We start from the raw sequence: 57671 nt of genomic DNA, 5'->3' as shown, positions 1-57671 counted from the left end.
CGGTGTTCGGCATCGACAACACCTTCGCCTCCCGGCCCATCGACGCCGGGGCTCTCGAGTCCTACGCCTCGCCCGCCGCGGCCGGCGGTGCCTCCGAATACGCCGTCCCCGGCGCGACCGACCAGCTGACGGCGGTCGACCGCGGCGACGTCTGCCTCAACATCGACAACGCCTGGTACGCCTCGCGGTCACTCACCCCGCCGGCGACGTTCCGGGACCTGACCAAACCCGAGTACGCAGCTCAGGCCGCCCTGATGGACCCGGCGACCTCGTCGCCGGGAACCGCTTTCCTGCTCACCACGGTCGGGGCGCTCGGCGACGGTTGGCAGGACTACTGGAAGCGGGTCGGCGCCGGGGGCGCGACGATCGTCTCCGGCTGGGAGATCGCCTACAACCAGTTGTTCACCGCGGGTGAGGGCCGCGGCGACAAGCCGATCGTGTTGTCCTACGCGTCGTCGCCCGCGGCGACCCCGGACACCAGCGCCCTTCTCGACAGCTGCTTCCCGCAGGTCGAGTACATCGGCATCCTCAAAGGCACCCGGAACTCCACCGGCGCACGCAAACTCGTCGACTTCATGCTGAGTCCGACTGTCCAGGAGGCTCTTCCGGAGTCGATGTACGTCTACCCGGTGCAGCGCGACACCCCGCTGCCCGAGGGCTGGCCCGCGCGCGCGGCGGTGCCGTCCTGGATGTCGTCACTGCCGCCGTCGGTGATCGCGGACAATCGCGAGATGTGGCTCGACCAGTGGCGTGCCGCCGTCGGCAGGTGACCGTCTGGTGACGCGTGCCGGGACACGAGTCTGGCCGATGACGGGCCGGATCGCGCTACGGCTGATCCCGGCACTGTTCATCGCGGTGCTGTTCGCCTGGCCGGTCGTTGCACTGATCCGTCGCGCGATTCGCATCGCCGGCGAATCCGGTTCGGGTCTGGCCGAGCTCCTCGAGCGCACCGACGCCCTCAGCCTGCTCGGGGTGACGCTCGGGCAGGCGGCCGCCTCCACCGTGCTCGCGCTCGTCGCGGCCGCGCCGATCGCGTGGCTGTTCGCGCGGGTCCGGGGAACCACCGCGGTCGTCCTCGCCGTGGTGGTGACGGTGCCCTTCGTGTTGCCGACGGTCGTCGTCGGCGTCGCCTTCCGGTCGTTGCTGACCGGTCCGCTGTCGTTCCTGCACATCGAGTCCGGGCTGCCTGCGGTGCTGGCCGCCCACGTGTTCCTCAACGTCGCCGTCGTCGTGCGTGTGGTGGGCGCGGCCTGGCGCACTCTCGACCCCCGGCTCGTCGAGGCCGCCCGGTCACTGGGAGCGGGTCGCCTCCGGGCGACGATGACGGTGGTGGTGCCCCGGCTGGTGCCCGCGATCGCCGCCGCCGCCGCCCTGATCTTCCTGTTCTGCTCCACCAGCTTCGGCGTCGTGATCATCCTCGGGGCCGGCGAACTGCGCACCCTGGAGACCGAGATCTACACCCAGGCCATCGGCTACTTCCGAATCCCGGAGGCGGTGGCGTTGTCGATGCTGCAGATCGTCGTCGTCGTCGCGGCGCTCCTCCTCACGCGCGTGTTCACCGATTCGGCCGGGTCGGGTTCGGCGCGGGGCGGACAGCGCCGGTCGGCACCGACCCACGGGCGGTGGGCCCGGCCCGCCGTGCTGGCGGTGAGCGTGTGGACCGCCGCGCTGCTCGTCGCGCCGGTCGTCGTGCTGATGCTGCGGTCGGTGCGCCCCGTCGCCGACGCCGGGTGGACGCTGGCCGGTTACCGCGCGCTCGCCGATCCGGTCAACGGAGTGACCCCGCTCGAAAGTCTGCGATACTCGCTGGTGACCGCGGCGGCGGCGACCGTCATCGCCGTGGTCGTCGGGACGCTTGCCGCGGTGGCCCTGCATCGCTCGCGTGGCCTCATCAGCGCGATCGGCTCGGCCATCTCGATGGTGCCGCTCGGAATCAGTGCGGTCACCCTGGGGTTCGGGTATCTGATCGTGCTGGCCACCCTGCCGTATGAGATCGCGGCGTCACCCGCGGTGATCCCGCTGGTCCAGGCGCTCATCGCGATCCCGGTGGTGATCCGCATCATGCTGCCCGCGCTCGAGTCGGTGCCCGTCCGCCTGCGTCAGGCCGCGGCCACCCTCGGCGCGCGTCCCGCCCGGGTCTTCGCCACGGTCGATCTGCCCATCATCGGGCGATCGGTGGGTGCGGCTGGCGGCTTCGCCTTCGTGATGGCGCTCGGCGAGTTCGGGGCGACGAGCTTCCTTGCCCGGGCGGACACCACCACGCTGCCCGTGCTCATCGGGTCGACACTCAACCGGCCCGGCGCCGACAACCTCGCGACGGCGATGGCAGCATCGGTGGTCCTGGTCCTCGCGACGACGGTCGCGGTGATCGCGGTCGAGGCATCGCGCCCCCGCTCGGAGGTGCCTTTGCTGTGACATCGCAACCGGGACAACAACAGCACGGGGTCATCGAGATCTCGGACCTGGTCGTCTCCTACGGCAATGAAGCCGTGATCGACGGTCTGTCGTGGCGCGCGGGCGGATCGGGGGCGCTGGTGACCGCGATCCTCGGTCCCTCCGGATGCGGCAAGTCGACGCTGATCCGCGCGGTCGCCGGCCTCGAACGTCCGGTGAGGGGCAGCGTGCGCTTCGACGGCGCCGACCTCGCCGGCGTCGAGGTCCACCGCCGCGATTTCGGCGTGGTGTTCCAGGACGGACAGCTCTTCGGCGGAAGCGTCGCCTCCAACATCGGCTACGGATTGCGGATGCGCCGCTGGTCGAGGCGACGGATCGCCGATCGTGTCACCGAACTGCTCGACGTGATCGGCCTCCCCGGCTACGAGAAACGCCCCGTCGACACCTTGTCGGGCGGTCAGGCGCAACGCGTGGCCCTCGCCCGGGCACTGGCGCCCCACCCGCGGCTGCTGTTGCTCGACGAACCACTCGCCGCCCTTGATCGTCGGCTCAAGGATGAACTGGCCGTACAGATCTCGGAAATAGTGCGAGCATCCGGTGTGCCCACGCTGGTCGTCACCCACGATCACGCCGAAGCCGCGACCATGGCCGACGAGATCGCGGTCATGCGCAACGGTGCGATGGTGCAGACCGCGGCTCCCGCAGTGCTGTGGCGGCGGCCCGCCGACGAGTGGACCGCTCAGTTCCTGGGCGCCACCACCATCGTCGACGCGCAGATCCGTACCGGTGTCGCCGACACCGTGCTCGGCGAGATACCCCTCGACCTGCCCGACGGTTCCCGACGCCTCGGGTTGCGGCCCGAATCGGTCGAGGTCTACCGGGCGGGCGGCGACCCCGACTCCGACTCCGACTCCGACTCCGCGGGAATGGATGCCACCGTGATGCTCGTCGCGGAACTCCCGGCCGGTCCGCGGGTCCGCATCGACACCGTCGTCGGCGAAATCGACGCCATGGCAACCGATTCGGTTGCCATCGGGGACCGGGTGCGGGTGCGACTGGTGCCCGAACGGGTCGCGGTCATCGGATCGTGAGCCGGGACCGATCGTGAACCGGGACTGTTCGTGAACACCGCGCGCCGGGACCTGCTGCTCCCACCGGGTCTGATGGTGATCGGTGCGACGTCGATGTACCTCGGCGCCGCCGTCGCCGTCGGACTGTTCGACGAGATCTCGCCGGTCGCCGTCGCCTGGCTGCGGATCGCCGGAGCGGCTCTCGTACTGCTGATCTGGGTGCGTCCGCCGCGGGCGGCATGGCGCCCGGACCGGCTGCGCCTGGCCGGGAGCTTCGGCCTGATCACCGCGGGCATGAACATCTCGTTCTACGAGGCACTCGCGCACCTCCCGCTGGGCACGACCGTCGCGTTGGAATTCCTCGGCCCGATCGTGGTGGCGGCCCTGGGTTCTCGGACACGACGAGATGTGGCTGCGTTGGCGCTGGCGACGGTCGGGGTCGTCCTCATCGCCGACGTCCGCTGGTCGGGGACTCCGTTGGGGGTGACTCTCGCGTTGACCGCCGCTGCCTGCTGGGCCGGCTACATCGTGCTCGGCAAGCGGGTCGCGGCCCGCGGCGCGGGCGTGGAGGATCTGGCGACCGGTTTCGTCGTCGCCGCACTGATCACCTCACCGCTCGCCTGGTGGGTGGCCGAGGCGGTGCGCGAGGGGGCGTCGCTGCCCGTGGTGCTCGGTCAGGGGCTGGTCCTGGGACTGGCGTCGACGGCGGTGCCCTACGCGCTCGACCAGATCGTGCTGCGGCGGGTGGGTCAGGCGCGTTTCGCGCTCCTGCTGGCGCTGCTGCCGGTGACGGCGTCGGTGATCGGGCTGATCGCGCTGGGCCAGGTTCCCCGGCCGCTCGAGGCGGTCGGCATCGCGGCGGTCGCGCTCGCCGTCGCTGTGCGGTCGGTCGACAGAGACGCGGAGGGGTCGGTCGACCGGGACGCGGAGGGGTCGGTCGACCGGGACGAACAGGAGATCCCGCCGGGCTGACGGCTCAGGCCGCGCGCGCCTTCTTCAGGGCTTTGTGAAGTTCCTTCTTCGACATGTCCGAGGTGTCGAGCTTGCGCATCCGGTGGATCACCACGGGGCAGCGCACGCACCGTGTGGAACTCTTGCAGCACTTCTTCTTGGGCTTCAGAGAGCCCACTTTCGCCGCGTCGACCTTGCCCATATCGCGAGGTTAGCAGACCCTAAGTCGGAGCGTTTCGGGAGCTGTGATCGCGGTCTCACCGCCAGAACCGATACTCTGTCACCTTGAATCCCTAGGTGATCTGCTCGAGACACCGGTCAGGGCTGTTCGGCCGTGCGCCGAGCGCCGGCCGCCGATGCCGATCGCCAACCACATGAAAGAGAGCCTGTGAGCGCTGTCCCCACCTTCCGCAACGTCGCGATCGTCGCACACGTGGACCATGGAAAGACCACCCTCGTCGACGCCATGCTGCGCCAGTCCGGCGTCTTCGGTGAACGTGCCGAGGTCGTCGACCGGGTGATGGACTCCGGTGACCTCGAACGTGAGAAGGGCATCACCATCCTCGCCAAGAACACCGCGGTCCACCGGCGCCAGCCGGATGGCACCGAGGTGGTCATCAACGTCATCGACACCCCCGGCCACGCCGACTTCGGCGGTGAGGTCGAGCGCGGCCTGTCGATGGTCGACGGTGTGGTGCTGCTCGTCGACGCCTCCGAGGGCCCGCTGCCGCAGACCCGCTTCGTGCTCCGCAAGGCGCTCGCCGCCGAGCTGCCGGTCATCGTGGTGGTCAACAAGACCGATCGTCCCGACGCACGCATCCAAGAGGTCGTCGACGAGACGCAGGATCTGCTCCTCGACCTGGCCTCGGACCTCAGCGACGAGGCGGCCAAGGCCGCCGAGCTGGTCCTCGAACTCCCGGTGCTCTACGCATCGGGTCGTGCGGGCAAGTGCAGCACCATCCAGCCCGCCAACGGTGAGGTCCCGGCGGGGGAGAACCTCGACGACTTCTTCGACGTCCTGCTCGAGCACGTCCCGGCGCCCAAGGGTGACCCGGAGGCCCCGCTGCAGGCGCACGTCACCAACCTCGACGCGTCGGCCTTCCTCGGCCGCCTCGCGCTCGTCCGCATCCACAACGGCACCCTCCGCAAGGGTCAGCAGGTGTCGTGGTGCCGTGAGATCGTCAAGGAGGACGGAACAGCGGAGCCGGTCGTCGAGCGCGCCAAGATCACCGAACTCCTCGCGACCATCGGCGTCGAACGCGCACCCGCGGAGTCGGCGTCGGCCGGCGACATCGTGGCCGTCGCCGGTATGCCGGAGATCATGATCGGCGACACCCTGGCCGACCTCGAGAACCCGCAGCCGCTGCCCCGGATCACCGTGGACGAGCCGGCCATCTCGGTCACCATCGGCACCAACTCCTCGCCGCTCGCCGGCCGCGTGTCCGGTCACAAGCTGACCGCCCGCATGGTCAAGCAGCGCCTGGACTCCGAACTGGTCGGCAACGTGTCGCTGCGCGTGCTCGACATCGGTCGTCCGGACGCCTGGGAGGTCCAGGGTCGTGGTGAGCTCGCGCTCGCCATCCTGGTCGAGCAGATGCGTCGCGAGGGTTTCGAGCTCACCGTCGGCAAGCCGCAGGTGGTCACCCGTCAGGTCAACGGCAAGGTGCACGAGCCCTTCGAACAGCTGACCATCGACGTGCCCGAGGAATACCTCGGTGCGGTCACCCAGCTGCTGGCCGCCCGCAAGGGCCGCATGGAGCAGATGAACAACCACGGCACCGGCTGGGTCCGGATGGAGTTCATCGTGCCCTCGCGTGGCCTGATCGGTTTCCGAACCGACTTCCTCACCGAGACCCGCGGCACCGGTATCGCCAACGCCGTCTTCGACGGCTACGACGCCTGGGCCGGCGAGATCCGCGCCCGCCACACCGGCTCACTGGTGAGCGACCGCGCCGGCACGGTGACCCCGTTCGCGATGATCCAGCTGGCCGATCGCGGCACGTTCTTCGTCAACCCGGGCGACGACAGCTACGAGGGACACGTCGTGGGCATCAACCCGCGCCATGAGGACCTCGACATCAACGTCACCCGCGAGAAGAAGCTGACGAACATGCGTCAGTCCTCGGCCGACGTGATGGAGACCCTGGCCAAGCCGATGCAGCTCGACCTCGAGGCGGCCATGGAGTTCTGTGCCGCCGACGAGTGCGTCGAGGTGACACCGGAGGTCGTGCGGGTGCGTAAGGTGCACCTGGACTCGAACACGCGTGCACGCGAGCGTTCGCGGGCCAAGTCCCGGGATGCCGCTGTCGGCTGAGTGCGTCCGCAGGCCGACCATGGTGTCGGCACGTCTGTTGGACCGACAAGCTTCTCCATGGGGGTATCCGAGGTGAATCGCGCGAGGCAAGAGCGTTCGGCGGAGGGCCTGGCACCGGGCCGCGAATCCGGGAGCCGGGTCCGGCGCCGGACGCTCGGGCTGCTCTCGTGCGGCGTCGCACTGCTCGTCGTCCTGACGGCGTGCATGTCCGACCCGCCGCCGCCCGTCCGCGACACCGGGCCGCCGCCCACGCCGACCGAATATCCGGTGGAGAAGACGATCTACATCGCCACCGACTCGGTGGGCGCCGGGTTCAACCCGCACATCGCGGCGGATCAGAACCCGGTGACCACCGCGGTCGCGGCGATGACGCTGCCCAGTGCGTTCGCGCCGGTGCAGACGCCCGGCGGCACGGTGTGGGAACTGCAGAGTTCCTTCGTCACCTCCGCCGAGGTGACCTCACGTCAGCCGTTCACCGTGACCTATCGGATCCACACCGACGCGCAGTGGTCCGACGGCCTGCCGGTGACGGGCGACGACTTCAGCTACCTGTGGCAGCAGATGTCACGCCAGCCCAATGTCGTGGCGCCCGCGGGTTACCGGCTCATCGACTCCGTCGCGTCCAGTGCGGGCGGGAAGGTTGTCGAGGTCAGGTTCGAACGTCCGTATCCGGCGTGGCGTGAGCTGTTCACCGGTCTGTTGCCGAGCCACGTCCTCAAGGGCGCGCCCGCTGGCTTCCAGACCGGGATGGACGCCGGTAAGCCGGTGTCGGCGGGACCCTTCGCGATCGTCGGGATCGACAAGACGCGCGACGAGGTGCGCCTGGCCCGCAACGACCGGTACTGGGTCAAGCCGCCACGGCTCGACCAGATCGTCCTGCGCCGTGCGGGCAGCTCGGCACAGATGCTCGACTCCGTCCGCTCGGGCGACTCGGCCATCGTCGCCCTCGGTGCCTCCCCGGCGACCGACGCCGAGCTGGTCGCGCTGCCGGGGTTGGAGACCGCACGCAGTCTGACGTCCCGGTCGCTCGGTGTCAGCGTGAACGCGCGCACCGAGGCGATGAGTTCACTCGATGTCCGGCGCGCGGTCCTCGGCCTGATCGATCCGCGCCTGACCACCTTCGCCGGTGCGGGTGACTGGGTCGTCGAACCGTATGCCAACACGGTGTTCGCACCGTCGGATCCCGGGTACCGCCCGGTCTCGCGACCCCGTCCGCGCCCCGCCGAGGTGGATGCTCTGCTGGCCGCCGCCGGATACCGGCGGGCCGCACCCGAGCCCGTCGGTTCGGCGTCGCCGGTGCCCTCTGCGTCAGAACCCTCGTCGTCAGCTTCGTCGTCTCCGGCGCCGTCGGCTGCCGGATCGTCGTCCGGTCCCAGCCAGACACCGGTTCCCGGTGCGGTCGAGGTCCCCGAGCTGCCCGAGGGGCTGCTGCCGGTCCAGAAGGACGGCCAGGATCTGATCGTGCGGGTGGGCGCCGTCGCCGGTGACCCGCGCGCCACCTCGGCCGCGGCGAGCATCGTCGACCAGTTGCGCGGCGCGGGGGTGCGTGCGCAGGTCGTCACCATGCCCAACGGCGAGCTGTACGGGTCCGCGCTCACCACCAAGCGGGTCGACCTCGTCGTCGGCTGGAACGGTCTGGGTGTGCCGCCCGCCGCGTCGCTGGCCTCGCAGGTCGACTGCAACCAGCCCAAGCCCGGGACCGAGCCGTCACCTGCCACGCCGCCCACGCCGACCAGCGTCGCACCCGGCGGCACCGATGCCGGTGACAGCTATGCCAGCAACGTCTCGGGGCTGTGCGATCCCCGCCTGATCGAACTCGCGCGGACCGCGCTGTCCGAGGAGGACCCGACCGACACCCTCGACGAGGCCGAGCCGCTGCTCGCCGCACAGGCGATCTACCTTCCGCTGTACCAGGATTCGATGGTCGTCGGCGTCACGCCCGCCGTGCGCGACGTGCCTCTCACCGGTCCCATCCAGGTGTCGATCTTCGGGACCGCGGTCGACTGGGAACTCTCGTGACACCCATCGCGGACTCCGGATCCACGCCGGGCCGGCGGCTGTTGCTGGTCCATGCGCATCCCGACGACGAGACGATCATGACCGGCGGCACCATCGCCCGGTACCTCGCCGAAGGCGTCGACGTGCGGGTGCTGACGTTCACACTCGGCGAGGAGGGTGAGGTCATCGGCGACGAGTGGGCGCAGCTCGTCGCGGACGGCGGAGCCGATCAGCTCGGCGGCTATCGCATCCTCGAGCTGACCCGGGCACTGCGGGCGCTGAGCCCCACCGACGGTCCGACGCTGACACCGCGCTTCCTCGGCGGCGCCGGGCGCTGGCGCGACTCCGGTATGGCCGGCGCCCCGTCGGCGAACCATCCGCGCGCGCTCGTCGGGGCGCCGTTCGACGATCCGGTCCGTGCGCTCCTCGACGTCCTGATCGACTTCGCCCCACAGGTGGTCGTCAGCTACGACGCCTCGGGCACCTACGGACACCCCGATCACCGACTCGTGCACGAGGTCACCGTCGCCGCGGTGGCACGGGCCCGGGAATCCGGCGGCGGGCCGGTGAAGCTCTACGAGTCGATCACCGAACGGAGCGCACTGGCCGCAGGCCTCGCCCGTGTGGCCGATGTGCCCGCCGGGTGGCGCATGCCCGGTCCGGGGGAGCTGCCGAGCTACCCCGACGAGGCGATCACCACCGAGATCGACATCCGCGCCCACTACGCGCAGAAGGTCGCGGCACTCGCCGCGCACGCCACCCAGGTGACCGTCGCGGCGTCGGGAACCGAATACGCGCTGTCGAACAACATCCTGCAACCCATCTCCGATCACGAACACTTCATCCTCACCGAACCCGACCGGCACGATCCGCTCGAGGGCAAGCGTGAGTCGGACCTGTTCGCCGGTATCACCTGGGCCGAGTGATGGCAGGACCCTCCCGGCCTGCGCGCAGCGACTCCTCACGTAACAGCCTCGTTGATCGGCTGCTGCTCGGATTCCTGATCATCGACGGACTCGCGGTGGGGCTGCTCAGCGTGGCCTTCGCCTACCAGCGGTTCGGTGGTGTGGCCCTGCCGGTCGCGGCGGTGCTGGCCGGGGTGGTCAACGCCGTGCTGCTCTGGCTCGCGGCGGGTTTCACCTCGACGCCGCTGCGCTACGGGCCGCTGGGCGCCTGGGGGCTCGTCGTGCTCGTCGCGGGCGCCGTCCCGGGGCCGGGCGGCGACGTGATCCTCACCCCGGGCGGTGACTACCTGGTGCAGACCGTGTTGCTGCTCGCTCTCGGGGTGGGGCCGGCGGTCGCCCTGAGTTGGACCAACCGCCTGCCCGAACCTCGCTGACCGCCGCGTCCGACGCTGGACCGCGGTCGGCGATCGCTGCAGCCGCAAGGCCGCAGATGCCGGACGTTAGAGTGTGTGACATGGTTCTGCGCGCGTGGGCCGACGACATCACGGCCCCGACCGAGCGCGTCACGGCAGCACTGCGCCGTGTTCGTGACGATCCGACAGCCCTCGGCCCAGATGTCCTGGACGATCAGGGCTGGGTCGCGTTGCTCGGTGCCTCCGGACAGGAGCTGGAGGAGCTCTGTGCGCTCGCCGACGCCGTGCGGGTGCGCGTCACCGATCCCGGGTCGCTGACCTTCGTCGTCAACCGCAACTTCGACACCGGCATCGTCAGTCGGCTGGGCCCGGACGGGCCGACCCTGGCCGAGTTGGTCACCGAGGCGGTCGAGCTGGGTGCCACCGAGGTGTGCATGCAGGGCCCGTTGCCCGCGGGCCTGCCCGCCGACGACTACGTGCGATTGGTCGAGGAGATCACCGCTGCGGCCGAGGGCCTGCACCTGCACGCCTACCGCCCGCCGGAGATCGTCGACGGCGCGGTCCGTTCGGGCGTCTCCGTCGCCGACCACCTTCGCCGGCTCCGCGCCGCCGGCCTCGGGTCGATTCCCGGGACCGCCGCCCAGATCCTCGACGACACCGTCCGCGGATACCTGTCGCCGACGGGGTCCGCACCGGTGAGTGAGTGGACAGAGGTGATCGAGGCCGCGCACGGCGTCGGTCTCTTCTCGACGGCCACCATCGTCTACGGGCACGTCGAGACCCCCGAGCAGCAGGTTGCGCACCTGAAGACGCTGCTCGGAATCCAGCGCCGCACGGGCGGATTCACCGAGCTGATCCTGATGCCGATGGTCGCCTCCAACACGCCGCCGCATCTGGTCGGCGCCGCGACGTCGACCGCGTCGCAGCGGGAGACCCGGGCCCTGCACGCGGTCGCCCGACTGATGTCCGTCGGGCTCATCGATCACCTGCAGGTCGCCTGGACCAAGCTGGACACCGACACCGTCGACCTCCTGCTGCGCGGCGGTGCCGACGACATCGGCGGCCTGCTGCTCGACGGCCGGCTCATGCCGGAGGCCGGACCGGAGGCGGGACGCGTCCTCGACGTCGACACCCTCGTCGACATCGCTGCCCGCGCCGGACGCACGCCGCGTCAACGCACCACCCGCTACCACCAGCCCGAACCGCACCGACAGCTGCCGATCCCGCAGGTGCGTTCGTGACCGGCGCCGCGGTGCACGGCCAAGACCGGCCGTACGGACACCTGACCGACGTGGACGTCGCGATCATCGGGGCGGGATTCGCCGGTCTGGGCATGGCCACCCAACTCGCCCGTCGCGGGCGTGAATCCTTCGTCGTCCTCGAGCGGGCCGGCGCGGTCGGCGGTACATGGCGCGACAACACCTATCCGGGCATCGCCTGCGACATCCCCGCACACCTCTACTCGTTCTCGTTCCGTCCGCCGGCGGACTGGGCGTCGCGCTACCCGCGCGGCTCCGAGATCCGTGACTACCTCGAGCAGACCGCCCTCGACGAAGGCATCGACGATCGTATCCAGCTCAACTGCGAACTGCGACAAGCGCTCTGGGACGACGAGCGCGCGTGCTGGCAGATCACCGCCGGCGCGCCGGGCGGACCGTCGGGCACATTCCGCGCCCGCTCGCTGGTGATGGCCGTGGGCCGGTTGTCCGACGCGCGAATCCCCGACGTCGACGGCCTCGGCACCTTCCCCGGCCAGATCGTCCACACCGCCGCCTGGCACGACGGTGTGGTGGTGTCCGGCGCACGGGTCGGTGTCGTCGGCACGGGGGCGTCGGCGGTGCAGGTCGTCCCGCACCTGGCGCAGGTCGCCGAGGAGCTGGTCGTGTTCTGCCGGACACCTCCCTACGTCGTGCCGCGTGAGGACCGTGCCTACACCGCGGAAGAACGCTCCGCCCTGCTCGATCCCGATGTCGCGCGCGAGGTCCGCAACCGGTTGCTCACCGAGGCCGACGGCGCGTTCCGTCAGCGCCTCGGCCTCCATCCGGACATCGACGAGATCCGCGCCCGCGCACGCGATCACCTGCACGCACAGGTCGCCGATCCGGTGCTGCGCGAACAGCTCACACCCGATTACGAGATCGGTTGCAAGCGAATCCTTCTCAGCGACGATTTCTATCCCGCGCTACAGCGGTCCAACGTCGTCCTGGAGCCGAGTGCGTTGACGTCGGTCGCCGAGTCCAAGGCCACCGCACGCAGCGGCCACACCTATGACCTCGACGTCCTGGTGATGGCGACGGGATTCGAGTCCGCGCGTCCGCCGGCGGCGACGCGCATCGTCGGGCGTGCCGGTCGTCGATTGTCCGACCACTGGTCGTCGGGCATGACGTCCTACGCCTCGACCGTCGTCAGCGGCTACCCCAACATGTTCGTCCTCGACGGCCCGAACGCGGCCCTCGGCCACAACTCGGCGATCTACATGATCGAGACCCAGCTCGACTACGTGATCGGTGCACTGGACTTCATGGCCGACACCGCGGTCCGTGCCCTCGAGGTCTCACCGGAGGCCGAGGCCGCCTACACCCGTGAGATCGACGAACGCAGCGAGTCGACGGTCTGGCTGACCGGGTGTGACAGCTGGTACGTCGACCCCGACAGCGGGCGCTTGACGCTGCTGTGGCCGGGGACGGCGGCGTCGTTCCGAGAACGCAACGGCACCTTCGACCCGTCCCCGTATCTGGCGGTCGAACCGAGCGTGACCACCGATTCCGAACTCGCAGAGGGACAGTGATGACCGAACCGGCCACCATCGCGGCGGCACTGTCCGCCGCCCGCGCACGCACACCGATCGGGATCGACGACGCCGTTGCGTTGTTGTCCTGTGCCGGTGACGATCTGGCCGAGTTGCAGGGCATCGCCGGGCAGATCCGCGACGAGGGACTCGCCGCGGCGGGCCGGCCGCGGCAGGTCACCTACTCGCGCAAGGTGTTCGTCCCGCTGACCCGACTGTGCCGCGACAAATGCCACTACTGCACCTTCGTCACCGTGCCGGGCAAGCTCGCCCGCGCAGGCGAGGGAATGTACCTCGAGCTCGACGAGGTCGTCGACCTCGCCCGCCGCGGGGCCGAACTCGGTTGCAAGGAAGCACTCTTCACCCTCGGGGACCGGCCCGAGGACCGTTGGTCGCAGGCCGGTGACTGGCTCCGGGAGCGCGGCTACGCCTCGACGCTGGACTATGTGCGAGCGGCGGCGGTGGCAGTGCTGTCCGAAACCGGCCTGCTGCCGCATCTGAACCCGGGCGTGATGAGTCTCGAGGAGCTCCGGCACCTGCGCCCGGTGGCGCCGTCGATGGGCATGATGCTCGAGACCACCTCGCGCCGTCTGTTCACCGAGAAAGGGCAACCGCATTACGGCAGCCCCGACAAGGACCCGCTGGTCCGCATGCAGGTGCTGCGCGATGCGGGTACCGCGCGCGTCCCGTTCACCACCGGCATCCTCGTCGGGATCGGCGAATCACTGTACGAGAGAGCCGAGTCGCTGCTCGCGATCGCCGACGTGCACGCCCGGGGCGGACACATCCAGGAGGTGATCGTGCAGAACTTCCGCGCGAAACCCGACACCGCGATGCGCTCGACCCCCGACGCGGAGATGACCGAGTTCCTCGCGGCAGTCGCCGTGGCCCGCATCGTCTGTGGACCGCACATGCGCATCCAGGCTCCGCCGAACCTGGTCTCGCCCGCGGAATGCGCCGCGCTGATCGCCTCCGGCGTCGACGACTGGGGTGGTGTGTCGCCGTTGACCCCCGACCACGTCAACCCCGAACGCCCGTGGCCCAACCTCGACGCCCTCGCCGCGCGCACCGCGGAGTCGGGTTTCGTTCTCACCGAACGGATCACGGCACAGCCGCGGTATGTGCTCGCCGGCGACGACTGGATCGACCCGGCACTGGCGCGCCACGTGTCGGCGCTCTCGGACCCGGCGACCGGGCTGGCCGTCGACACCCGCCCCGCGCCGCGCCCCTGGCCGGCCGTCGCCTGAGGTGCGCGCAGGGTCGCGGACCGCGACCAGTGATCAGTCGAGGAACGGTGCGAGTGCCTCGTAGCCGCCGATCACATCGGTCGCCCGGTGCAGCCCGAGGTCCTGCAACGCCGCCGCGGCGAGACTCGACGTGTAACCCTGCGAACACAGGATGATCCACCGCACGTCGTGATCGATCGCCTGTGGAATCCGCGCATCACCCGCCGGATCGCATCGCCACTCGAGGACGTTGCGCTCGATCACCAGGGCCCCCGGCACCTCACCCTCCTCGGCGCGCTGCGCGGCGGGCCGGATGTCGACGAGGATCGCGCCCGCCGCGAGTTCGTCGGGCACCGTCGCGGCGTCGATCCGCTCGAGGCGTGCACGCGCGTCGGCGAGGATCTCGTCGATGGTGCGGGGCGCCGGCCTGCCGTCGCTCATTCGGGTTCGTCGGTGAGGACGGTGCGCGTACGACGCAGGTGACCGCCGTCGGCGATCTCGTAATACGACATCGCGGTCAGTGGCGGGGAGTAGGCATGGACGCTCAGGGTGGGACCGGCCACCTCGATCGTGGGATTTTTCAGGACGTCGTGCACCCACCCGAGAGGGAAGGCTGCCTGGTCACCGGCATCGAGGACACGCACAGCCAGATCGTCCCCCGTCCAGTGGTACTCGCGCAAGGAACCCGAGAGGACGGTCAGCGCGCCGAGCGAGCCGGCGTGGTCGTGCAGTTCGGTGGCCTCGCCGGGAGTCCAGCTGATGAGCCATACGTCGAGGTCGTCGTCGGCGTGGAGTCGCGTCGACCAGCGGTGCGTGGTGTCCCATTCGGCGGGGAGCAGCGCGTCATAGCGGCCGTCGAGAACGTCGGCGACGCCCTGGTCGGTGATGCGCAGCAGGTCGGCCGGCCGGAGCCGGGTGGGGAGGTGGGTGAGTGAGCGCGCTGCGGGACGGGCGAGAGTCGAGGTCATGAGGAGATCCTTGCGGGGAGTGGACGTGCGGGTCGGAACCGAGGTCAGCGACAGCACATACACATGGCCCGCGACGCCGGCTCGAGCCCCGACACAGCCCACAGGCTGGTGAGAGGGCGCCCCACAGCGACCGGATTCACGACGACCATGCCGACGAGAATGCCCAACAGGTCGACGCTCGTCGAGAGTTGTCGGCACAGTGAGCGAAAGTCGCCCGTTGCGTGTCCGAGGTCATGTCGGTTGTCACACCGCTGTAACCCGGGAATTCGCTCGTGGCTGCGGTGGTGTCGATAGTCGGGACCGTAACCGGTCCCGACACGAGGTGGCACACGATGAATGCATCAGCTACGACTATCACCGCACAATCCGCTGAGCGAGAGAACGATGCAGATCGGGCGGGTGATCCGACTGCGAGTGCGCACGCTGACTCCGCGACCATTTCCGAAGCCTTCCTATCCGGTAGGCCTGTGATCGTCACAGGACACGGGAACGCCGGCCTCGAGGCCCAGATGTGTTTCGCGGGTGAGTCGTTCGGAGCTGACGCTGCCGCATTCCTGGTGCGTCATACGTCGGGATTCGTGCTCGCAACGGTCCCGAAAAACGTCATGACGAGCGCAGGGTTGATGCTGATGACGCCCGGGTTCGACCGGGACAGTGGCCGGTTCTGTGTTGCAGTCGATGCTTCCTCCGGAATCACTACGGGTATCTCCGGGGCGGATCGTGCCCACACGATAGGTCTCCTCGCCGATCCCGGAGCACGAGCGGAGCATTTCGTGCGGCCCGGCCATGTAGTGCCCATCGCTGTCGGTGGTGCTTTCAGCGCCGTCCGATGGTCGATCTATGACTCAATCTGGGCAATGAGTTCGTCCGCGGGACTGAGTGGGGTCGTGGCTACGGCATCGGTCGTCAATGGAGTGGAGGAACTGGATGCGGAGTTCCTGTCCGCCTTTGCGCGACGTCTCGGAATCCAGGTGGTCGATGTCAGTGGTCTCGGTCGGGATCATCACAACTTCGTGCCGGCATCCGCGGCGCAGGACTCGTGAACAGTTCGGCCCCCTCGTCTGAACGGCAGCACCAGCCGAAGGTAACTACGATCGAACGTAGCGCCACAAACAATGGTTGTGCTCATACAAATTCTAATTCGGGAGGGTTGGCGGTGGAAACATCGGCGATACACTATGTACCCCTCCTGGAAACCCTTTCGGTTCTCGGGCAGTCCCAGAGCATCAGCCAGGCCGCCGATCGTCTCAACATGACCCAGCAGGCTGTGTCGGCTCGAATCAAACGTCTCGAGCGTTCGGTCGGCCAGCAGCTCGTGTCGCGAACCCGCTTCGGGTCAGTGCTCACCCCGGCGGGCGTCACCCTTGCCGGGATGGCGGAGGAACTGCTCGGAGTCGTCGAACGAATCGACACGACGATGGGCTCCTTACGTGGTGGCGACCACGCGGTCGTGCGCGTCGCGGCCAGCCTGACCGTCACCGAGTACCTCTTCCCGCGCTGGCTCGTTCAGCTCCGCGAACTGTTCGGAGACGCCGCGGCTGTCACAGCCGCGAACAGCAGCACGGTGTTTGAACTGGTGCGCAGTGGTGGGCACAACCTGGGCTTTGTGGAAACGCCAGATCTGCCAGGTGATCTGCGCAGCCGGAAGGTGTCGCGGGATGAGCTGGTCCTGGTCGTCGCGCCCAGCCATCCGTGGGCCTCGGGGCATCGGACCGGGGCAGACGCCGAAGGTGTCTCGCTCGCCCGGCTCGCCGCGACTCCGCTGGTGACGAGGGAGATCGGATCGGGTACACGGCTCAGCTACGAGCGCATGGTTCAGTCACGGTTGCCCGGGACCGCGATCGCACCTCCCGCGCTGGAACTCCCGACGAACGCGGCCGTCAAGACCGCGGTGATCGGAGGAACCGGTCCCGCTGTGCTCAGCGTGCTCATTGTGCGAGACGACATCGAGTCGGGCCGCATGCAGGTGATCCCGATCAAAAACACACGCTTGATCCGCAACATCACGGCCGTGTGGTCGCCGCGGAACAATGCCCTCACCGAGCCTGCGCGTCACCTACTCGAGGTTGCGGAACGCCGCGGTTTCAGACGGTGATCCGCGGCCGGTAACACATCCGCAACACGTCGATGTGTGCCGACCGCAGCACTTGCCCTACAAACAGGGGGTGCCTCGGGCGCGACGAGATCTGGTTCCTCTCAACGGATCACGCATCGCCCCGGTTCGCACCCGTCCGTCATCGGCGACGCACCGGGTCCATACATCAACCAGGTGAACATTTCGACGACTCGGCATCGGAGCCCAGGCGTCGACAGACACCACACGCACCATGGGAACGCTTATGACACTGTCACCCGAGCTTGGCTACTGCCTGCTCATCGGGCTCGGAGCATGCCTGTTGGCAATCGCGCTCGTTGTGAAGAAGCTCGTACACGACACCGGAGATTTCATCGTCGCCGGCCGTCGCGTCGGATTCGGCTTCGGAGTCGGATCGATCATCGCGGTGTGGACTTGGTCCATGGCGGTGATGATGTCCTCGGCTCAAGCTTTCAGCTTCGGTACCAGCGGACTGCTGTGGTTCGTCGTTCCGAACGGACTCGCGGTCATGCTGATGATCCCGTTCGCCGTTCTCCTCCGACGCCGGATGCCAGAGGGTTACACGATCGTCGAGTTCATCCGGAAACGGTTCGACAATCCGTTGGTCGCGAGCCTGATGCTCGTCGTGATGATCGCCATGATCATCTGCGAGATCCTGATTAACCTGTTCGGGATCGTGCTGGTCATGGATGTGGTCTTCGGGTTACCGGCCACTGCGGTTCTGGTGGTCGCGCTGATCGTCGTCACCGTGTACTCGTACTTCGGCGGTATCTGGACATCGGCCATCACCGGAGCGCTATGCACCCTGGGGACGACCGTTCCTGCGGCGCTGGTCGTCCTGTATGTCCTCGGCAAGGCCGGTGGCGCCGAGGCCGTGTTCAGCAAGGTCGGCGACGCCGACCCGCAAAACCTGGAACCGTTCGCCCCCGCCGCGGCGGTGAGCTTCGGTATCACCCTGGCACTCGGCCTACTCGCCTCGACGATGGCCGACCAGACTTTCTGGCAGAAGGCATGGTCGATGAAGCCGAAGACCATGGCTCGCACTTTCCTGTGGGCGGGCCTGTGGTTCTATCCGATTCCGTTGACGCTCGGCCTGCTGGGTCTGGTGGGCATCTCCATGGGCGTCAGCGCCGACGACCTCGGTGCCAACGGTGCCGGAGCGATCGGGCCCTATGTGGTGACGCACATGGGTCTGCCCGTGATCATCATCGTCCTCTACGTGATGATCATTCTGCAGGCGTGCTACTCCACCGTCGACGGAGCATTTTCCGCGCTGTCCTCGCTGGTGGCCACAGACATCGTCCGCCGCCGCTGGCCGTCCATGTCGGACCGCAACCTCCTGAAGATCACCAAGGCGAGCATCGTCGCCGGCGGAATCATCGGCGGTGTGGTCGTTCTCGCGAGCAGTGACTACATCACGACCGTCAACACGATCTACTTCTTCAAGGCTTCCCTGATCGTTCCGCTGGGCGCCGCGATCTTCTGGCGTCGGATGAACGCATGGGCCTTCATTCTCGGAGTCTTGGTGTCGGCGGCGGTGGGCTTCTATGTCCGTGAGACCGTGAACGAATTGGCCGGTACCGCAACGCTTATCGGTCTTTCGATCCTCATCGTCGTTACCGTCAGCCTGATGACGAAAACGAACTATGACTTCAGCCGCCTCGACAAGGGTGGCGACCGACTTGCCGCCGGCGAGTCGGAAGACCTCATCGGCTCGAGTGCTTCGGAGGCGCAGTCATGACACTCTTCTGGATTGCCGTACCCGTCGCGATCATCATCGCGGTTCTCTACGTCTCGCACATGATCACCGAGTTCCGCCGCTTGCGGTCGAGCGCCGGTGACGGTGTGCCCGCGGAACCCGTGAGTGCGGTCGGATCGTTTGCGGTCAAAGCGATTGGGGGAGTTGCGGCTTCCACGGGCTGTCTCCTCATCATCAGCTATACCGGCTGGGGCTGGTATCTCCTGCCGGCGCTGAGCATGGGCAGTGCCGTCGCGGTCATCTCGGCGTTCCGGGTCGACGCGAAATCCCAACCCTCGGAACCCAAACCGACTGAGACGACCGAAATCGTCACCGTCGAGCCGTAGGAGAGTGCCGAAGCTCTCCGGCGGCGCACTCTTTCCATCCACTCAGAAATTTGAGGAGCGACAAAGATGTCCAAGAATATCCACCTGCTGGGATTCATCCAGAACGGCGTCAACAGTCACGCGACCGGAATGTGGCGTCATCCGCGTGACAAGGTCAACTGGAAGTTCACGGACCCGGAGTACTGGGAGCACATGGCCCGTGTCATGGAGCGTGGCCTGTTCGACGGCGTGTTCATCGCTGATGAGCTCGCGCCCTACAACACGTACCAGGACAGCTCGGACGCAACGGTGAAGTACGCCGTGCAGTGCCCGACCCATGAACCCTCGACGATCGTCCCGATCATCACCGGAGCGACGGAGCACCTGGGCGTGGGCGTCACGCTTTCGACGGCATTCGAGCACCCGTACTCGATGTGCCGGCGTCTTTCGAGTCTCGACCACCTCTCGGGAGGACGCGTGGCCTGGAACGTGGTCTCGTCGTACTCGAAGAGCGAGTGGGACGCATACGGCCAGGAGATGGCACCACGAGGCGATCGCTACGACCGCCTCGAGGAGTACATGGAGGTGTGCTACAAGCTCTGGGACTCGTGGGAGCCCGACGCGATCATCGCCGACGCCGAGAGCGGCGTCTACGCGGACCCGGACAAGGTCGCGGTCGTCGACCACAAGGGTGAGTACTACCAGTGCCGTGGCCGGCACTTCGTCGCGCCGTCTCCCCAGGGCCGTCCGGTGCTGTGGCAGGCGGGCGGGTCTCCTCGTGGTCGCGATTTCGCCGCCAAGCATGCAGAGGCGATCTTCGCGGTGCATCCGAACATCGAGCGTATGAAGGAGTACACCTCCGACCTGGATGCCCGAGTGGTGACGTTCGACCGTGCGCCCGGTGACGTGAAGTACTTCTTCGGAGTCCAGACCGTTGTCGCCGAGACCCACGACGAAGCCGTCGCGAAGTACGAGCGCATCAGGTCGTGCATCCCGCTCGAGGGTGCGCTGGCCTGGATCTCGGGACACTTCGGTCTCGACTTCTCCACGATCGATCTCGAAGACTTCGTGCAGGACATCGAGGTGCCGGGTATCCAGGGTCTGTTCGAATCCATCCTGTACGCCAAGGGTGGCGAGCCCGTCACGGTTCGTGAGGCTGCTCAGATCTACGCGATGGGAATGGGTATGCCGGTCCTGGTGGGAACTCCGGCGGAGATCGCCGATCAGCTCGAGGCATACGCCGACGGAGGCGGCGCAGACGGCTTCATGCTGATCGCGACCTATACGCCGGGTTGCTATGAGGAGTTCGTCGACATGGTTGTTCCCGAGCTCCAGCGGCGCGGGCGCTACCGCACCCAGTACACCGGGGCCACGCTCCGCGACCACCTCCTGGAGTCTTGACCGCGACCGAAACCCTGCCCGAACCTGTACCAGGCTCTCCGAGTCGTTCCGCCGGTCTCATGAATCTTCTGCGCGCAGCCGGATTCCTGGCGGCCGGGGTGTGCATCGGAACGTATCTCCACACCCAGATCAGCGTGTTCGGCACGCTGACCTGGTCTGTGGTGATCGGCATCGCGATGGCCAATCTCGGTCTGGTGCCGGAGAACCTCGGTGACAGTCTTGCGAAGGCGACGAAGGTGACGCTCCGATTCGGAGTCGCCTTGCTGGGGTTCTCCTTGCCTCTGCAGGCCGTCGCGGGTCTCGGTTGGGGAGTAGTCGCGACCGCGGTCCTCAGCACGGTTATCACGTTCGTCGTCATGGTTTGGCTGGGCAGACGGCTGAACATCGCCCCGTCTGGTTCCATCCTCATCGCCGCCGGCACGTCGATCTGTGGCGCCTCGGCGATCGCAGGGGTGCGTGACCAGACCGACGCGGACGACAACGATGCAGGCCTCGCGATCGGACTGATCACTCTGTTCGGAACCGCGGTCATGTTCGCCTGGCCGCTCCTGCAGCCGGTGCTCGGGCTCGGCGACCGTGGCTACGGCATCGTGGTCGGCTCGAGCACTCATGAGGTCGGCCAGGTGGTGGCGGCGGCGAGTACAGCCGGGTCAGTGGCGTTGGGGGTGGCGATCCTGGTCAAGCTCACCCGGGTCGTCCTCCTCGCGCCGATCGTTGCGATGATCGGTGTGCTCCGCTGGAAGTGGCCGTCGGTGCTCGGCTTCGAGGAGTTAGATCAGGCGGATGCTGATGACACTCGTAAACGGCCACCACTGATCCCGCTGTTCGTGATCGCGTTCCTCGTGTTCGCGGGGGTTCGGTCGACCGGAGTGCTGCCCGCCGGCTTTCTCGACGTCGTCGAGACCTGGCAGACGGCGATCCTCGCCGGCGCGATGTTCGGACTCGGGGCCGGCGTGAATCTCCGGACCCTGTTCCGCTCCAGCTGGCGTCCGGTGCTCCTGGCCTTCACCGGCACGGCACTCATTTCCGGGTTGTCTCTCCTCGGCGTCTTCGTTCTCGTTCGGTGACCCCCACCGGGGCCGAGCGCCGGTCCATCACCTGTGCTCGGCGCCGAGTTCCCACACTCCACTCTCACAAGACAAGGAAGAACCGTGTCTCAAGTCGATGACATTCCACGCCATGCCGTGCCGAGCACATTCGGCGATTCTGCCAGTGCGATGGCTTCTGTCCGTTCACATTCCGTTGAGATCATGACCGCGTTCAGCGCCTTCCCGGCGGCTGTCGGCGCGCTGTGTGCGGTCGTTGACGGTGAGCCGCGAGGTCTGGCGGCCACGTCGTTGGCGGTGGGTGTGTCCTATGCGCCACCAATGGTTTCATTCTCCGTCCGCAACGAGTCCACGACATGGCCGATCCTCAGCCGGGCAGACCGGATCGGCATCTCCGTTCTCACCGAGGATCAGGGGCCCGTGTGCCGGAAGCTCGCCGGTCAGGATGGCGACCGCTTTGCGGGGCTGGACACGACTGTCACTCCCGGCGGTGCGCTTTTCGTCAATGACGCGTCGACGTGGATGGAGTGTGCGATTGCCGGCACTGCACCGGCCGGTGATCACACAATCGTCACCTTTGAGGTGCTGTCCGTCGGCCATGAGCGTGCGGCGTCGCCGCTGATCTTCCGAAACAACGGATTCCTCCGGCTCCGATAGTCGCGGCTATTCGGAGGCATCCAGAGCGGACTCGGGGTAGCTGGGCAATGCCGAGCTCAGTCATCGAGTGCGAACCGAACACCCTGACGACGTCGAGGAAGGTCTCATCGAGACCGTCCATTCCGTGCTGGTCACCGCGTTCCGGATCCCGCGCGACCACGTCACCGTCATCGTCCGGGACCTGCGCACTTAGAGTTGGGGCATACGAGGCGGCAGGCCGCCTGCGACGTCGACCCCGGGTTCGATGTGGACGTGTGACTCGCTCACGATGTGATTCTCGTTACAACAGGGCGTCCTGTGCGCTCTGGAGCCGGGGGTGATTTCGTCCTGGGTATCTGCGGGGCGGATACTGTGGGTTGCGGTTCGACCAGCCCTCGGATCGCACCGGTGCCGATGCCGGAGAGTTGTTCGACGCCGAACCGCTCATCCCTGTCGCGCCGACAACGATCTTCCCTAGCGAAGGAGTGAGTGGTGACCTACATCATCGCGGAGCCTTGCGTCGACGTGTTGGACAAGGCCTGCGTGGAGGAATGCCCCGTCGACTGCATCTACGAGGGTGGACGCATGCTCTACATCCAGCCGGATGAGTGTGTCGACTGCGGTGCGTGCGAGCCGGTGTGTCCGGTCGAAGCGATCTTCTACGAGGATGATGTTCCCGACGAGTGGGAGCCCTACGTCAGCGCGAACGCCGACTTCTTCGACGACCTGGGCTCGCCCGGCGGCGCGAGCAAGGTCGGCAAGACCGACGCCGATCCGGCCTTCATCAAAGCTCTGCCGCCGATGAACGCCGAGGACTGACCGAGACGCGCCATGGGGAACCCGCAGTGAGCACCCCGGTGTCCCGTGCAGCAGCGCCGCTTCGCGTGTCGACGACACGTGTGAGCCGGCGCCTGCCGGACTTTCCGTGGGACACGATCGCCGACGCCAAGGCCGCCGCACGCGCACATCCCGACGGCATCGTCGACCTCTCGGTCGGCACCCCGGTCGATCCGGTCCCGACGCTGATCCGCGAGGCGCTCGCCGACGCCTCGGCATTCCCCGGATACCCGACGACGACGGGCACCACCGAGCTGCGCGAGGCGGCGGCGGAGTCGCTGATGCGGCGTCACGGGGTCACCGGTCTCGACCAGTCGGGAATCCTGCCGGTCATCGGGACCAAGGAGGCCATCGCGGGTCTGGCGTCGACCTTCGGGCTCGGCCCCGGCGACGACGTGGTCATCCCCGAGGTCGCCTATCCGACCTATGAGGTCAGTGCACTCCTCGCGGGTGCGCGCGCGGTGCGCGCCGACTCGACCATCGCGCTCGGCCCGATGAACCCGGCGTTGATGTTCATCAACTCACCGTCGAACCCGACGGGCAAGATCCTGGGTCTCGACCACCTGCGCAAGGTGGTCGGCTGGGCACGCGAACGGGGCACCGTGGTGGTCTCCGACGAGTGTTACCTGGGTCTGAGCTGGGAGGGTGAACCGCTCTCCGTTCTCGACCCGCGGGTGTGCGACGGCGACCACACCGGGCTGCTCGCCGTCCACTCGCTGTCGAAGATCTCCAATCTCGCGTCGTACCGTGCGGGCTTCTTCGCCGGCGACACCGACCTCATCGCCGAGCTGCTCGCCGTCCGCAAGCATGCGGGCCTCATGTTGCCGTTCCCGATCCAGGGCGCGATGACCGCGGCGCTGCGCGACGACGCCCACGTCGACGAACAGCGTGAGCGCTACGCGGCCCGGCGCCGCATGCTGCTCGCCGCTGTCGAGGCGGCGGGTTTCCGCGTCGATCACTCCGAGGCCGGACTGTACCTGTGGGCCACCCGCGACGAGCCGTGCCGCGACACCGTCGCGTGGTTGGCGGAACGCGGAATCCTCTGTGCGCCAGGCGATTTCTATGGACCTGCCGGGCGCCGGCACGTTCGGATGGCGTTGACGGCCACCGATGAGCGCATCCGCAGCGCCGCCGAGCGCCTGGCGGCCTGACCGCGTCGTACCGGCCAGGCGGGGCTAGAGCAGCACCCCCGGTGAGGCGGGGCTGAACGAGCTCGGTTCCGTCACCGGTGCCGAGAGCATCCCGGCGGCCGCGTCGGTGAGGAAACCTCCGAAGGCGGCCCACTGGGGATCGGTCTTCCCGGCGGCGATCGCAGCCTCGTACTCGGCGCACACGTCGACGACCATGCGCGCCAGAATCCAGATGCGTCCCCGGATGACGTCTCCGGGCAACCAGGACATCTGGTGTGCGATCGCGGTCACCATCTCGTCGACCACCGAATCGGCTTTGGCGACTTCGGCGACGAGGGTGGCGAGTGCGGGTACATCGCGCGCCTGGAGTACGAATCGCGCGCGCCACGACGGCAACGGCAGGCCGTCGAGGGTTTGCGTGACCGGCTGGATGAGGCAACGCAGGAGGTCGGCGATGAGCGGCTCGGCGGGCAACGCGGCCATCATCTCCGCACGCAGCACACGCGTCCGCTGGGTGTGGCGCTCGACGAGCTCGCGGAGCATCGCCTCGCGGCCGCCGAAGTGGTAGCTGACCGCCGAGTGGTTCGCGTTACCCGCGTGCACGCAGATCCGCCGGTTGGACACCGAGTCGATCCCTTGCGTGGCGAATAGTTCCTCCGCCGCGTCCAGTAGCGCGCGGCGTGCCGCCTCGCCGTGTCGTCCCATCGGGTCGCCGCCTTGTTCTCGTCATCGCTGGTCCGCGGTATGTCTCGCCGCAGAGAGCCTACGACGAAGATCACTCCGCACTGTATTCGTTATTTTAAGACATGTGGCGTAAATTATGGAAGTCGCCGCGAACTCGTGCGTGCCAGTTTCCCGTGCCGTCGAAGGTGCGCGGTCGGCGAGTGCGAGCGGCCCCTTTCCGAACATCCAGGAGGTTCTGTGGCCACGCCCTCACCGGCCCACACCGACAAGTCCGACGACACGGTCTCGGCGCACGACGCCACCGATGCCGAACTCGAAGCCGCCAAACAGGCGCGCAAGATGAAGATCGGGCGTTACGGCTTCGCGTTCGTGTTCCCGTTCCTGATGGTGGTCATGATGATCACCGGCTACCTCGGGTCCATGCACGACCCGCAGCCCAACGACATGCCGATCGCCGTGGCCGGCTCGACCCCGGACGCCGAGCGGTTCGCGGCGACCCTGGAGAACGCCGGCGCCGACGCCGTGGACATCCGGGTGGTCGACTCCGCGGAGACCGCGCGCCAGATGGTCGTCGACCGCGAGGCCTCGGGTGCCGTCGTGCTGCCCACCGCGGTCGACGACACCTCGGCGACCGTGTACACCGCAGGCTCTGCCGGTGCCTCCCAGGCGACGGCGGTCACTGGACTCGTGGCGCCGCATCTGGCGGCGGAGGGATTGCGGATCCAGTCCGAGGATCTGGTGCCGCTACCTGCCGAGGATTCGGCCGGACTGGCGCCGATGTTCATGGTGACCGCCCTGATCCTCGCCGGCTACATGCCGCTGAGTCTGCTGCTCTCCTCGGCCCCAGAGCTTCTGCGGCTGCGCCGCATCGTGCCGATCCTGGCGGCGTGGTCGGGTATCGCCAGTCTGCTGACCTGGATCATCGCCGGACCCGTCCTCGGTGCAGCGCAGGGCAGCGCCTGGGAGGTGCTCGGCATCGGCTGGCTGGCCGTGTTCGCGGTCGGCGCGGTCCAGTTGTTCCTCACACGGATCCTCGGCCCGCTCGCGGTGCTGGCCGGCATGCTGTTCCTGATGGTGCTGGGCATCCCGGCGTCGAACATGGGTATGTCGGTCTACACGATGCCCGGCATCTTCCCGTGGTTGCACGGCTTCCTACCGACGCCGGCAGCAGGCGAGGCGTTCCGCTCGGTCATGTACTTCGACGGCAACGGCGTCGGGGGGCACCTCGTGGTCCTCGTGATCGGTGCTGTGCTGGCGCTGGCCGCAGTCGCCGGGATCGACGCCGTGAAGCGTCGCCGCAACCACGAAGAACCCGTGCAGTCGATGGTGTCGATGACCGGTGGCGTCAAGCCGCCCAAGACCTGGGTGCGGTACGCCCTCCTCGCGTTCTTCCCGTTGGCGATGGTCGCGATGATGTTGTCGGCGATGCTCGGCGGGATGGGCGAACCGACACCGCGGAACATGCCCGTCGCGGTCGTCGGCTCGTCGGAGGCGCAGGCCGAGCAGGCCAGGGACGGTTTCCAGAGCAGCATGCCGGGCCTGTTCGAGCTGACTGCGACGACCTCTGCCGACGATGCGGAAGCAGCCGTGCGTGACCGGGAGATCGTGGCCGCCTACGTCCTGCCGTCGGCGGAGAATCCGTCGGCGACCCTGATCACCAACGGTGCTGCGGGTATGAGTGCGCAGCAGGTCGTGCAGACGGTGTTCGGGCAAGTCGCCCAGAGCCAGGGGATGACGCTGAACATCACCGATCTCACCCCGCTCGATTCGCAGGACTCGGTGGGCACCGTCAGTCTCTATCTCGCGATCGGCTGGATCATGTCCGGCTTCCTGCTAATCATCGTGTTGGCCAATGCGGCACCGGATCTCATGCGCAAGCGGATTCTGGTCCCGATCATGGCCGGCTGGTCGGTCTTCATGTCGGTGGTGCTGTGGGTGATCGCCGATCTCATCGTCGGCGCGATCGACGGCCACTTCCTGCCCCTGTTCGGGCTGGGGCTCGCGGCCATCTTCAGCACCGCGCTGTTCACCACCGTGTTCACGCGGATGATCGGGCTGCTCGCAGTGCTACCGGTGGTGGCGGTGCTCATGTTCCTCGGGGTTCCGGCCTCGGGTGGCGGGCTGTCGGTCTACATGACGCCGGACATCTTCCGGTTCCTGCACGACGTGCTGCCGTTGCCTGCGGCGGTGGAGTCGGCGCGGTCGATCCTGTACTTCGGTGGAGACGTCACGTCGACGCACCTGCTGACGTTCGGGATCTGGGCGGTGGCGTCGTTCGCCGCACTGTTGATCCTCGACAGGTTCTTCGCCCGGCCGCCGCAACCGATCCCGGGGCAACCGGTGTCCCAGGACGCGGTCGACGAGAAGACCGCGGTGGCCGACGACGCCGAAATCGCGTCGGCATCACGGTAGGGACGTAGCCAGACGCACGCAGGGCGCCGGACGATGACTCGTCCGGCGCCCTGTGCGTCTGGCTGCCCTGTACGTTGTCTGGCTACGTGGATCAGTCGTTCTTGTGCAGCGCCTCGTTCAGGGCGATGCCGTCGCCCTTCCACGGCACGACCTCGACCGCGCCGGTCAGGCTGTTGCGACGGAACAGCAGGTTCGACTGTCCGGAGAGCTCACGCGCCTTGATCTCGGCGCCGTCCGGGCCGGTCACCTTGGTGCCGGCGGTGACGTACAGGCCTGCCTCGATGACGCAGTCGTTTCCGAGCGGGATGCCGCAGCCGGAGTTGGCGCCGAGCAGACAACGCTTGCCCAGTGCGATGATCTCCTTGCCGCCACCGGACAGGGTGCCCATCGTCGAGGCGCCGCCTCCGATGTCCGAACCGTCGCCCACGACGACGCCGGCCGAGATGCGGCCCTCGACCATCGACGACCCCAGCGTGCCGGCGTTGAAGTTCACGAAGCCCTCGTGCATCACCGTGGTGCCCGCGGCGAGGTGGGCACCGAGGCGGACGCGGTCGGCGTCGCCGATGCGCACACCGCCGGGGACGACGTAGTCGACCATGCGCGGGAACTTGTCGATCGAGTACACCGTGACCGGACCGCGGGCGCGCAACTTCGCGCGCACCGACTCGAAGTTCTCGATGGCGCAGGGGCCGTGGTTGGTCCACACCACATTGGTGAGCATCCCGAACATGCCCTCGAGGTTGGCGCCGTGGGGTTCGATGAGGCGATGCGACAGCAGGTGCAGGCGCAGGTAGACGTCGTAGGCGTCCACCGGTGCGGCGCTGAGATCGGCGATGCCGGTGTGGACGGCCACGGTCTTCACGCCGCGCGCCCGGTCGACACCCACCAGGTCGCGCAGCTCTTCGGGGGTGGAGTCGGTGTCGAGGGTGACGGTCTCCGCCTTCTCGACGCCGTCGAGTTCGGGTGCGGGGAACCACACGTCGAGGACGACTCCCGGGGTCGAGCCACCGTCGATGACGGTCGCGATGCCGGTTGCGTGTGCGCCAGTAGTTGTCACGAGACCTGAGTGTAGGTGATCGGTGGTCCGCCGCCCGGCGACCACCCGTCGCACATGCGGCGCACATCCGTCATCCAAACGGCTCAATGCCCTGGTCGGCGCGGTTCCCGGCTCCTATCGTCGAGTCGTGACCGGACCTGCACAGCCTCCCGCACCGCCACGACGCCGACGTCGGTGGCCGTGGGTGCTCGGCGGGCTGGGCGTGGTGGTGGTGGTGGTCGGCGTAGCGGTGGGAGCGGTGATCTTCCAGCCGTGGCTGATCTTCGTCGACACCGAGATCGACGACGCCATCCCCGTCGCGGTGACGCCGACGACGTCGGAGCCCGGCCGGCCGCCGGCTGCCGGACCGGTTGTGCTCGCCGCCGGGGACCTGATCAGTCACGAGCACTCCACCTCCGGTGCGGTGTCCGTCATCGAGAAACCGGATGGCACCAGGATTCTGGCGATCGAGGATCTCGACACCACCACCGGCCCCGACGTCCACGTCTGGCTGTCGCGGGCCGAGGTGGTCGACGGCTTCAGCGGGTGGCGCACCGCCGCCGACGCCCCACACGTCGACCTCGGCATGATCAAGGGCAACAAGGGCAACCAGGTCTACGAGATACCCGCCGACGTCGACCTCGGCGAGTATCGGGCCGTCTTTCTGTGGTGCGTGAAGTTCAGCGTCTCCTTCGGCGCCGCCGAGCTCACCGCGCCGCCCGCCGCCGGCTGAACCCCGTGGAAACCCTCCCATTACGGTGGGAGCGTGAGCATCCCAGCCCTCGATCTCGCCGCCGATCCCGTCGAACTGACCGCGGCCCTCGTCGACATCTCGAGTGAGTCGCGCGACGAGGCGGCGATCGCCGACGCCGTGGAGTCCGCCCTGCGCGAGCAGACGACCGGTTTCGAGATCCGCCGACACGGCAACCGCGTCCTCGCCCGCACCGACCGCGGTCGGGCGCAGCGGGTCATCCTCGCCGGGCACCTCGACACCGTGCCGGTCGCCGGGAACCTTCCGCATCGCCGCGAGACGCACCCGGAGGAGGGCGATGTCCTGCACGGCTGCGGGACCGTGGACATGAAGTCCGGAGATGCGGTCTTCCTGCATCTCGCCGCCACCCTCGAGGAACCGGCCCACGACCTCACCCTGATCTTCTACGACTGCGAGGAGATCGCGGCGGAGTTCAACGGTCTCAACGACATCGAACGCGACCTGCCCGAGTGGCTGGCCGGTGACGTCGCCATCCTCGGCGAACCCACGGCCGGCCTCATCGAGGCGGGGTGTCAGGGGACGCTGCGCGTCCGGCTGTCGACGTCGGGGACACGGTCGCATTCGGCCCGGTCGTGGATGGGGGACAACGCCGTCCACAAACTCGGCCGGGTGCTGACGACGCTCGCCGCCTACGAGCCCCGCCGCGTCGACATCGACGGCTGTGAATATCGCGAGGGGCTCTCCGCGGTCGCGCTCGGCGGCGGGGTGGCCGGCAACGTGATCCCCGACGCGGCCCACGTCGACGTCAACTTCCGCTTCGCCCCGGACCGTTCCGTCGAGCAGGCCCTCGACCATGTCCGCGAGGTGTTCGCCGCGGACCTCGGCGACGGCACCGTCTCCCTCGAGGTCACCGATTCGGCGGCGGGGGCGCTGCCCGGGCTGGGTCATCCGGCCGCGGCGGCACTCGTCGACGCCGCCGGCGGCCGTTTCCGCGCCAAGTACGGCTGGACCGACGTCTCCCGGTTCTCCGCGCTCGGCATCCCCGCGGTGAACCTGGGCCCCGGCGACCCCAACCTCGCGCACCGCGTCGACGAGCGGGTACCGACCGAACAGATCCACGCGGTCACCGAGTTGCTGCGCGCGTACCTGTCCTGACGATCGCCGGGGGCCCGGCCGGGCCGCTGCTAGCGTGGCCGGCATGACCAACCCGGACCCCAGCACTTCCGGCGCCGGCACGTCCGGCCCGGCGGGCGCCGAGAACGACGCCGATGTCTGTTATGTCGGTCCGATCCGAATCCGTCAGGGCCAGCGGGGCGAGACCACCGACCGCCGGCTCCTGGAATGGGTGGATCCGCGCGATGCGCAGCGCCGCGCCGACCGCACCATGCGTGACTCGTGGCGTGTGCTGCGCATCCAGTCGGAGTTCGTCGCCGGTTTCGACGCCATGAGTGAGGTCGCCGAGGCGGTGACGGTCTTCGGGTCGGCCCGGCTGGCCCCGGAGTCGGCGGAGTACCAGCTGGGCGTGCGGGTCGGTCGCGCGCTCGGCGAGGCAGGCTATGCGGTCATCACCGGCGGCGGTCCCGGCGCGATGCAGGCCGTCAATCAGGGCGCCCACCAGGCCGGTGCGCAGTCGATCGGCCTCAACATCGAGTTGCCGTTCGAGCAGGGTCTCAACCCGTGGGTCGACCTCGGGATGAACTTCCGCTACTTCTTCGTCCGCAAGACGATGTTCGTGAAGTACGCGCAGGCCTTCGTCTGTCTGCCGGGCGGGATGGGAACCCTCGACGAACTCTTCGAGGCGCTCACCCTGGTGCAGACCAAGAAGGTGGTGCGCTTCCCGATCGTGTTGGTGGGCAGCGACTTCTGGGGTGGCCTGCTCGACTGGATGCGGGACGTCCTGGCTGCCCGGGGGATGATCTCGCCCGAGGACCTGGATCTGCTGACCGTCGTCGACGATCCCGGCGACGTGGTGGCCGCCATCGAGGCCGCCGGGGCCGGATCTGATTCCGGGCCGCTCCAGACCGGATCCGACGTCGATGGCACGATGGCGCGGTGAGTGCCGTCTGCGTCTATTGCTCGTCCGGTCCTGTCGACCAGCTCTACCTCGATCTCGCGGCCGAGGTGGGCACGGCGCTGGCCGAGGCCGGACATTCCGTCGTCTCCGGTGGCGGAAACGTCTCGATGATGGGTGCGCTGGTCAATGCGGCACGCGCGGCCGGCGGCCACACCATCGGCATCATCCCGCGTGCGCTGATGGAACGCGAGGTCGCCGACCTGGGCTCCGATGAGCTGGTGGTCACCGAGACCATGCGCGAGCGCAAGCGCCTCATGGATGAACGCGCCGACGCCTTCATCACCCTGCCCGGCGGGATCGGAACCCTCGAGGAACTGTTCGAGACCTGGACCGGCGGCTATCTCGGCATGCACGACAAGCCGGTGATCCTGCTCGATCCCTTCGATTTCTACGCGCCGCTGCTGCGCTGGCTGCGAGAGTTGTCGACAACCGGGTTCGTCTCGCAACGCTCCCTGGACCGACTGCTGGTCACGGCGTCGGTGGCCGAGGCGCTGGAGTTGACGACACACCCGGGAGGCTTTACTACCGGCCGGTAAGATAGCGCGGTGAGTGCGCGGGGCACTCACGACCCCCAGCGGAGAGCGGAGGCCAGATGTCCACAGACACCCAGCACGAGGACGTCCCGGAGAAGGACGCTGCGAAGGACACTGCGAAAACCGTGGGCGTGGGGGATCTACTGCGCGGCGTGGTGAAGATGGCGCCGCACGCCACCGCGATGATCAAACACGCTCCGGGCCTCATCCGCCGGCCACCGGAGGCCAAGCGCACCATCGGCTCGGTGTTCCAGAAGCACGCGAGTGCACACCCGGACCGGCCGTTCGTCCGCTTCGAGGGCCGCACCACCACCTACGGCGAGGCCAACAGGCGAGTCAACCGTTATGCCGCGGTGCTCGCCGAGGCGGGGGTCGGCAAAGGCGACGTCGTCGCGCTGCTGTCGAAGAACTGCACCACCGACCTGCTGCTGATGCTCGCCACGGTCAAACTCGGCGCGATCGCCGGGATGCTGAACTACAACCAGCGGGGCGACGTGCTCGAGCACAGCGTGGAACTCCTCGAGGCCAAGGTCTTCGTGCACGACCCGGACTGCGCGGAAGCCTTCGAATCCATCTCGAAAGATGCGCTGCCCGACCATGTCTACGACTTCGCCGAGTTCGAGGCCGCCGCCGAGGGGCGCCCGGAATCCGACCCGGAGATCACCGCGCAACTGCCCGCCTCGACCAAGGCGTTCTACATCTTCACCTCGGGCACCACCGGGATGCCCAAGGCCAGCGTGATGAGCCACAACCGCTGGCTGGCCAGCCTGTCGGGCATCGGCGGACTCGCCGTGCGTCTGCGGCACAGCGACACGATGTACGTCCCGCTGCCGCTGTACCACAACAACGCCTTGTCGGTGTCGCTGTCGTCTGTGCTCGCCTCGGGCGCCTGTATCGCCATCGGACGGTCGTTCTCGGCGTCGAAGTTCTGGGACGACGTGATCCTCAACCGCGCGACCGCTTTCTGCTACATCGGCGAACTCTCCCGCTATCTGCTCGCGCAGCCGGAGAAACCCACCGATCGCCGGCACTCGGTGCACACCGTGGTGGGCAACGGCATGCGCCCCGACATCTGGGACGAGTTCCGGGAGCGCTTCGGCGTCGAGCGGGTCGTCGAGTTCTACGGGGCCAGCGAACTCAACCTCGCGTTCGTCAACGCGTTCACCGTCGACAAGACGGCGGGCTTCTGCCCGTTGCCGTACAAGATCGTGGACTACGACGACGAGGGCAATCCCAAACGCGGCGCCGACGGCCGGCTGACCACGGTGGGCCGGGGCGGGACCGGCCTGCTGCTCGCGCAGATCAGCAACCGCGTGCCCGTCGACGGCTACACCGACTCCGAGGAGACGGAGAAGAAGATCGTGCGGGACGCCTTCAAGAAGGGCGACGCGTACTTCAACTCCGGTGACCTCGTCCGCGACCAGGGTTTCGCGCACATCGCCTTCGTCGATCGTCTCGGTGACACCTTCCGCTGGAAGGGTGAGAACGTCGCCACCACCCAGGTCGAGGGGGCCGTGGACTCCTATGAGGCCGTCGCGCAGTCGGTGGCCTACGGCGTCGAGGTGCCGGGCACCGACGGCCGGGCCGGGATGGTCGCGGTCAAGTTGCGCGAGGGCGCCGACCTCGACCCGATCAAGTTCGCCGAGCACCTCTTCGACGCCCTCCCGGCCTACGCGGTGCCGCTGTTCGTGCGGGTCGTCGACGACTTCGAGCAGACCTCGACGTTCAAGAACCGCAAGGTCGAGCTCCGCAAGGAGGGCTACGCCGACGCCGACTCGGAACGGCTGCACGTGCTGCTCGGCCGGGACAAGGGATACGTCGAGTACTACGACGACTACCCCGACGACGTCGCCGCGGCCAAGGTCCCCAAGGGGTGAACGACGCTCCCGAGTCCACTTCCTCGTCCACACTGTGCGGGCGCCCGGTGGCGACCGACCGGGCGCTGGTGATGGCGATCGTCAACCGCACCCCGGACTCGTTCTACGACCGCGGAGCCAGCTTCGACGACGTCGCCGCCCAGCAACGTGTGGATCAGGTGGTCGCCGAGGGGGCCGACATCATCGACGTCGGCGGGGTGAAGGCCGGGCCCGGCCAGGAGGTCGACGCCGAGACGGAGGCCGGGCGTGTCGTCGGATTGATCTCCTGGATTCGCGAACGGCATCCGACCGTGCTGATCAGCGTCGACACCTGGCGAAGCGAGGTGGCCGATCAGGCGTGCGCGGCCGGCGCCGACCTGATCAACGACACCTGGGCGGGGTTCGACCCCGACATCATGGCCGTCGCCGCGGCGCATGGCGCCGGGATCGTCTGCTCCCACACCGGTGGCGCGGTCGTCCGGACCCGCCCGCATCGCGTGTCCTACGGCGATTCGGTCGACGATGTGGTGGCCGATGTGATCGCGGAGGTGACCTCGGCGGCACAACGTGCCCTGGCCGCAGGGGTGCATCGAGACTCCATCGTTATCGATCCGACGCACGATTTTGGCAAGAATACTCACCACGGGCTCGCTCTGTTACGCCATGTAAAAGATCTTGTTAACACGGGCTGGCCGGTGCTGATGGCGCTGAGCAACAAGGATTTCGTGGGGGAGACTCTGGGTACGGACCTCGAGCACCGGTTGGAAGGGACTCTCGCCGCGACAAGTCTGGCCGCCGCCGCAGGCGCCCGGATCTTTCGCGTACACGAGGTCGCAGCCACCCGGCGCGTGGTCGACATGGTCGCTGCCATCGCGGGAACGAGACCGCCCGCCCGAACAGTCAGGGGACTCGCATGACAAAGCAGCAGAAGCGACGTAAGCCCAGCACCGTCAACAGCCGCGACAAGGCCGCGGTGTGGCCGACCGCCGCGCAGGTACCGGGGACCAGGCAGCGTTGGACGGCGACCCACACCTGGGAGCAGCCGGAGTGGACCGTCGACGAGCTCGTCGCCGCCAAGAACGGACGCACCATCTCGGTGGTACTGCCCGCCCTGAACGAAGAAGAGACCGTCGCCGACGTCATCGCGACGATCATGCCGCTCTACGGGTCATTGGTCGACGAACTCATCGTCCTGGACTCGGGTTCGACCGACGCCACCGCCGAGCGCGCCCTGGCCGCGGGTGCGCAGGTGATCAGCCGCGAGGAGGCGGTCCCCGAACTCGAACCGGTCAAGGGCAAGGGTGAGGTGCTGTGGCGTTCGATCGCCGCGGTCACCGGCGACATCATCGCCTTCGTCGACTCCGACCTCATCGACCCGGATCCGATGTTCGTGCCCAAGATGCTCGGCCCACTCCTGGTCAACCCGGAGATCCAGCTGGTCAAGGGCTACTACCGACGTCCGTTGCGGACCGGTGGCACGCAGGACGCCAACGGCGGCGGTCGCGTGACCGAGCTGGTGGCGCGTCCGCTGCTGGCATCGCAGAAGCCCGATCTGACCGCCGTCCTGCAGCCGCTGGGCGGTGAGTACGCCGGAACGCGGGAGATGCTCTCGTCGGTGCCCTTCGCGCCGGGCTACGGCGTCGAGATCGGTCTGCTCATCGACACCTACGACCGATACGGCCTCGCCGGGATCGGACAGGTCAATCTGGGCGTGCGTACCCACCGCAACCGACCGCTGATCGAACTCGGTGTGATGAGTCGCCAGATCGTCGGAACGCTCATGCGCCGGTGCGGCATCGAGGATTCCGGGGTGGGGCTGACCCAGTTCACCGCCGAGCCCGACGGGTCGTTCACCCCGCACACCACCGAGGTCTATCTCGAGGACCGTCCGCCGATGAACACGCTGCGAGCCATGTCCACCAAGGCCGAGGAGATGGCCTCCTAGTCATCGAGGAGCTGGTGACCCGCACACCGGGCCCGGCGACAACACGCCCGGCTTCCACTCCGGGCATGGAGTCGCCGGGTCCGTGTGTGTGCCGGGTCTGTCAGGATGGAACGCATGCAGACGCTGCTGCTGTACCTGCTGATCATGGCGCTCGTGGTCGCGGTCGTGTTCGCGGTCGTGTGGTTCGTGTTCGGACGCGGCGAGGACCTGCCGCCGGTGGAGCGCGACACCACGCTCACGCGACTACCGACCGTGGGGATCTGCGGCGACGATGTCCGGGCACTGCGATTCGCGCAGACTCCCCGGGGTTACAAGCAGAGCGAAGTCGATTGGGCGCTTGCACGTCTCGCCGGTGAGGTCGACGACCTCCGGGCGGTCATCGCGCGTCTTCGTAGCCGCGAGACGGCCGCTGTCATTGCCGAGGCCCCGGCCGGCGAGCCCGGCGTATCAGGCGCCGGGACTGCGGCGACGAGCCGGGAAAACGGCGTTCCCGACGCCGGAATCGACTCGCCGACACCGTGGGAAACCGGCCGGTCGGTACCCCCGGAGAGATGAGCACACACCGGCGGAACGGCATTCGTGTCGCGCACTGGCAATCGTGTGAGACGCAGCAACGTATCATGTTCGGAGCAGGGACCTTGAAGGGAGCTTGAGAATGGCGGCAATGAAGCCACGTACTGGGGACGGCCCCCTCGAAGCGGCCAAAGAAGGGCGTGGAATCGTTGTCCGGATTCCGATCGAGGGTGGAGGTCGCCTCGTCGTCGAGCTGACCGCCGACGAAGCAGCCGCATTGGGTGAAGAACTGCGCGGGGTCACCGGCTGAACCGGTCGGACGAGGGCAGTTCCCATGGGGCCCGGGCGGACACACCGACACCGCGCCGGGCACATGGCCTCGCCTCCGTCGTCGAGCTCTTGCGTTGTCCGGTGTGTTCCGGATCGCTCGTGGCGGACGACAACTCGCTGCGTTGCCGCAGCGCCCATTCTTTCGACATCGCCCGGCAGGGCTATGTCTCGCTACTCGACGGTCGTTCGGGCAGCTTGCGCGCGGACACTGCCGCGATGGTGGCGGCGCGCGCTCGTGTGCACGACGCCGGGTTCTTCGACCCGGTGGTCGACGCGGTCGCCCGTGGTGCGAGCCGCTTCGGCGCCGACCATCCACGACGGGTGGTGCTCGACGCGGGCGCCGGTGGCGGACACTATCTTCGCGCCGCGGTCGCACGGATGGCGGGTGCCGCCGGATCGTCGCATGCCGAGGTCCAGGGGATCGGCATCGACCTATCGAAGTACTGCGCTCGCGCGATCGCTCGTGGCCCCCACTCCGAGGCGGCGATCGTCGCCGACATCTGGCGTGGTCTACCGCTCGTCGATGGCGCTGTCTCGGTGGCCCTCTCGGTGTTCGCGCCGCGCAACGCCACCGAGTTCGCGCGGGTGCTCGCACCCGACGGCGGACTGGTCGTCGTCAGCCCGGCGGCAGATCACCTCACCGAGATCATCGAGCCGATGCAGATGCTGAGTGTGGACGCCGGGAAGTCCGCGCGGCTGCACGCCGCGCTCGACGACGGTTTCGAGGTGATCGACACCTCACCGCTGCGCTACACCACCGAGGTCGACGCCCGGACCATCGGTGACCTGGTGGCCATGGGCCCCTCGGCCTTTCACGCCGAGGAGGCCGACATTCGCTCCCGTGCAGAGAAGTTCGCCGGTGAACGCCCGGTGCCGGTCACGGTGTCGGTCGTCGTCACCACATGTCGTCCTTCGCGCCCGGCTCAGCGCAGCACGGACTCGTAGACCGCCAGGGTCTGTTCGGCGATACTCGCCCACGAGAACTCGGCTTCGGCGCGCTCGCGGCCGGCCACACCCATCGCCGTCGACGCGGCCGTGTCCGCGACGACGGTGTTCACCGTCTCGGCCAGATCGAGTTCGAAGGTCTGCGGGTCGACCGGGTCGTACCGGACCAGCCGGCCGGTGACGTGATCGCGGACGACCTCGGGGATACCACCGACCTCCGACGCCACCACCGCGGTGCCGCAGGCCATCGCCTCGAGGTTGACGATGCCCAGCGGCTCGTACACCGACGGGCAGACGAAGACCGATGCCGCGGTGAGTATCTCGCGGATGCGGGGGAGGGGGAGCATCTCCCGCACCCAGTGCACGCCGGGACGCGCAGCAGACAGCGCCCCGACCGCACGCTCGATCTCGGCGCCGATCTCGGGGGTGTCCGGGGCGCCGGCACACAGCACGAGCTGGATCTCCGGATCGAATCGGTGGGCCGCGGCGACCAGATGGGCGACCCCCTTCTGCCGGGTGATACGTCCCACGAAGGCGACGATCGGACGGCTCGGATCGATGCCGAGGGCGGTCAGCGTCGACTCGGGACCGAACGGGTCGTCGACGGGGTACCACTGGGTGGTGTCGATGCCGTTGCGCACCACATGGACACGTTCGGGATCCAGGCGGGGGTAGATGTCGCACACCTCGGTGCGCATGCCCGAACTCACCGCGATCACCGCGTCGGCGTACTCGACGGCATTGCGCTCCACCCAGCTCGAGACCCGATAGCCGCCGCCGAGCTGTTCGGCCTTCCACGGTCGTGACGGTTCCAGGGAGTGCGCGGTGAGGATGTGCGGGACACCGTACAACTGACCGGCGAGGTGGCCGGCGAGCCCGGTGTACCAGGTGTGGGAGTGCACCACGTCGGCACCTTCGGCGCCCACCGTCATCCTCAGGTCGGCCGACAGTGTGGTGATTGCGGCGTTGGCTCCGGCGAGACCGGGATCCGGCGCGTAGGCGGCCGCGGTGTCGCGTGCGGCGCCCATGCAGTGCACGTCCACTGTGGCGAGATCGCGTAGGTGACGGACCAATTCGGTGACGTGCACACCCGCGCCGCCGTACACCTCAGGTGGATATTCCCGTGTCATCATCGCCACCTTCATGGCGTCGACGCTAGTGCCATCGCGCAGACTTTTCCATCGGGGGTGTCGGACACAGCTGTGTTCGACGCGCCCGCATCGCACGCCGATGCGATCTTCCCCGCCCGTCGTCTGGCCCGCGATCGCGATCGCGGTTAAGTTGAAGGAGTGAGATCTCAGCCGCACGTCCTCGGCATCGTCCTCGCGGGCGGCGAAGGTAAACGTCTGTACCCGTTGACGATGGACCGGGCCAAACCAGCGGTGCCGTTCGGCGGCGCCTACCGGTTGATCGATTTCGTGCTGTCGAACCTGGTCAATGCGGGTTATGAGCGAATTTGCGTGCTGACGCAATACAAGTCGCACTCTCTGGACCGCCACATCTCGCAGACCTGGTGGACATCGGGCTTCCACGGCGAGTACATCACCCCGGTGCCGGCGCAGCAGCGGCTCGGTCCCCGGTGGTACACCGGCAGCGCCGACGCGATCTTCCAGTCGATGAACCTGATCAGCGACGAGCAGCCCGAGTACATCGTGGTCTTCGGTGCCGATCACGTGTACCGGATGGACCCGTCGCAGATGGTCGCCGCGCACATCGACTCCGGCGCCGACGTGACCGTCGCCGGTATCCGTGTCCCGCGGGCCGAGGCGGTCGCCTTCGGGTGCATAGACGCCGACGAGAGCGGCAAGATCACCCGCTTCCTCGAGAAGCCCGCCGATCCGCCCGGAACCCCCGACGATCCGGAGTCGACGTTCGCCTCGATGGGCAACTATGTGTTCACCACCGAGGCCCTGGTGGACGCACTGCGCGCCGACGCCGCGGACTCGGACTCCGACCACGACATGGGCGGTGACATCATCCCGGCGTTCGTGGCGCGGGACACGGCGTTCGTCTACGACTTCAAGGACAACGAGGTGCCCGGGGCGACCGAACGCGACACGGGCTACTGGCGCGACGTCGGCACCCTGGACGCGTTCTACGAGGCGCACATGGACCTGGTGTCGGTGCACCCGATCTTCAACCTGTACAACAGGCGCTGGCCCATCCGCGGTGAGACGCACAACCTGCCGCCGGCCAAGTTCGTCCAGGGCGGCGTGGCAGACGATTCGGTGGTCGGTTCCGGCTGCATCATCTCGGGTGGGACGGTGCGCAATTCGGTGTTGTCGTCGAATGTCATCGTCGAGGACGGCGCCATTGTGGAGGGCAGTGTGCTCATGCCCGGTGTCCGCGTCGGGAAGGGCGCGCTGGTACGCAAGGCGATCCTGGACAAGAACGTCGTCGTCGGCGACGGTGAACAACTCGGCGTCGACGTGGCCGCCGACCGCGAACGGTTCTCGGTCAGTGCCGGCGGTGTGGTGACCGTGGGCAAGGGGATTCGGGTCTAGCGCCCCAGTGCGGTGGCGATCAGCTCCGGGATGTCGGCGTCGGTGTTCGGCGGCAGATCGGTGATGGGCCACCACTGCAGGTCCACCGACTCCTCGCTGCGTTCGAAGCCGGGCAGCTCCCCGTCGGGTGTCGGCGCGGACACGACCCGGTAGCGCACGTCGAGGTGCCGGGTGGGCACGCCCAGGGAACAGGTGATCGGGTGGGTGTGCAGGTGAACGAGCCCGCCGCTGCCCGCGCTGCCGTCGAGTTCGAGTCCCGGTATCCCGGATTCCTCGCGCGCCTCGCGCAGCGCCGCGTCGGCCAGTGTCTCGTCGGCGGGCTCGCAGTGTCCGCCCAGCTGAATCCACTTGCCGACGCGCGGATGAAGCGTGAGCAGCACGTGCTCTCGCGTGGCGTCGAACACGATCGCCGACCCGGTGAGATGCCCTGCGGCGCAGGCACGTAGGCAGGCGTCCGGCCTTGCGGCGAGGAATGCGAGGTAGGCGTGCCGAAGGCTGCTCTGTGCGGAATCGGGTGCGGCCCAGGCGGTGAGGGCGTCGACGGCCGAGGCGTGCAGCGATTCCGCGGTCACAGTTCGATCACCCAGTCCCGGATCGGAGCCGCCTCGCGCAGCGGAGCGGGTTCGAGGGGGTATCCGACGGCGACGGCTCCCAACGGTTCCCACGTCTCGTCCAGTTCGAGGACCCGACGAACCGTCGGTGCCGCGAAGATGGTGGAACCCACCCAGCAGCTGCCGATCTCGCGCACGGACAGGGCGACGAGCAGACCGGCGACGGCGCCGCCGGCCGCCACGGTGAACATCGTGTGCTCGGCGGCGTTGCGGCGCTCGTCGGGGTACTCGTGGACGCCGTCGGGCACGAGGAACGGGATGACCAGTTCCGGGGCGTCGTAGAGTATCCGGCCGCGGCGGAGTCGCTTGACGATGGATTCGGCTGTCTTGGAGTCGGATTCGAGGTCGGCCTGCCACTGCTCGGTCATCGCGTCGAGCAACTCACGACGCCGGTCGGCCGAACGTACCCACGCGAAGCGAACCGGGTGGGTGTGATGCGGCGCGGGAGCGGTCAGTGCGTCGCCGAGCGCGGCGCGCAGGTCATCGGGGTCGACGGGTCGGTCGGCGAAGGAACGCACCGAGCGGCGCGTCCGGATGGCCTCTCGACGGCCCTGCGCGATCGCCTCCTCGGTGCCGAGCCGGAACAGGTCCTCCTCGGCCGGACGGATCAGATCGGCCGCGGTGGTGCCGTTGTCGACCGGGGTGAGTCCGCGCACCACGGCGACGGGGACGGCAGCGAGCTTTCCCTTCACCAGGTCGCCCGCGGCGGCCAGCTCGTCGGCGATCGCGATGTCGGTGACCACCAACGGATTTCCGTAGTCGTCGGTACCGCCGTCGTAGGGGTGGGTGACCCCGATCCCCGCGGCGCCGATGGCCACATCGGTCTGGCCGTTGCGCCAGGCGCGGCCCATCGTGTCGGTGATGATCACCGCCACGTCGAGGCCGGCCGCCTCGGCGATGCCGCGCCGGAGTTCGGCGGCGCTGCGGTCGGGATTCTCGGGGAGCAGGGCGAGCTGATCGGAACGCACGTTCGAGCCGTCGATACCGGCTGCGGCCTGGACGAGGCCCAGCCGGTTCTCGGTGATGAGGGTGCGGTTCTTGCGGGCGAGCACGCGGACCGACTCCGCCTCGACGAGTCGGCGGCGCAGAGCGTCGCGCTCGTCGGGATCGGTCGGTGCCCCGACCATGCGCCCCTCGGCCTTGGAGATGATCTTGCTGGTCACCACCAGGACGTCACCGGAGGCCAACCAGGGTGCGGCGGAGAGGATCTCGGCGGCGACATCGGAACCGGTGGTGAACTCGGGCAGGCCGGTGACCGGACGGATCTCGAGGCTTCCCGCGGCGCGATGGTCGGTGCGTGGTCTCACGCCGTGCCCGCATTCGTGTCGGGGAGTGCGACACCGACCAGGGCGCAGGCCGCGCGGATCATCTGCGCGGTGGCGGCGGGGTCGGTCATCAGCAGCGGGGCCGCGCCGACGGCGACACCGTCGACCGCGGCGTGGTCGCCCTCGGCGATGAGCCAGCCGTCGAGGATGCCGTTGCCGCTGCGTGCCCCGTAATGCGCGGCGATGCCCGCTGCCGAGGACTCCACCCCGATCACGGAGAGACACTCGTCGGCCATACCGCGCAGGGGCCGGTTGTCGATGACCGGCGAGATGCCGACGACGGGTGCCTTGGTCTGTCGCAGCGCACTGCGCATGCCCGGAACGCTGACGATGGCACCGATACTCACCACCGGGTTCGACGGCGCGAGCAGGATGACGTCGGCGTCGGAGATCGCGTCGAGCACGCCGGGGGCGGGTGCGGTGTCGTCGGAGCCGACCTGTGCGAAGCCGAACGTCGGGATCTGTGCGCGGTGCCGCACCCACCACTCCTGGAAGTGGATCGCGACCCGCTCGCCCTCCTCGCCGTCCGGTTTGGCGATGACCACGTGGGTCTCGTGCCGGTCGTCGGTCACCGGCAACAGGCGCACACCGGGGTTCCACCGGCGGCACAGTGCCGCGGTGACGTCGGACAGGCGGTAGCCGGCATCGAGCATCTGGGTGCGGATCAGATGGGTCGCGAGATCGCGGTCGCCGAGGCCGAACCAGTCTGGATCGGCACCGTAGGCGGCGAGTTCCTCTTTGGCGTGCCAGGTTTCGTCGCGCCTGCCCCATCCCCGGTCGGGATCGATGCCACCGCCGAGGGTGTACATGCACGTGTCGAGGTCGGGACAGATCCGCACCCCGTGCATCCACGCGTCATCGCCGACGTTCACGATCGCGGTGATCTCGTGATCGCCCGGAGTGCCGGGTGATGCATCGTCCTGGGGGAGTGGGAACGCCGTCGGACCGAGCAGCTCGCGCAGCCCGAGGAGGAAACGTGCCCCTCCCACGCCGCCGACGAGTACGGTCACCTTCACAGCTGGTACTCCTTCACACCGTCACTCTAATGGGCGGTGCGGCGGTGCCGTACGTGGCTGTCGAACGCCGCCCGGCCGTCACGGCGGACGCGGCACACCGATGTGACTTTGGTAGCGGAGTTCGCTCCAGGTCGTGTCGAGCCACAGAGATGTCCGATCGCAGTGGTATTAAGAGAATCTTTGTCTTCAACTTGACCGGGACCGCCTTGGGCGTGTGTAATCACATCAGTGTCATTCCGGGTTTGCGATAGAGAACCTCGGAGGTCGAGAACCGCTGGACACCAACGGATTCGATCACATGTTCGAACTCGGAAGAGGGTCGGTGCCGACACTTGAAGTGCCGTCGCTCGGGCGCTGTGTGTATGACGATGTGGGCAGTTGCCGCAGTCGTAGTACAAGTGGTGTGGCAGCAGTGGTGGGTGCGGCACCGGCCGTGTTCGCAAAGGACAGCAAACTACCAAACATCCCGAGCTAGGAGGCGCCGACGATGGCTTTGGACAACCCGATCGGCAATCCGCTTGAAGCACATAACCGCCCACAATTCGTTGCCGAGTTCAACACCCTTGGCCCCGTTGATGATTCGATGATCGGTGGCACCGCTCAGGCGGCCGTCATCGGGGTCGATCCCGACGCAGGCATCCTCGGCGACCCGACCATGGACAGCCACGAGCCGAGCGCTGCGCGGCATCTCTCGTTGGTGCCCAACGACTTCGACGCCCTGTTCGACGCAGTCGAGGAACAGTGGCAGGACCGCGCCCTCTGTGCGCAGACCGATCCCGAGGCGTTCTTCCCCGAGAAGGGCGGATCGACCCGGGAGGCCAAGAGGATCTGCCAGGGCTGCGAGGTCAAGCCCGAATGCCTCGAGTACGCCCTCCAGAACGACGAACGCTTCGGTATCTGGGGCGGACTGTCCGAGCGCGAGCGCCGTCGGCTCAAGCGCGGCATCATCTGAGCGTCCGACGACGACTCACGATCACAACACCATCGCCACTGCACTGATGTTCTGAGCCTGGCGAGGTTCTGGGCCCGGCGAGGTTCTGGGCCCGGCGAGGTTCTGGGCCCGGCGAGGTTCTGGGCCCGGCGTCGTCCACTCCTGCGGGCGACACGACAGACATCGGTTATCGACCGCGGATCACTCTGGTCCGCGGTCGATGGTGTCTTCGTCGACTCCCAGATGCGTGGCAACCTGCTGCACCAGAACCTCGTGGATCAGATCCAGGAGTTCGCTGCCCTTCTTGGCGCGCGACTCCAGCGGCCGGCGGAACAGGATGATCTGCGCCCGCGTCGGCACGCCGTTCACATCCATGCCCGCCGGGATGAGGCGGGCCAGCGGCACCGCACCGTCGGCGGTCACCTCATCGGGCCACTCGACGGTCTCGGGATCGCGGGGGAGCAGTCGTGGGATCTCGTCGACGGCGATGTCCAGGCCCGCGATCTGATCGTGCCACTGCGCGTCGATCTCGGCGAAGGCCTCGAGCGCGACGGCGTCGAACTCGTCGGACCGGCTGTTGTAGGCGGGTACTCCCTGGGGCAGGAGCGGCGACCGCAGCCCGCGACCGCGCCGGTCGCGATGACGCCCCGGACGCCGACGGCCGCGTCGGGGCCCCGGGGTTCCGGAGGAGCCACGAGGAGCCGGCTTCGGGTCGATGCGCATGGCGCGAGTCTAGGAGGTCGGGGTGGCCGGTGTCTCGCCCGGTGGCGCCTCGTTCTGAGCGTGTCGCCGCAGTGGTTGTAGGCGGCGAGGGCTAATCTCGTCACGTGAAGCTTCCCCGTCTGTGCTGCCGACCCGGCTGCGCCCGATCCGCGGTGGCTACCCTGACCTTCGTCTATTCCGAGTCGACCGCGGTCATCGGCCCGCTCGCGACGTCGGTGGAGCCGCACTCCTGGGATCTGTGCGATGACCATGCCCGCCGGATCACCGTCCCGCGCGGCTGGGAGATGCTGCGCAGCGAGCGGGGCTTCTCGGCGCCGCCCGCGGAGGATCAGGAACTGACGGCGCTCGCCGAGGCTGTCCGTGAGGCCGGTGCCGTGGCGGGCGGTGGTCGTCCCCGTTTCGTGGACCGCGGCCCGGTCGATTCGCTCGACGCCTTCGACGGGCCCCGTCTGGGTGACTCCCGTCTGGCCGATGCCGGGGTGGACGCCGCCGTCGAGGATCGTCGTTCCGGTCGGCACCGGGCAGGTCCCGTCGACCCGCAGTCCGCGGGCGGCGCGGGTGCGCCACGCCATCAGACGCGACCCCGTCCCGGTCGTCGCGGACATCTTCGGGTTCTACCGGATCCGGTCGACTGACCGGACACCACCACGCGGGGGGCGTGGAACCTGTTGTCGCTGTCGGGGGCCGCGAGACGAGTACCGGCCCGACCGATCGCCGGGGGTCCGTCGCGACGTCTGTGCCGCGTACGTGGGCGCCGACACCGCGGGCTGGCTACCCTGGTCACATGCGTACCGGTTCCCCTGACCTCGATGATGCCGAGGAGCTGATCTCCGCGGATCTCGACGGGTTGCTGAGAGCTGTCGCCCTCGCGGGCGCGCAGGTCCGCGCAGTCGCCGAAGCGGCTCGTGAGGGTGTCCTCGCGCCCCTGGCCGATCTCCGGCCCCGCAGCGTCGTCGTGGTCCACGGCGCCAGCGGTGTGTCGCATCGGGCCGCGGAACTCGCGGTCGCGACTCTCGCCTCGCGTGTGGACGTACCCGTGGTGAGCGGTCCGGTGTTGCCCGGCTGGGTCGGACCGCTCGACGTGGTGGTCGTCGCGGGCGACGATGCCGGCGACATGTCCCTGGCCGATGCGGCGGCGCGTGCTCATCGCAGGCGGGCCGAGGTCGTCGTGGTCGCCCCGGTCGCGGGCCCGCTTCGGGATGCGTTGGGCGGCAACGGAATAGATCTTTCGCCGCGTTTCGACATCGAACCCCGGTTCCGGTTCGTGGGCTTCGTGGCCGCACTCCTGGCGGTGTTCGGGGCGCTGTCGCAGGTTCGCTTCACCGGTACGGCGCCCGTGCTCGACGAACTGGCCGACGCCCTCGACGAGGAGGCATCCGCCGACCACCCCGGTCGCGAGACCTTCCGCAACCGGGCGAAGTCGCTGGCCCTGCGCATCCAGGACCGCCCCTCGGTGTGGAGCGCGGACAGTCCGGCGGGAGCCGTCGTGGCGCGACATGCCGTCACCAGCCTGGTGGGTCTGGCCGGAGTCGTCGGTGCCGCAGCCGAACTCGCCGATGTCTCACGGATGTCGCGCCTGCTCGAGGCGAGGTCCGGCGGGGCGCCTGCCGCGGACTCGATCTTCTACGACCCCGACATCGACGGCCCACCCCCGGCGCAGACGCCCCGTGTGCTGGTGGTCTCGACCGCCCGCCGCGAGTGGTACACCAGGCAGCGGGTCGCCGGCCTGGGCGACGTGGACCTGGTGGTCGGCGCCGATCGCGCGGAGGGTGCGCCGGCAGATGCCGGTGCCGGCGTCGCGCAGTGGGACGACCTGCGCCCGGCGCCCGGCGATGATCCGGTGGCCGACGGCCCGGGGGATGTCCGGGATTTCCTGATCGTGGCACTACGGGTCGAGATGGCGGCGGTGTACCTCCGTCTGGTTGGGAACACGATGCAATGAGAATCATCGACGGTGTGGTGCGCCCCTATGCGTGGGGTTCCCGGACGGCGATCGCGTCGATGCAGGGCAGGCCGGTGCCCTCGGCGCACCCCGAGGCGGAACTGTGGTTCGGTTCGCATCCGGCGGGTTCGGCGCGCTGCATCGACGTCAACGGCGTCGAGCAGGACCTCGTCGACGTGATCGACGCAGACCCCCTCGGGGCTCTCGGTGCGGAGAGTACGGCCGCCTTCGGCAACCGACTCCCGTTCCTGCTCAAGGTCCTCGCCGCCGAGGAACCACTGTCGCTGCAGGCACATCCGTCCTCCGAGCAGGCACGCGCGGGGTTCGAACGCGAGAACGCCCGCGGCCTGGCCATCGACGCCCGCGACCGCAATTACCGCGACCCGTGGCACAAGCCCGAGTTGATCGTCGCGATCACCCCGTTCAACGCGCTGGCCGGTTTCCGTACACCCGAGGTGACCATTCGTCTTCTCCGGGAATTGCAGGTGAGTGAGCTCGATCCGTACCTGGGAATGCTCGCCGGACAACCGGATTCGGAGGGCCTGCGGGCGCTGTTCACCACCTGGCTCACGCTGCCGGAGTCGTTGATCAGGCAGCTCGTGCCCGCCGTGCTCAACGGTGCGGTCGCTGCGCTGAGCACCGGCGAGACCGAGTTCACCGCGGAGTTGCGCACGGTGTGCGAGCTCGGTGAGGACTATCCGAACGACCCGGGAGTGCTCGCGTCGCTGTTGCTCAACAACATCCACCTGGAGCCGGGACAGTCTCTCTATCTGGCCGCGGGCAACCTACACGCGTACCTACGCGGCACGGGTGTGGAGATCATGGCCAACTCCGACAACGTGTTACGCGGTGGGCTGACGCCCAAGCACATCGACGTACCCGAACTGTTGCGTGTCCTCGACTTCACCCCGGTCGATGCCGCGGCGCTCTCGCCGCCGGTGCGGACGATCGGTGCCGAACGGATCTATCTCACCCCGGCCCCCGAATTCAGGCTGTCGCGAGTCGAATTGGACGGCACCGGGCTCCATCACGCCTCGTCGATCAGTTTCGACATGCCGGGGCCGCAGATCCTGGCCGTCCTGAGCGGTGCCGTGGAGGTTCGGCCCGCCGGCGGCGCGCCGTTGACCGTGCCCGCGGGTCGGGCGTTGTGGATCACCCACGACGACCCGGACGTCACCGTTCACGCGGCGTCGGCTCGCGCGGTGTTCTACCGTGCGCTGGTTCCGGTCTCGGTGACCGCGCGGCCGGGGCACTCGTCGCCCGTGGCCAGTGCCGTGGAGTGACCGTCAGCGCCGGATGGTGACCGTCGGGGCGTTGGCGGTCGGCTCGGGGTAGCCGCCGATCAGGTTCCACTCGTCCGGGGTCGCGACCATGGTGACCAGGATCGTCTGACCGCCCGCATCCAGCGAGATGTCCTGCGGCGCACGTGGATTCTGCCGCAGTGCGACCGTGGACCCGCCGTCGGGATCGCCGAGCCCGGGAGCCACGACGATCAGCCGGGTGGTGTCGGCCTGGGGCGGGGGCGGCGCGACGCCGTCGACGATGACCAGCGCCGGTCCGGGCCGGGTGGGGGTTCGGTCGGCGGCGAGGGACAACGCGCCGGGGTCGCCGATCGCGGCGACCACCGGGGTCCAGCGGTGCGGTCGGTCGGTGTGTACCCGGACCGCCGCGCCGATGGCCACCGCACGCAATGCGATCTGCGCGACGACGTGGATCCCCGCGGCGACCGACACGGTGGAGATCCCGGGCCCGAGCAGGCGGGTCGCGACTGCCCGGCCGGCGTGGTCGGCGCCGATGAGCTGGCCGCAACCGCCCGCCGGAAGCCGGACCGAGGCCAGGAATTCATCGGCGTCGGAGCCGGTGAGCGCGGGGAGGTTTCGGTCGAGACGCGTGGGTGTGGCGATGGGGAGACCGACCGCGAGGGCGTCGAACTGGCATCCGTCGAGGGGTTTCAGGCCGGCCGGCCACGACGAGAGAGCCCGGTGGGCCGCGGGGAACTCGTTGAACCGTACGACGCCGGAGACCTCGACAGTCGAGCGGCCGTCGCGGCGCCGGCGTTCGGCGGGGACGTGGCGGAGTCGGACGGTGACGGTTGTGGAGACGGCCGGGTTGACCCAGATGTCGCGCAGGACGGCACCGAGGGCGTCGGGTTCGACGGCGGCACTGCGCATCCGGAGGCCCGCGACACCCACCGACCCCCATTCTTCGGTCAACGAGTCCAGGCTCGCGCCCTCGGTCAGCTGCGTGCCGATCGCGGTGATCTGTCCGGCGGAGAGGATCGTGGTCGACAACCCGCTCTCCGCAAGACGTTTGGCCACCCGGCGGGTGGTGACGGTCGCGGTGCGCAGCGCACCGGCAGCACCGCCGCCGCGGCGGGCGACGGCGTCGGCGCAGTCGAGCGGGTTCAGGCGCAGGACGACGAACACCGACCTCTGGGCGGTCGCCGACAGAGGTCCGAGAGTGCGGTCGTAGGTTGCCGGCGCGACGCCCGAACCCCATACGCGCACACCGTGACTGATGACCTCGATGGAGCTGAGCCGGATGTCGTAGGGGTTGATGCACGCGGCGAGGGTGTCGAGCGGCACCACCTGACCGGCCGGGTCGGCGAGAGTGCTGTTGCCCGGCGTGAGGTAGGTGACCGCGGGACCACCCGGATCGATCCGGACGACCGTCACCAGGGTGTCGCCGACCCAGCGGGCACCGATGGTGGTCGGCGCCGACGACCGCTGTGCCGCGGTGTGCGCGCCCGGGGTGGCGAGGGGGATGTCGAAGGGGGCCGGCGACAGGTCGGCGGCGTCGCGCCGGATCCGCGACCACGAGAAGGACAGTCGCCCGGCCAGCCGACCGAACAGGGACTGTCGCCCGCGGACGCGCACCAGTCCGGCCGCGGCGATCACCGCCGCCACCAGCGCAGAGCTTCCCCACACACTGCCCGACAGCGTCCAGATGACGAGACCGGCGGCCAGGATGACCTCGATCACCACAAGCGTGCGCAGTCCCATCGCGCGCGTGTTCCGATCCACGGTTCGACCCCCTCGATCACCGGTGCTGACAGTGCACGACCGCGCCCGCCGATACCGCGTCCACAGCCGGTGGCGCCCCACACGTCAGGGCCCTGTTTGTCGGTTAGGCTACTACCGCGCGGCAGGGGGTATGCCGTGGGAGATCACAACCGTCCCCGGCGATCGCGTCGAGCTCGGGGGATTCGGTCGGGACAGGGGGAGTCGTGGCACGTCAGCTGACGACCAAGGCTCAGGTGAACGGTTACCGTTTCCTGATCAAGCGGCTCGAACACGCGCTCGTGCGCCGGGACGTGCGGATGCTGCACGACCCGATGCGTTCTCAGCTGCAAGCCCTCGTCGTCGGCACCGTTCTCGGTCTGCTGCTGCTCGGCGGCTGCGGGATCTGGGGCCTGATCCGGCCGCAGGGTTCGGTCGGTGACGCCACCATCCTGGTCAGCAAGAACAGCGGCGCCACGCACGTCCTCATCGAGGACACGCTGCACCCGGTCCTCAATCTCGCCTCGGCCCGACTGATCACCGGCAGCTCCGCATCCCCGACGTCGTTGGGGGACAACAAACTCAAGCCCTACCCGCGCGGACCCCTGCTCGGGATTCCCGGAGCCCCGGCGTCGCTGCCCGGTTCCGCGCACTCGGGCGCCTCGACGTGGACGGTGTGCGATTCCTCGACCGTGTCCTCGACGTCGCCGGTGGAGTCGATCGTGCAGACGGTCATCGCCGACGACCCGGAACTCGGGAACGCGATCGGTGTCGCCCGTCCCGCCGACGCGGTTCTCGTGACGGCCGGTGGCGAGACGTTCCTGATCTACCAGCTGTTCCGGGACGGCTCCTGGAGTCCCGTCCGCGCCGCCGTCGACACCGCTGATGCGCCCGTCCTGCGCGCGCTGGGCCTCGACGCCGCCACCCCGCGACGGATGACCGCGGGTCTGCTCAACGCGTTTCCGCTCGTCGACCCGCTCGCGGTGCCCGCGATCCCGGGCGCCGGACGGCCCGGCGCCGTCGACGGTTCCGCCGTCGGGACCGTGGTCAGGTCGGTCGGGGTCGACGACGCGACCACCTACCATGTGGTGCTGCGCAACGGAGTCCAGGAGATCAGCGCACCGGCCGCTGAGATGATGCGTCTGGCCGACCCGAACGGCGCCGCCCCGGTCACCACGGTTGCCCCGGGACAACTCGCCGCGCTGGAGAATGTGCGGGACCTACCGATCTCCGACTTCCCGGAGCAGACACCGGCGTTGCTCGGCGTCGCCGGCGACCCGGTACTGTGCCGCACCTGGAGTCGCGGCGCCGGTGAACCGCGCGCCGAGACGTCGTTGCTGGCCGGCCGGTCACTCCCGTTGGGCTCCAAGGACATCCCGGTCCGGCTGACCTCAGCCGACGGCTCGGGGCCCGCCCTCGACCAGGTGTTCCTGCCGCCGGGTTCGGGTGAGTACATCCAGGTCACCGGGAATGAGGCGGACAGCACCCGCACCGAATCGCTGTTCTACGTGAACGACTCGGGTGTGCGCTTCGGCGTCCCGGACTTCGAGACCGGTGGGGTTCTCGGACTCGGCGACTCGCCCGCACGTGCTCCCTGGTCGGTGGTGTCGCTGCTCGCGCCCGGACCCACGCTGTCGCGGGGAGCGGCTCTCGTCGCCCACGACGGGCTCGAGACGACCGGCATCGCGCCCGACGGCGAATAGCGTCTCCCCGGACCTCGCGGGGTCGGGATCTGTGAGCGAACCTATGCGGTCAGGGGCCCGCCCACGATATTGCCGACGATGCCGCGGATGACGTTGGTGCCGTCCTCATGTCGCAGTTCCTCGTACCAGGCGGCAGTCTTCTCCGGCTCCTTGCCGTGCGTCACGTCGCAACGCTTGCGGGCCCGGAGCACGAGGTCCGCGGCGCGTTCGGTGCGCGATGCCTCGTAGGCGGCCAGCGCGGCGTGCGGGTCATCGGGATTGTCGCGGAAGGCGAATTGCAACGCGACGGCGTCTTCCATCGCCGAGCATCCGCCCTGGCCGATGTCCGGCGTGGTGTTGTGCGCGGCGTCGCCCAGGACTGCCACGCGACCCCTCACCCAGGTGTGGAACGGATCGGTGTCGTAAATCTCCACGCGGTTGGTGGCGCCCGGCTCCAGTGCGCCGATGAGGGTGTGCACGCCGGGGGCCCACGCGGCGAACTCCTCGGCGAGCACCTCGCGGGCGGTGCCGCGTTCGAACGGGACGCCTTCGGGCATGGGGACGTCGAAGAAGAAGTAGAAACGGTTGCCGGCCACCGGCATCACCGACACCCGTCGTGAATCACCCACGTAGGTGGTCCATTCGGTGGCCGGACCGATTCTCTCGTCCACCGGGACGAGACCGTTGAAGTTGACGTAACCGGCATAGCGCCGCTCCACCGGGCTGCCGAGCACGTAGTCGCGGGTCAGCGACTTCGCGCCGTCGGCGCCGATCACGATGTCGCCACTGGCGCTGGTGCCGTCGGCGAACTCGACGGTCGCCTGGGCAGGGCCGTCGTGCACGGCCACCATCTTCTTGCCGAAGTTGATGTCGTCGTGACCGAAGGCGTTCATCAGCATCAGCTGCAGTTCGGCGCGCGCGATGGGGTAGGGCCGTTGCCCGACCTCGTCGATGAGCGGCTGCATGCTGAAGCGACACATGGTCTCTCCGGTGAAGGCGTCGACGTAACTCATCGAGTCGACGATGCCGCCGAGCGCGGCGGTCTCCTCTTCCAGGCCGAGATGGTTGAGGCACCTGACGCCGTTGGACCACACCGAGATCGCCGCACCGACGGGTTTGTTCTCGGTGACCTGCTCGTAGACCTCGACCTCGAGTCCCAGCTGTTTGAGTGCGATGGCCGCGGACGCCCCGCCCATACCCGCGCCGATGATGACTGCCTTCACAGGGACCAAGGCTATGGGTACGCCGCGATCGGCGCGCGGCGAGCGTCCGCTGATACCGATGCGGCACCCTCGACGACGATCAGCGGCGGCCGTGTCCGTCGACAAGGGCCGTGACCATCTGCTGCCACTGAGCGGTGACCGTCTCGAGGTCGAGGCCCACATCGACCATCAGGTACCGGACCGAAGTCGCCGACATCGGGGCCTGCACCGCCAGCGACACGAAATCGAGCTCGTCACCGAAACCCAGTTGGCGCAACAGGATCTGGACATGCTGCGTCGAGGTCCGCGCAACCGGATGAGTCATGAAGTCCTCGGCCGCCGCGCCGGCCTCCAACAGGATGTCGAGGTGGTCGCAGGTGAGCTTGAGCCGGGCGCGTCCGTAGGCGAGCAGCCGGTCGAGCGGTGGTGCGCCGGGCCCCAGCGGCTCCGGACCGGACAGGTAGGCCTGCTGCATCTCGGCCTCGGAGTGATCGAGGAGCGCGAGCATCAGTCCGGTACGGCTACCGAAGCGTCGGAACACCGTGCCCTTGCCCACACCTGCCTCGCGGGCCACCGCCTCCATCGTCACCGCGGCGGCACCGTGGTGGTCGATCAGGTTCTTCGCGGCAGCCAGCAACAGTCGCCGGTTACGTGCGGCGTCGGCACGTTCGGTCCCCGTGGGGTTGAGAGAGACATGGAGCGGGGAGTGGTCGGGCCCGTTCGGCACGTGATGAGCGTAACTGTTCATCGCGACCCGGAATCAATCGGACCTTGGTCCGGTTGAAGGCGTCGAACTTCGCGGTCCAGTAAGGGGCCGCGCATCTACGGAAGGGAAAGACATGTCGGAACGAGTCGTCGAACTGGTGGCGCTGGTCGGAAGTCTGCGCGCAGGGTCGGTCAATCGGCAGCTGGCTCACGTCGCTGCGGACAACGCACCGGCCGGAGTCCGCATCACTGTCGTCGACGACCTCGGCGCACTCCCGTTCTACAGCGAGGACCTCGACGTCGAGGGGCAGCTCGACGCGAACGTGACGGCGTTGCGTGAGGTCGTCGGCGCAGCCGACGGCGTGGTCATCGCCACCCCTGAGTACAACGGCACCATGCCGGCCGCCCTGAAGAACGCCATCGACTGGCTCTCGCGTCCCTACGGCGTCGGAGCCCTCACCGGTAAGCCCGTCGCCGTCCTGAGTGCGGGCCTCGGCCAGTACGGGGGACTCTGGACCCGCGAGGACACCCGCAAGTCGGTGGGCATCGCCGGTGGGCGCGCGATCGAGGACGCCGACCTCGGTCTGCAGATCACCGCCCTTCCCGAGGCCGGCATCGAAGACCCGGCCGTCGTCGAGAAGGTCGTCGCCTCCGTCCGCCGCCTCGTCGACGAGGTCGCCGTCAACGCCTGAGGGCTCTCCCGCTCTTCCACGACGCCGCGTCGGGCTCCCGCCCGGTGCGGCGTCGTCGTGTCACCGGGGCTGTGGACTGCCGGTGGACATGTTGTGGACCACCACTGGACAACCTGTGCGCGACACGCCGGGCGTGCGCGGGACACGCCGGAATTCACGATCATGCGCCGCTGCGACCTGCATGTCTTCCACGAATGTTATTCACAACCCCTTGTGGTGCCCAGAATTGTCAGCCACTAGGTGTAGTGTTTTCACTACCAGCCAGGCAGACGACGAGAGCAGTTCGACTCCTCGGAGAACGCCAGGAAGTCAGTGATTCAAGTCACGATCTTCACGCTGGGAAACCGCACGTCACTGGCGATTCCTTCGACCCGAGGAGCACTCCGAATGTCCATCACCGTCTACACCAAGCCGGCATGTGTCCAGTGCAACGCCACCTACAAGGCCCTCGACAAGCAGGGTCTGGCCTACGACATCATCGACATCACCGAAGATCCCGAGGCGCGTGACTACGTCATGGCCCTCGGCTACCTGCAGGCGCCCGTCGTGGTCGTCGGCGACTCGCACTGGTCGGGCTTCCGTCCCGACCGCATCAAGGAACTCGCCACCGCAGCTGCCTGACCTCATCGGCCTCGCCTCAGCAGGCGGCGCCGAGACGCCAGATCTTCTGGTCCGGGCTCCTGTGAAGTCCGAGCGCGATCCGACGGGGAAGCCGGATCCGCCGCCGAGGGAGTCGCGTCGAGGCGTTGCGTCGAGGCAGTGGCATCGAGGAAATGGCCGCGCCGGTTCCGGCGTTGGAACCGACAGCCGTCCCACGGGTGTTCCGCCCGGAGCGGGCACCATCGAATGAGAGTCAGCAAGGGTTGGAGGAGACATGTCGGCTGTGACGCCGTTGATCGTGTACTTCTCCTCCGTTTCCGAGAACACACACCGGTTCGTCGGCAAGCTGGGGATTCGCGCACTGCGCATCCCGGTGGCCGACCGGACCGGTGATTTTTCTGTGGACGAACCGTATGTGCTGGTCTGCCCGACCTACGGGGGTGGACGAGCGACCGGCAAGCCCGGCGGTCACGTACCCAAGCAGGTCATCCGCTTCCTCAACGATGAACACAACCGATCGCTGATCAGGGGGGTGATCGCAGCGGGTAACACGAACTTCGGTGAGGAGTTCTGTCACGCCGGCGACATCATCTCGCGCAAATGTCGCGTGCCCTACCTGTACCGGTTCGAATTGATGGGCACCACCGACGACGTCGACCGCGTACGAGCGGGACTCGCCGACTTCGCCCTGAGTCCGGCGTTCGCGACAGGTGAGTCGCTGCACGCCTCGCCCGCCTGACGCCCTGTCACACCCCTCCTTGTCACACCCCACCCATACTCTGCCCTCACAGGCACCCGGTCACCAGTCACCACAATCCGCAGGAGTCATCTGTCGTGTCGCCCACCGCCGCCGTCTCGGACACAACCTCAGCCAGCAAATCGGGCGTGCACGCCGGTCCGTCGGGGCATGAGCCCGGCGAGCTCGACTTCCACGCGCTCAACGCGATGCTCAACCTGTACGACGCCGACGGAAAGATCCAGTTCGACAAGGATCGCGAGGCCGCACGCCAGTACTTCCTGCAGCACGTCAACCAGAACACCGTCTTCTTCCACGACCTCGACGAGAAGCTCGAGTACCTCGTCGAGGAGAACTACTACGAGCCCGAGGTCCTCGCCAAGTACGACGGCGAGTTCGTCAAGGGGCTCTTCAAGCACGCCTACGCCAAGAAGTTCCGGTTCCCGACGTTCCTGGGGGCGTTCAAGTACTACACGAGCTACACGCTCAAGACCTTCGACGGCAAGCGGTACCTCGAGCGGTTCGAGGATCGGGTGTGCATGGTGGCGCTGACGCTGGCCGACGGCGACACGGCCCTCGCCCGCAACCTGGTCGACGAGATCATCGAGGGACGTTTCCAGCCGGCCACGCCGACCTTCCTCAACTCGGGCAAGAAGCAGCGCGGCGAGCCGGTCTCGTGCTTCCTGCTCCGCATCGAGGACAACATGGAGTCCATCGGCCGCTCCATCAACTCGGCGCTGCAGCTGTCCAAGCGCGGCGGCGGGGTTGCGTTGCTGCTGTCCAACATTCGTGAGCACGGCGCGCCGATCAAGAAGATCGAGAACCAGAGTTCGGGTGTCATCCCGATCATGAAGCTGCTCGAGGACTCCTTCTCCTACGCCAACCAGCTCGGTGCGCGTCAGGGTGCGGGTGCGGTCTACCTGCATGCCCACCACCCCGACATCTACCGCTTCCTCGACACCAAGCGAGAGAACGCCGACGAGAAGATCCGCATCAAGACGCTGTCGCTCGGCGTGGTCATCCCGGACATCACGTTCCAGCTGGCCAAGGACAACGACGACATGTACCTGTTCAGCCCGTACGACGTCGAACGCGTCTACGGTGTGCCGTTCGCCGACATCAACGTCACCGACAAGTACCAGGAGATGGTCGACGACCGTCGGATCCGCAAGACCAAGATCAAGGCGCGCGAGTTCTTCCAGACCCTCGCCGAGCTGCAGTTCGAGTCGGGCTATCCCTACATCATGTTCGAGGACACGGTGAACAGGGCCAACCCGATCGACGGCAAGATCACCCACTCCAACCTGTGCTCGGAGATCCTGCAGGTGTCGACGGCGTCGACCTTCAACGACGATCTGTCCTATGCCGAGGTGGGCAAGGACATCTCGTGCAACCTGGGGTCGCTGAACATCGCCAAGACGATGGACTCGCCCGACATCGGCCAGACCATCGAGACCGCGATCCGCGGGCTCACCGCGGTGAGCGACCAGACCACCATCACCTCGGTGCCCTCGATCGAGCACGGCAACAACAACTCGCACGCCATCGGCCTGGGGCAGATGAACCTGCATGGGTACCTCGCGCGCGAGCGGGTGTTCTACGGCAGCGAAGAAGGCATCGACTTCACGAACATCTACTTCTACACGGTGCTCTTCCATGCGCTGCGCGCGTCGAACACGATCGCGCGGGAGCGGGGCAAGGCGTTCACCGGGTTCGAGAAGTCGAAGTACGCCAGTGGCGAGTTCTTCGACAAGTACACCGATCAGGCATGGGAGCCGGCCACCCAGAAGGTGCGGGATCTGTTCGACCAGGCCGGGATCCACATCCCCACCCAGGACGACTGGCGTGAGCTGAAGGCGGCCGTCCAGCGCGACGGCATCTACAACCAGAACCTGCAGGCGGTGCCGCCGACCGGTTCGATCAGCTACATCAACCACTCGACCAGCTCGATCCACCCGGTCGCGGCAAAGGTGGAGATCCGCAAGGAGGGCAAGATCGGTCGCGTCTACTACCCGGCGCCCTACATGACCAACGACAACCTGGAGTACTACCAGGACGCGTATGAGATCGGCTACGAGAAGATCATCGACACCTACGCCGCGGCGACGCAGCACGTCGACCAGGGCCTGAGTCTGACGCTGTTCTTCAAGGACACCGCCACCACCCGCGACGTCAACAAAGCGCAGATCTACGCATGGCGCAAGGGCATCAAGACGCTGTACTACATCCGTCTGCGCCAGATCGCGCTCGAGGGCACCGAAGTGGAGGGTTGCGTCTCGTGCATGTTGTAAACCATTGCGAGACAACCACTTCGCGGACCGCCTGCCCCAATTCGACCCGTTAGACGAGGAAGAATCATGACCTCCACCGAGAGCCACAGCCCCGCCGACGGCGCACCCATCAAGCTGGTCAGCCGGGTCTCGGCGATCAACTGGAACCGCGTTCCCGACGACAAGGACGCCGAGGTCTGGGATCGCCTCACCGGAAACTTCTGGTTGCCCGAGAAGGTGCCGGTGTCCAACGACATCCCGTCGTGGGGCACGCTGACGGAGTACGAGAAGCAACTCACCATGCGGGTGTTCACCGGCTTGACGCTTCTCGACACCATTCAGGGCACGGTCGGCGCGGTCTCGCTCATCCCGGATGCGACCACTCCCCATGAAGAGGCGGTGCTCACCAACATCGCGTTCATGGAGTCGGTGCACGCCAAGAGCTACAGCTCGATCT

At 68.1% G+C, this 57671-nt stretch carries 56 protein-coding genes (2 of these 56 running past the window's edge); 43 read left to right on the top strand and 13 right to left on the bottom strand.

Annotated elements, in window-relative coordinates; translation table 11 throughout:
* From H1R19_RS16220 to H1R19_RS16205, 4 genes are all read left to right on the top strand, one after another.
* A protein-coding gene (locus H1R19_RS16220; protein WP_244970729.1) for a thiamine ABC transporter substrate-binding protein crosses the window boundary here: on the top strand, positions 1-770 show its 3' portion. The gene continues 322 nt to the left of window position 1, outside the view; 770 of the gene's 1092 nt are visible here — the last part of the coding sequence; its start codon lies beyond the left edge, outside the window; it ends in the stop codon at positions 768-770.
* Between the two features lie 37 nt (positions 771-807).
* Positions 808-2415 (top strand): ABC transporter permease, encoded by a 1608-nt coding sequence (locus H1R19_RS16215; RefSeq protein ID WP_219849561.1) that lies wholly within the window; start codon positions 808-810, stop codon positions 2413-2415.
* Entirely contained in the window at positions 2412-3485 is a 1074-nt protein-coding gene (locus tag H1R19_RS16210; protein ID WP_219849560.1) for an ABC transporter ATP-binding protein, read from the top strand. Before H1R19_RS16215 ends, H1R19_RS16210 begins: the two co-directional genes overlap by 4 nt.
* 72 nt (positions 3486-3557) lie before the next feature.
* Positions 3558-4436 carry an EamA family transporter gene (locus tag H1R19_RS16205; protein WP_372631531.1) on the top strand — a complete coding sequence of 293 codons (879 nt, stop codon included), beginning with the start codon at positions 3558-3560 and terminating at the stop codon, positions 4434-4436.
* A 4-nt stretch (positions 4437-4440) separates the two neighbouring features.
* On the opposite strand, the gene H1R19_RS16200 is transcribed toward H1R19_RS16205, so the two are convergent.
* Positions 4441-4617 carry a hypothetical protein gene (locus H1R19_RS16200; protein ID WP_188327503.1) on the bottom strand — a complete coding sequence of 59 codons (177 nt, stop codon included), beginning with the start codon at positions 4615-4617 and terminating at the stop codon, positions 4441-4443.
* 186 nt (positions 4618-4803) lie between these two features.
* On the opposite strand from H1R19_RS16200, the gene typA reads away from it, so the two are divergent.
* The 7 genes from typA (at position 4804) to cofG (ending at position 14080) form a co-directional block, all read left to right on the top strand.
* Positions 4804-6729: a translational GTPase TypA gene (typA, locus tag H1R19_RS16195; RefSeq protein ID WP_219849559.1), complete on the top strand. Its 1926-nt coding sequence runs from the start codon at positions 4804-4806 to the stop codon at positions 6727-6729.
* Between the two features lie 57 nt (positions 6730-6786).
* Positions 6787-8748, top strand: a complete 1962-nt coding sequence (locus tag H1R19_RS16190; RefSeq protein WP_219849558.1) for an ABC transporter family substrate-binding protein — start codon at positions 6787-6789, stop codon at positions 8746-8748.
* Between the two features lie 5 nt (positions 8749-8753).
* A complete protein-coding gene (gene mshB / locus H1R19_RS16185) occupies positions 8754-9653 on the top strand; it encodes an N-acetyl-1-D-myo-inositol-2-amino-2-deoxy-alpha-D-glucopyranoside deacetylase (RefSeq protein WP_257865656.1) in 900 nt (299 codons plus the stop codon).
* Positions 9653-10066, top strand: coding sequence for a facilitated glucose transporter (locus tag H1R19_RS16180; protein ID WP_219849557.1), 414 nt, complete (start codon positions 9653-9655; stop codon positions 10064-10066). The genes mshB and H1R19_RS16180 overlap by 1 nt, the downstream gene beginning before the upstream one ends.
* 80 nt (positions 10067-10146) lie before the next feature.
* Complete coding sequence (locus H1R19_RS16175; protein ID WP_219849556.1) at positions 10147-11286, top strand: FO synthase; 1140 nt, start codon at positions 10147-10149, stop codon at positions 11284-11286.
* Positions 11283-12833: a flavin-containing monooxygenase gene (locus H1R19_RS16170; protein WP_257865649.1), complete on the top strand. Its 1551-nt coding sequence runs from the start codon at positions 11283-11285 to the stop codon at positions 12831-12833. The genes H1R19_RS16175 and H1R19_RS16170 overlap by 4 nt, the downstream gene beginning before the upstream one ends.
* A complete protein-coding gene (gene cofG / locus H1R19_RS16165) occupies positions 12833-14080 on the top strand; it encodes a 7,8-didemethyl-8-hydroxy-5-deazariboflavin synthase CofG (RefSeq protein WP_219849555.1) in 1248 nt (415 codons plus the stop codon). Before H1R19_RS16170 ends, cofG begins: the two co-directional genes overlap by 1 nt.
* Before the next feature lie 33 nt (positions 14081-14113).
* On the opposite strand, the gene H1R19_RS16160 is transcribed toward cofG, so the two are convergent.
* Together H1R19_RS16160 and H1R19_RS16155 are read right to left on the bottom strand one after the other, a co-directional pair.
* Positions 14114-14500: a rhodanese-like domain-containing protein gene (locus tag H1R19_RS16160; protein WP_188327509.1), complete on the bottom strand. Its 387-nt coding sequence runs from the start codon at positions 14498-14500 to the stop codon at positions 14114-14116.
* Positions 14497-15027, bottom strand: coding sequence for a cysteine dioxygenase (locus H1R19_RS16155; protein WP_219849554.1), 531 nt, complete (start codon positions 15025-15027; stop codon positions 14497-14499). Before H1R19_RS16155 ends, H1R19_RS16160 begins: the two co-directional genes overlap by 4 nt.
* A gap of 332 nt (positions 15028-15359) precedes the next feature.
* Between H1R19_RS16155 and H1R19_RS16150 the strand changes: the two genes are divergently transcribed.
* From H1R19_RS16150 to dapC, 10 genes are all read left to right on the top strand, one after another.
* A complete protein-coding gene (locus H1R19_RS16150; RefSeq protein WP_219849553.1) occupies positions 15360-16070 on the top strand; it encodes a 3,4-dihydroxy-2-butanone-4-phosphate synthase in 711 nt (236 codons plus the stop codon).
* Positions 16067-17122: a LysR family transcriptional regulator gene (locus H1R19_RS16145; protein ID WP_219849552.1), complete on the top strand. Its 1056-nt coding sequence runs from the start codon at positions 16067-16069 to the stop codon at positions 17120-17122. The genes H1R19_RS16150 and H1R19_RS16145 overlap by 4 nt, the downstream gene beginning before the upstream one ends.
* Before the next feature lie 244 nt (positions 17123-17366).
* Positions 17367-18863: a sodium:solute symporter family protein gene (locus H1R19_RS16140; protein WP_244970728.1), complete on the top strand. Its 1497-nt coding sequence runs from the start codon at positions 17367-17369 to the stop codon at positions 18861-18863.
* Positions 18860-19207, top strand: a complete 348-nt coding sequence (locus tag H1R19_RS16135) for a hypothetical protein (protein WP_219849550.1) — start codon at positions 18860-18862, stop codon at positions 19205-19207. The genes H1R19_RS16140 and H1R19_RS16135 overlap by 4 nt, the downstream gene beginning before the upstream one ends.
* Before the next feature lie 66 nt (positions 19208-19273).
* A complete protein-coding gene (locus H1R19_RS16130) occupies positions 19274-20587 on the top strand; it encodes an LLM class flavin-dependent oxidoreductase (protein WP_219849549.1) in 1314 nt (437 codons plus the stop codon).
* 59 nt (positions 20588-20646) lie between these two features.
* Positions 20647-21654 carry a YeiH family protein gene (locus H1R19_RS16125; RefSeq protein WP_219849548.1) on the top strand — a complete coding sequence of 336 codons (1008 nt, stop codon included), beginning with the start codon at positions 20647-20649 and terminating at the stop codon, positions 21652-21654.
* Positions 21655-21738: 84 nt separating this feature from the next.
* Complete coding sequence (locus tag H1R19_RS16120; RefSeq protein WP_244970727.1) at positions 21739-22290, top strand: flavin reductase family protein; 552 nt, start codon at positions 21739-21741, stop codon at positions 22288-22290.
* Between the two features lie 67 nt (positions 22291-22357).
* Complete coding sequence (locus H1R19_RS16115; protein WP_219849547.1) at positions 22358-22483, top strand: tautomerase family protein; 126 nt, start codon at positions 22358-22360, stop codon at positions 22481-22483.
* Positions 22484-22758: 275 nt separating this feature from the next.
* A complete protein-coding gene (gene fdxA / locus H1R19_RS16110) occupies positions 22759-23088 on the top strand; it encodes a ferredoxin (protein ID WP_155225423.1) in 330 nt (109 codons plus the stop codon).
* Between the two features lie 26 nt (positions 23089-23114).
* Entirely contained in the window at positions 23115-24257 is a 1143-nt protein-coding gene (gene dapC, locus H1R19_RS16105; RefSeq protein WP_219849546.1) for a succinyldiaminopimelate transaminase, read from the top strand.
* Positions 24258-24281: 24 nt separating this feature from the next.
* Here the strand turns inward: dapC and H1R19_RS16100 are convergent, their stop codons facing one another.
* Positions 24282-24941: a TetR/AcrR family transcriptional regulator gene (locus H1R19_RS16100; RefSeq protein WP_188327512.1), complete on the bottom strand. Its 660-nt coding sequence runs from the start codon at positions 24939-24941 to the stop codon at positions 24282-24284.
* A gap of 216 nt (positions 24942-25157) precedes the next feature.
* Between H1R19_RS16100 and H1R19_RS16095 the strand changes: the two genes are divergently transcribed.
* Complete coding sequence (locus H1R19_RS16095; protein ID WP_244970726.1) at positions 25158-27332, top strand: ABC transporter permease; 2175 nt, start codon at positions 25158-25160, stop codon at positions 27330-27332.
* A 91-nt stretch (positions 27333-27423) separates the two neighbouring features.
* On the opposite strand, the gene dapD is transcribed toward H1R19_RS16095, so the two are convergent.
* Positions 27424-28389 carry a 2,3,4,5-tetrahydropyridine-2,6-dicarboxylate N-succinyltransferase gene (gene dapD / locus H1R19_RS16090; RefSeq protein ID WP_188327514.1) on the bottom strand — a complete coding sequence of 322 codons (966 nt, stop codon included), beginning with the start codon at positions 28387-28389 and terminating at the stop codon, positions 27424-27426.
* 184 nt (positions 28390-28573) lie between these two features.
* Between dapD and H1R19_RS16085 the strand changes: the two genes are divergently transcribed.
* The 10 genes from H1R19_RS16085 to H1R19_RS16040 all read left to right on the top strand — a co-directional run bounded on the left by H1R19_RS16085 (position 28574) and on the right by H1R19_RS16040 (position 37276).
* Positions 28574-29101 carry a DM13 domain-containing protein gene (locus tag H1R19_RS16085; protein ID WP_219851716.1) on the top strand — a complete coding sequence of 176 codons (528 nt, stop codon included), beginning with the start codon at positions 28574-28576 and terminating at the stop codon, positions 29099-29101.
* 33 nt (positions 29102-29134) lie between these two features.
* On the top strand, positions 29135-30235 hold the full coding sequence (gene dapE, locus H1R19_RS16080; RefSeq protein ID WP_188327515.1) for a succinyl-diaminopimelate desuccinylase: 1101 nt from the start codon (positions 29135-29137) through the stop codon (positions 30233-30235).
* A gap of 43 nt (positions 30236-30278) precedes the next feature.
* The gene (locus H1R19_RS16075; RefSeq protein ID WP_223204562.1) at positions 30279-31136 is read left to right on the top strand and encodes an LOG family protein; all 858 of its coding nucleotides are present in this window, start codon (positions 30279-30281) and stop codon (positions 31134-31136) included.
* On the top strand, positions 31133-31690 hold the full coding sequence (locus H1R19_RS16070; protein WP_219849545.1) for an LOG family protein: 558 nt from the start codon (positions 31133-31135) through the stop codon (positions 31688-31690). Before H1R19_RS16075 ends, H1R19_RS16070 begins: the two co-directional genes overlap by 4 nt.
* A gap of 56 nt (positions 31691-31746) precedes the next feature.
* Positions 31747-33564 (top strand): long-chain-acyl-CoA synthetase, encoded by a 1818-nt coding sequence (locus tag H1R19_RS16065; RefSeq protein ID WP_188327517.1) that lies wholly within the window; start codon positions 31747-31749, stop codon positions 33562-33564.
* Positions 33565-33635: 71 nt separating this feature from the next.
* On the top strand, positions 33636-34460 hold the full coding sequence (folP, locus tag H1R19_RS16060) for a dihydropteroate synthase (RefSeq protein ID WP_188328016.1): 825 nt from the start codon (positions 33636-33638) through the stop codon (positions 34458-34460).
* Positions 34457-35488 (top strand): glucosyl-3-phosphoglycerate synthase, encoded by a 1032-nt coding sequence (locus tag H1R19_RS16055; protein WP_188327518.1) that lies wholly within the window; start codon positions 34457-34459, stop codon positions 35486-35488. The genes folP and H1R19_RS16055 overlap by 4 nt, the downstream gene beginning before the upstream one ends.
* A 114-nt stretch (positions 35489-35602) precedes the next feature.
* Positions 35603-36043: a DivIVA domain-containing protein gene (locus H1R19_RS16050; protein WP_219849544.1), complete on the top strand. Its 441-nt coding sequence runs from the start codon at positions 35603-35605 to the stop codon at positions 36041-36043.
* A 100-nt stretch (positions 36044-36143) separates the two neighbouring features.
* Entirely contained in the window at positions 36144-36311 is a 168-nt protein-coding gene (locus tag H1R19_RS16045; protein WP_004019232.1) for a DUF3117 domain-containing protein, read from the top strand.
* A gap of 101 nt (positions 36312-36412) precedes the next feature.
* Positions 36413-37276, top strand: coding sequence for a putative RNA methyltransferase (locus tag H1R19_RS16040; RefSeq protein WP_342354897.1), 864 nt, complete (start codon positions 36413-36415; stop codon positions 37274-37276).
* Here H1R19_RS16040 and glgA read toward each other — a convergent pair.
* A complete protein-coding gene (glgA, locus tag H1R19_RS16035) occupies positions 37255-38421 on the bottom strand; it encodes a glycogen synthase (protein ID WP_219849543.1) in 1167 nt (388 codons plus the stop codon). The genes H1R19_RS16040 and glgA overlap by 22 nt on opposite strands.
* A gap of 144 nt (positions 38422-38565) precedes the next feature.
* Here glgA and glgC point away from each other — a divergent pair, with 144 nt between their 5' ends.
* Positions 38566-39780 carry a glucose-1-phosphate adenylyltransferase gene (glgC, locus tag H1R19_RS16030; protein ID WP_188327520.1) on the top strand — a complete coding sequence of 405 codons (1215 nt, stop codon included), beginning with the start codon at positions 38566-38568 and terminating at the stop codon, positions 39778-39780.
* On the opposite strand, the gene H1R19_RS16025 is transcribed toward glgC, so the two are convergent.
* The 3 genes from H1R19_RS16025 to cofD are packed head-to-tail and all read right to left on the bottom strand — an operon-like array spanning position 39777 to position 42732.
* The gene (locus H1R19_RS16025; RefSeq protein WP_219849542.1) at positions 39777-40352 is read right to left on the bottom strand and encodes an NUDIX hydrolase; all 576 of its coding nucleotides are present in this window, start codon (positions 40350-40352) and stop codon (positions 39777-39779) included. The genes glgC and H1R19_RS16025 overlap by 4 nt on opposite strands.
* Positions 40349-41698 (bottom strand): coenzyme F420-0:L-glutamate ligase, encoded by a 1350-nt coding sequence (locus H1R19_RS16020; RefSeq protein ID WP_219849541.1) that lies wholly within the window; start codon positions 41696-41698, stop codon positions 40349-40351. Before H1R19_RS16020 ends, H1R19_RS16025 begins: the two co-directional genes overlap by 4 nt.
* Positions 41695-42732: a 2-phospho-L-lactate transferase gene (gene cofD, locus H1R19_RS16015; RefSeq protein ID WP_188327523.1), complete on the bottom strand. Its 1038-nt coding sequence runs from the start codon at positions 42730-42732 to the stop codon at positions 41695-41697. The genes H1R19_RS16020 and cofD overlap by 4 nt, the downstream gene beginning before the upstream one ends.
* A gap of 694 nt (positions 42733-43426) precedes the next feature.
* On the opposite strand from cofD, the gene H1R19_RS16010 reads away from it, so the two are divergent.
* Entirely contained in the window at positions 43427-43684 is a 258-nt protein-coding gene (locus H1R19_RS16010) for a WhiB family transcriptional regulator (protein WP_188328018.1), read from the top strand.
* Between the two features lie 180 nt (positions 43685-43864).
* On the opposite strand, the gene H1R19_RS16005 is transcribed toward H1R19_RS16010, so the two are convergent.
* Positions 43865-44386: a metallopeptidase family protein gene (locus H1R19_RS16005; RefSeq protein ID WP_188327524.1), complete on the bottom strand. Its 522-nt coding sequence runs from the start codon at positions 44384-44386 to the stop codon at positions 43865-43867.
* 104 nt (positions 44387-44490) lie between these two features.
* Here H1R19_RS16005 and H1R19_RS16000 point away from each other — a divergent pair, with 104 nt between their 5' ends.
* From H1R19_RS16000 to manA, 3 genes are all read left to right on the top strand, one after another.
* Positions 44491-45021: a DUF3499 domain-containing protein gene (locus tag H1R19_RS16000; protein ID WP_188327525.1), complete on the top strand. Its 531-nt coding sequence runs from the start codon at positions 44491-44493 to the stop codon at positions 45019-45021.
* 149 nt (positions 45022-45170) lie between these two features.
* A complete protein-coding gene (locus tag H1R19_RS15995; RefSeq protein WP_188327526.1) occupies positions 45171-46328 on the top strand; it encodes a hypothetical protein in 1158 nt (385 codons plus the stop codon).
* A complete protein-coding gene (gene manA, locus H1R19_RS15990) occupies positions 46325-47611 on the top strand; it encodes a mannose-6-phosphate isomerase, class I (RefSeq protein WP_188327527.1) in 1287 nt (428 codons plus the stop codon). The genes H1R19_RS15995 and manA overlap by 4 nt, the downstream gene beginning before the upstream one ends.
* 3 nt (positions 47612-47614) lie before the next feature.
* On the opposite strand, the gene eccE is transcribed toward manA, so the two are convergent.
* Positions 47615-49351, bottom strand: a complete 1737-nt coding sequence (gene eccE, locus H1R19_RS15985) for a type VII secretion protein EccE (protein ID WP_219849540.1) — start codon at positions 49349-49351, stop codon at positions 47615-47617.
* Positions 49352-49554: 203 nt separating this feature from the next.
* Between eccE and eccB the strand changes: the two genes are divergently transcribed.
* A complete protein-coding gene (eccB, locus tag H1R19_RS15980) occupies positions 49555-51030 on the top strand; it encodes a type VII secretion protein EccB (protein ID WP_219849539.1) in 1476 nt (491 codons plus the stop codon).
* A 41-nt stretch (positions 51031-51071) separates the two neighbouring features.
* Here the strand turns inward: eccB and hpxO are convergent, their stop codons facing one another.
* Positions 51072-52232, bottom strand: a complete 1161-nt coding sequence (gene hpxO / locus H1R19_RS15975; RefSeq protein ID WP_244970724.1) for an FAD-dependent urate hydroxylase HpxO — start codon at positions 52230-52232, stop codon at positions 51072-51074.
* Between the two features lie 79 nt (positions 52233-52311).
* Positions 52312-52938 carry a TetR/AcrR family transcriptional regulator gene (locus H1R19_RS15970; protein WP_188327531.1) on the bottom strand — a complete coding sequence of 209 codons (627 nt, stop codon included), beginning with the start codon at positions 52936-52938 and terminating at the stop codon, positions 52312-52314.
* Between the two features lie 112 nt (positions 52939-53050).
* Here H1R19_RS15970 and H1R19_RS15965 point away from each other — a divergent pair, with 112 nt between their 5' ends.
* The 5 genes from H1R19_RS15965 to nrdF form a co-directional block, all read left to right on the top strand.
* Positions 53051-53608: an NAD(P)H-dependent oxidoreductase gene (locus H1R19_RS15965; protein WP_219849537.1), complete on the top strand. Its 558-nt coding sequence runs from the start codon at positions 53051-53053 to the stop codon at positions 53606-53608.
* 387 nt (positions 53609-53995) lie between these two features.
* Entirely contained in the window at positions 53996-54229 is a 234-nt protein-coding gene (locus H1R19_RS15960) for a redoxin NrdH (RefSeq protein WP_188327533.1), read from the top strand.
* 253 nt (positions 54230-54482) lie between these two features.
* Positions 54483-54947: a class Ib ribonucleoside-diphosphate reductase assembly flavoprotein NrdI gene (gene nrdI / locus H1R19_RS15955; protein ID WP_188327534.1), complete on the top strand. Its 465-nt coding sequence runs from the start codon at positions 54483-54485 to the stop codon at positions 54945-54947.
* A gap of 95 nt (positions 54948-55042) precedes the next feature.
* Positions 55043-57235 carry a class 1b ribonucleoside-diphosphate reductase subunit alpha gene (nrdE, locus tag H1R19_RS15950; RefSeq protein WP_188327535.1) on the top strand — a complete coding sequence of 731 codons (2193 nt, stop codon included), beginning with the start codon at positions 55043-55045 and terminating at the stop codon, positions 57233-57235.
* A 66-nt stretch (positions 57236-57301) separates the two neighbouring features.
* A protein-coding gene (gene nrdF / locus H1R19_RS15945; protein WP_188327536.1) for a class 1b ribonucleoside-diphosphate reductase subunit beta crosses the window boundary here: on the top strand, positions 57302-57671 show its beginning. The gene runs 635 nt beyond the window's last position; 370 of the gene's 1005 nt are visible here — the first part of the coding sequence; it begins with the start codon at positions 57302-57304; its stop codon lies beyond the right edge, outside the window.

The sequence above is a fragment of the Gordonia jinghuaiqii genome, assembly GCF_014041935.1.
GTDB lineage: Bacteria > Actinomycetota > Actinomycetes > Mycobacteriales > Mycobacteriaceae > Gordonia > Gordonia jinghuaiqii.
Note: the sequence above shows the minus strand (reverse complement) of the source record. Positions and strands in the feature narration are given on the sequence as shown.

Excerpts from the sequence above, each read along its gene's own strand:
- H1R19_RS15965 (WP_219849537.1), top strand. The coding sequence starts at position 53,051 with ATGTCGGAACGAGTCGTCGAACTGGTGGCGCTGGTCGGAAGTCTGCGC.
- H1R19_RS16130 (WP_219849549.1), top strand. The coding sequence starts at position 19,274 with ATGTCCAAGAATATCCACCTGCTGGGATTCATCCAGAACGGCGTCAAC.
- H1R19_RS16050 (WP_219849544.1), top strand. The coding sequence starts at position 35,603 with ATGCAGACGCTGCTGCTGTACCTGCTGATCATGGCGCTCGTGGTCGCG.
- H1R19_RS16200 (WP_188327503.1), bottom strand. The coding sequence starts at position 4,617 with ATGGGCAAGGTCGACGCGGCGAAAGTGGGCTCTCTGAAGCCCAAGAAG.
- H1R19_RS16180 (WP_219849557.1), top strand. The coding sequence starts at position 9,653 with ATGGCAGGACCCTCCCGGCCTGCGCGCAGCGACTCCTCACGTAACAGC.
- folP (WP_188328016.1), top strand. The coding sequence starts at position 33,636 with ATGGCGATCGTCAACCGCACCCCGGACTCGTTCTACGACCGCGGAGCC.
- H1R19_RS16175 (WP_219849556.1), top strand. The coding sequence starts at position 10,147 with ATGGTTCTGCGCGCGTGGGCCGACGACATCACGGCCCCGACCGAGCGC.
- H1R19_RS16140 (WP_244970728.1), top strand. The coding sequence starts at position 17,367 with ATGACACTGTCACCCGAGCTTGGCTACTGCCTGCTCATCGGGCTCGGA.
- H1R19_RS16065 (WP_188327517.1), top strand. The coding sequence starts at position 31,747 with ATGTCCACAGACACCCAGCACGAGGACGTCCCGGAGAAGGACGCTGCG.
- H1R19_RS16160 (WP_188327509.1), bottom strand. The coding sequence starts at position 14,500 with ATGAGCGACGGCAGGCCGGCGCCCCGCACCATCGACGAGATCCTCGCC.
- manA (WP_188327527.1), top strand. The coding sequence starts at position 46,325 with ATGAGAATCATCGACGGTGTGGTGCGCCCCTATGCGTGGGGTTCCCGG.
- H1R19_RS16075 (WP_223204562.1), top strand. The coding sequence starts at position 30,279 with ATGACCAACCCGGACCCCAGCACTTCCGGCGCCGGCACGTCCGGCCCG.
- H1R19_RS16045 (WP_004019232.1), top strand. The coding sequence starts at position 36,144 with ATGGCGGCAATGAAGCCACGTACTGGGGACGGCCCCCTCGAAGCGGCC.
- glgA (WP_219849543.1), bottom strand. The coding sequence starts at position 38,421 with ATGAAGGTGGCGATGATGACACGGGAATATCCACCTGAGGTGTACGGC.
- H1R19_RS16155 (WP_219849554.1), bottom strand. The coding sequence starts at position 15,027 with ATGACCTCGACTCTCGCCCGTCCCGCAGCGCGCTCACTCACCCACCTC.
- cofG (WP_219849555.1), top strand. The coding sequence starts at position 12,833 with ATGACCGAACCGGCCACCATCGCGGCGGCACTGTCCGCCGCCCGCGCA.
- nrdI (WP_188327534.1), top strand. The coding sequence starts at position 54,483 with ATGTCGGCTGTGACGCCGTTGATCGTGTACTTCTCCTCCGTTTCCGAG.
- H1R19_RS16100 (WP_188327512.1), bottom strand. The coding sequence starts at position 24,941 with ATGGGACGACACGGCGAGGCGGCACGCCGCGCGCTACTGGACGCGGCG.
- H1R19_RS16190 (WP_219849558.1), top strand. The coding sequence starts at position 6,787 with ATGGGGGTATCCGAGGTGAATCGCGCGAGGCAAGAGCGTTCGGCGGAG.
- H1R19_RS15995 (WP_188327526.1), top strand. The coding sequence starts at position 45,171 with ATGCGTACCGGTTCCCCTGACCTCGATGATGCCGAGGAGCTGATCTCC.
- H1R19_RS16205 (WP_372631531.1), top strand. The coding sequence starts at position 3,558 with ATGGTGATCGGTGCGACGTCGATGTACCTCGGCGCCGCCGTCGCCGTC.
- H1R19_RS16135 (WP_219849550.1), top strand. The coding sequence starts at position 18,860 with ATGACACTCTTCTGGATTGCCGTACCCGTCGCGATCATCATCGCGGTT.
- H1R19_RS16150 (WP_219849553.1), top strand. The coding sequence starts at position 15,360 with ATGAATGCATCAGCTACGACTATCACCGCACAATCCGCTGAGCGAGAG.
- H1R19_RS16215 (WP_219849561.1), top strand. The coding sequence starts at position 808 with ATGACGGGCCGGATCGCGCTACGGCTGATCCCGGCACTGTTCATCGCG.
- H1R19_RS15960 (WP_188327533.1), top strand. The coding sequence starts at position 53,996 with ATGTCCATCACCGTCTACACCAAGCCGGCATGTGTCCAGTGCAACGCC.
- H1R19_RS16125 (WP_219849548.1), top strand. The coding sequence starts at position 20,647 with ATGAATCTTCTGCGCGCAGCCGGATTCCTGGCGGCCGGGGTGTGCATC.
- H1R19_RS16055 (WP_188327518.1), top strand. The coding sequence starts at position 34,457 with ATGACAAAGCAGCAGAAGCGACGTAAGCCCAGCACCGTCAACAGCCGC.
- H1R19_RS16005 (WP_188327524.1), bottom strand. The coding sequence starts at position 44,386 with ATGCGCATCGACCCGAAGCCGGCTCCTCGTGGCTCCTCCGGAACCCCG.